We start from the raw sequence: 57,671 nt of genomic DNA, 5'->3' as shown, positions 1-57,671 counted from the left end.
GATGCGGAAAGTATTTATTCCCGACCAAGGATGCCTGTTCGTTTCATCGGACTACTCACAGATCGAACTGCGTATCATGGCTCACCTGAGCGGCGACAAGAACATGACCGAAGCGTTCAGTAAAGGGCAGGATATCCATGCCGCCACCGCTGCCAAGATCTATAAGATTCCCCTGGAAGAGGTCACCGGGGATATGCGGCGTAAGGCAAAGACAGCCAACTTCGGGATTATCTACGGCATCACACCCTTCGGCCTGTCGGAACGGCTTGCCATCTCCCGTACCGAAGCCAAAGAATTGATCGATGGATATTTTGAGACTTTCCCTCAGGTGAAACAATATATGGATGAAAGCATTTCCCAGGCGCGTGAGAAAGGCTTTGTGGAGACGCTTCTGGGACGTAAGCGGTATCTTGCCGATATCAACTCGCGCAACGCCGTGGTACGTGGCTATGCTGAACGGAATGCCATCAACGCCCCCATCCAGGGGAGCGCGGCAGATATCATCAAAATGGCCATGATCCGCATCTTCACCCGGCTACAAAAGGAGAAGCTCCAATCCAAAATGATCCTCCAGGTACATGACGAATTGAATTTCAATGTATTGCCGGAAGAATTGGAAAAAGTAAAAGCAATTGTGAAGGAAGAGATGGAAAATGCCTGTCAATTGTCGATCCCGCTGAAGACCGACATAGGGGTGGGGGAAAACTGGCTGGCAGCGCACTAATCAATGAGACAATATATCAATTTGCTAATGTGCTAATTAACTAAAATGCAAATGAAACGCGCTACGGGTTACTCACCTTTCACTCTCTATTCATTGGCTTATTGGCATATTGACTCATTAGTAAAATTAGTTGTATGTTGGACGGATTAGCGGAATTCGGTTTCTGGGGACTACTGCTGGCTTCTTTCTTGGCAGCCACTATCTTGCCATTAAGTTCGGAAGTGGTTTTCGCCGCGTTGATTGCCGCGGGATATGACATAGGGAGTTGTATCGTCTATGCTACCATAGGAAATTCCCTAGGGGGTGCAACCTGCTATTATTTGGGACGACTGGGCAAGACTGAATGGTTGGAAAAATGGTTTCACATAAAACCCGAGAAGGTCGACCGTATGACTCTCCGGCTGCGAAGAAAAGGGGCGGTCATGGGGTTTTTCGGCTTTCTCCCGGCCATAGGCGATTTGATGCTGGTCGCACTGGGGTTCATGCGGGCAAACATGCCGGTGGTAATGGCCTCGATGACTACCGGGAAATTTTTGCGCTACCTGTTAATCGGATTTGGAACCGATAAATTGTTGGAAATATTTTAAAGTTCTCTGTCGGCAATAAACAAAAACATATTGGCAATCAAATTGTCGACAAACAATTTGCCGATATTTCGGACTTTTTTTAAGAGGAACTTTACAATGAATTCATCCAATAAAAATATTCCCTCATACGCAATGCCATATTTGTTTTTATCGACAAGCGCCCAATGCGGGAAATTTGTTAAAAAGTTAAATCTTAACATTTTTCACGCAACATTTTTTCCGATATACCGTCATACATTCAGTGAACACCTTCATCTGGCAGCAATGAAAAAGATGGTTTTTTTTACTTGTTTAACTCTTTTATTCGTCTCCTGCAATAAAGAGTTGAAATTAAATGACCCCGATCCACATTTATTTGTAAAACAAATTAAGCAAGGAACGTACCGGTTGCATAAAAAAGGCGAAAACGGGGACAATCTTTGGTTGGAGATGCCCGTGTTCTCGCCGGTTGATATCCCGGTTTTACTGGAACTGGCTTCGGACACGACCCATATCCGGGATTATCCGTTGAACCCGATATCTTCCCGCCGGCCCTTTCCCGAAGGACGGGGATATTTTATTTTGGGCGAGTGTCTTTTATGGACAGTCGAAGGAATCCGCAACGGGGCAAGATATGGCTCCTTAGACCCGTTTCTTGTAAGATCCGAAACAGATACCGACGGCAACTACATGGCGTTGACTACCAAAGAGATTCTTGCCGTAAGGGAATTGTATATCGAATGGTGGAAAAACCACAAGAACGGCAATTGGAAAGGGGTCAATCCTCTCGAAGACAGCGGATATATATGGTTTTAAAGGAGGCGATTTTTTAATTTTCCGCATCCGTTCCTTATCTCAATCGTGCGGCAACCGTTGCGCAATACCCTTATTTTGAGAATCCTGGGGGTTGTGAGCGAGAAACGCTTGTAATCGGTATCAGAAAAAGTAAACTTAACTGTGCCCCGTTTGAGGAAAGATTCTCGACTTGTAATCGGAAAAAGTAAAACCAGATCTGTTTTTGTTGAAACCTTTGCAGGTGTGAATGTTTTTTTCTATTTTCGTGAAAGAATGCAATGACGCCGTCCGATTTTTTAAAGATCATCTAAATGTCCACCATATTATTTCATGAGATTGTTTTTGGGCCCATCCACAGCAGGAGGCTGGGGTTATCGCTTGGAATAAACCTGCTGCCGTATGACGGTAAACTCTGTTCATTCGACTGCATCTACTGCGAATGCGGATTCAATAAAGACTTCCGAACAAAGACCCAATTGCCCGACCGGGAAAATGTATGGGCGGCGCTGGAGGATAAACTGTTGTCACTCCGCCAGGAAGGAATCACACCCGATGTGATCACTTTTGCCGGTAACGGGGAGCCGACGATGCACCCGCAGTTTGAAGGCATTATCGACGATACTATCGGGCTGCGGGATCGTTATTTTCCGGCCGCCAAAATAAGCGTGCTCACCAACGGCATGCACCTCCACAAACCCGAGGTATTCGAGGCGCTCCAAAAGACAGAGAACCCCATAGTGAAACTCGACTCGGCATTCGATGAGACCGTACGCCTGATCGACCGCCCCAACGCTCCCGGTTATTCAGTAGCCAAACAGGTAGCACGCTATCACCGCTTTCAGGGTAATTTCATCTTGCAGACCATGTTCGTGAGAGGCCGGTTTGAAGGACAGGAAGTCGACAACACCACCGAAAAGGAGATTTCAGCCTGGTTAGAGCTGGTCAGGACGCTTAACCCCCGCGAGGTGATGATCTATACCATTGACCGGGAAACGCCCGCCAAAGAGCTTGAAAAGGTGCCTGTCGACGATTTGCGGAAAATAGCGGCCAGAGTGGAGGAGTTAGGGATACAAACCAATGTGGCAGGATAATAATGCCGCGTTTCATTTTAAACCGCCATGGCCGGCTTTTATTGCATCACTCAACTTTCGCAAGGGGCATGATCGCGACTAAAGCGGAGACCTATAGTTGCACGCATTTCAAACTTACACGCGAAACTCGCATTGCATTGGAAAATGTCGTTCCAAGGATGCCCGACCCACCCTAAAGAAGAGATCCCCGATTGTATGGATCACTGTATGATGCGGTTGTATCCCTTTTAAACAAAGCATCGTGTATAACTGTTCTTTATATGTCCACTCATAATTAAATATTTAAAGGAAATGAAGACAGTATATATCGGAACGTATCCGCCCCGCAGGTGCGGGATCGGAACCTTTACCCACAACCTGCGGCAGGCTATGTCCGGCAAAAAAGAGCTCAAAAAGGGCAACAACGAGAGTTTTGTTGTCGCGATGAACGATTTTGGTCAGGAATACGAATATCCGGAAGAAGTCAAGTTTACCATCCGCCAGGAATATCAACACGATTATCTGGCAGCGGCGGAATATATCAACCTCAGCGGAGCCGACTGTTGCATCTTGGAACATGAATTCGGAATTTTCGGCGGCCGCAACGGTGTATATATCCTCTCGCTCCTTCATCGCCTTAAAATGCCTCTGGTGGTGACCTTCCATACCGTGTTAAAAACTCCTTCCTATGACCAGAAAGAGATACTGCAACGGATTTGCCGGACGGCTCACCGCGTGGTGGTCATGAGCCGGCAGGCCGTGGATTTCCTCCAAACTATCTATGATGTGCCGAAAGAGAAGATAGCCTATATCGAGCACGGCGTACCCGACTTCAAATTTTCGCGGCAGGAAGCCAAGAAAGAGTTCAAACTCGAAAAGAACCAAGTACTCCTGACCTTCGGGTTTGTCAGTCGCAACAAAGGCATCGAGACGGTGATAAAGGCTTTGCCTGAAGTCGTTAAAAAACATCCCGAAGTATTGTATATCGTGCTGGGCAAGACGCACCCCCATGTGCTCCGTTACATGGGTGAGGAATACCGCAATTACCTTATCCAGCTTGTGGACGAATTGCACCTGGAAAATAATGTGGTGTTTATCGACAAATTTGTCGACGAACGGGAATTGTTCAAATATCTCTATGCGGCCGACATTTACATCACCCCTTATCTCAACGAAGCGCAGATTACCAGCGGTACCCTCTCCTATGCCGTAGGCGTAGGGTGCCCTGTGGTTTCCACTCCCTATTGGCATGCGGTGGAATTACTGGCTGACAACAAGGGGGTACTCTTCGATTTCAGTAACCACGGGCAGTTGGCCGATATCCTGGTCGATTTGCTGGGCCATCCCCAAAAGCGGCTCCGCCTGAGCAGGAACGCTTATGAATACGGCCATCAGATCAGTTGGCCCAAAATCGGCAACAAATATAACAGCCTGGTCAAAAAAGTAACGGCCGAGCAGGTGAAAATCCCCAAAAAAGACTCTATCCCCTTCGACATAAAAATACTGCCTCCCTTTTCATTGGCGCATATAAAACGTCTTACCGACGACACGGGGATCATACAGCACACCAAATTCAGTATTCCCAACTTGAAGGAGGGCTATTGTCTTGACGATAACGCCCGGGCGCTCATCATGGCCCTGATGGCTTATAAGGAAACCAAAAACCGCGAAGCGCTGGAACTATGCCCGGTTTATCTGAGCTATATCCATTATATGCAAAACGATGACGGCACATTTCGGAATTTCTTGAAGTTCGACCGCGGCTTTCTTGATGAAAGAGGCTCTGAAGACGCCTTCGGGCGTGCTATATGGGCTATAGGATACATGATGGACAATGCCCCGGACGACTCTTACTATCAAATCGGAAAATTCATGCTCGACAAGGCCCTTCCGGTATTCGACACGCTTCGTTCGGTACGCAGCATCGCCAATGTCATCATCGGTGTTTCTTACTATTTAAGAAAAAATATGGGAGATGATGTCATGATCGAACGATTGCGCAAGCTCACCGCTTTTTTGGCGGAGGAATACCGGCAAAATACCCGCGACGGCTGGAAGTGGTATGAAACATTGTTCGCCTACGACAACGGCATGCTCCCCCTCGCCATGCTGCACGCTGCGGATATCCTTAAGGATGAAGAAGTCCGGAGAATTGCCTTCGAGTCGATGCAATTCCTCTCAGATATTACCTTCAAGGAGGGGTATTTGTCGATTATCGGAAACGAAAAATGGTACCGCCGGGAGGGTACCCGCTCTGATTTTGCCCAACAGCCTGTGGACGCCATGTGCATGGTGTTAATGTTTCATCAAGCATACAAAATGACCGACAACAGCGACTATCTGAAAAAGCTGTTTGCTTCCTTCCGGTGGTTTCTGGGTGAAAACGATCTCCGTCTCAGCCTCTATAATTATGAGACCCAGGGTTGCTTCGATGGCCTGGAACGAGATGGTATAAGCCGCAATCAGGGGGCTGAGAGTACGCTCGCCTACCTGATTGCTTACCTGGTCGTGCTGGAGGCACACGAAGAATATTACAGAAAAGATTAGCGCCGGGATCTATGAAAATCGCAATTTTATCACCCATCGCATGGCGGACGCCGCCTCGGAAATATGGCCCGTGGGAACAGGTAGCGTCGAACGTGGCCGAAGGGTTGGTACAGGCCGGCATGGATGTTACCCTTTTCGCCACGGGTGATTCGGTGACAAAGGGCACGCTCGCGTCTGTCTGCGGCACAGGTTATGCCGAAGACCCCTCGCTCGACGCCAAAGTGTGGGAATGCCTGCATATCAGTCACCTGATGGAACAAGCACACCGGTTCGACATCATACATAACCATTTCGACTTCCTGCCCCTCACCTATTCAGGGTTGATACGTACCCCCATGGTTACCACCATCCACGGGTTTTCCTCACCTGCCATCCTGCCGGTGTACAAGAAATATAACAACAGCAACTACTACGTATCCATCAGCAATGCCGACCGCAGTCCCGAACTGCACTATACGGCCACGGTATACAACGGCATACACACCGGGGATTTCCCATTCAACGCCTCTCCGGACGACTATCTGCTGTTTTTCGGCAGGATCCACCCCGATAAAGGCACACGCGAAGCCATCCGGATCGCCCGGCAGGTAAAACGGCGACTCATCATTTCCGGATTAATACAGGACGAAGCCTATTTTGACGAACATGTACGCCCTTTCGTTGACGGCGAGCGCGTGATTTATACGGGCAATTCCGGACCCCGAGAGCGTGAACGGTTGCTCGGCCATGCCTATGCCCTGTTGCATCCCATCTCTTTCGACGAGCCCTTCGGATTGAGCGTTGCTGAAGCCATGATGTGCGGGACACCGGTCATAGCCTTCAATCGAGGCTCCATGCCCGAGCTGATCCAGGACGGAAAAACAGGCTTCCTCACCGCCGGGGTCGACGAGTCGGCAGAAGCCGTAAAGCATGTCTCTGCCATTGACCGGCGCTATTGCCGGCTCTGGGCCGAAAACCGTTTCAGCGATAAAGAAATGGTGAGGAACTATATCGATACATATGAAAAGGTATTACAATCACACAGCCCAGCCGGAATATCCGGCTGGTAAAAAAGGTATAAGGTTATGCAAGAAATTGTGAAAAGGAAAAAAGCGAGGATAGAAAGGGATCCTTCCCGGGTGATCACCCGACCTTATATTCCGGGAGATCTTTCCAGGGTGAACAACCTGCTTTCCAAGGTATTGGGCCTCTCCGACACTACTGCTAAAAAGATATTGCTGCAAATCCGCCACGATTTCTCCGACCGGCACCGGAATCTGGAGGAGTTATTATTGATAAATTTTGAAAAGGTTGCCGAATACATTCCCCCTACGGCCCACATCTCACGGGTCAAGAAAATGCTTATAGGCTCTTATTTTACCAAGGAATACTCCATCGAGTCGGCCGCCCTTTTCAATCCTTCCATCGTCCTCCATCCCGATCAAAGCAATGTCCCCGAGGGCGGCGCCCGGTTTGCCATGAGCCTGCGCGCGACAGGCGAAGGACATATCTCATCGATCGTGTTCCGGAGCGGAATCATCTATAACGATTTTTCGCTTATGTTCGACAGCGTGTCGGAATTCGTGGAAACGCCAGCCATGCTTCACGATCCCTTTTACGATAACCATCTTTTCTGCCTGACCCTTCAGGAGATGGGGGCCTGGAACGACACTTCCCAACGTATCCTGGGCCGGTTGCAACCCTTTTTCACTTACCAGGATCTCAAATTCAGTATCCATGAGGTATATCAGGAAGATCCTGACAAAAGCGACGATAACGCCATCAATGCCATCAACTGGCTGGCCAATTCCAATTACAAGATAAAGTTCAACGATAAGACCCAACTCTCGGAACGGGTGATCTATCCGGTCTCCGAGAATGAAAGCAAAGGTATCGAGGATGCCCGTTTCGTCCAGTTTACAAAGGACAACGGCAAAACGGTCTATTATGCCACTTACACTGCCTATAACGGCCAACACATCCTGCCGCAACTGATCGAAACAAAAGATTTCATGACTTTCAACATATCCACCCTGAACGGGAATGCCATACAAAACAAAGGCCTGGCATTGTTTCCCCGCAAGATAAACGGTTTGTACGCCATGCTGTCGCGACAGGACGGCGAGAACAACCATATCATGTTCTCCGACAACCTGCACTTCTGGCATACTTCGCAGATTATCCAGGCACCGCTCTATCCCTGGGAATTCATACAAATCGGGAACTGCGGGTCCCCGATCGAACTGAAAGAAGGCTGGCTGGTGCTGACCCATGGCGTGGGTCCCATGCGGCAATATTGTATCAGCGCCGTCCTGCTCGACCTCAACGATCCTACAAAGATCGTCGCGCGACTGCGGGAACCCTTACTGTCGCCCAATGAGGAAGAACGGATTGGATATGTGCCGAATGTGCTTTACACATGCGGGGCAATGCTCTTCAACGACCACCTGATCATCCCTTACGCCATGTCGGATATCACCACCCGGGTCGCCACGGTAGAATTAAAAAGCCTCCTCAAGATGATGAAATCCGCCGGTTAGCCCACGCCTCCTGTCGGCCAAAGAGGATCATAAAAAGAGTTACTGATACAGCGTGAGCCGGGGTATTAATCTAGGATTAACAGTTCATCGGTCATATCGACAGTCTTCGGCTTGAGCACGCTCAATTGCAGGATGACGGCCAGGGCCACCGCTGCGATCATCACAACAAAAACCATATTCATGTGGCCGGCATCCAGCGCTTTGCCCAATTCGTTGGTGATTACCGCACCCGCCGATATGCCCGCCAGATTCATGAACCCGTAACCGGTAGCCCGGTAGCGCGACGGCACAAACTGGCATAGGATCGGCATATTATTCACATCGAATATCCCGAAACCCAATCCGAACAAAAGTGCTCCGGTAACGATCATGAATAATCCGCCCCCGTAACCGATCAACACCAACGCGGGAATGGTCAGTCCCAATCCGATCACACCGGTATAGATCCTCCCTTTGAGTCGCTTCGCCACCCAACGGTCGGATACATAACCGCCGACCAACACGCCGATCAATGATGACATCGCCAACGTCATGGTCGATAACGGCCCCGCCTGTTCCATAACCATGTTCAGCGATTCCGAAAACAGGGTCGGCAGCCAGTTTTTAGTCGCCCATCCCGGTAAACTCGGCGCGGAAAAGTAAAACAGGATCACCCAGAAGGCAATATTCGAGAAAAGCATGGTCAACCCTTTCCCCATCGCACTTAACTCCCGCCTGAGGGATCTTTTCCGGCTCGTGTCGATCACATAGGTCTTCTTTTCACGGAGAAAGGCAATCAATATCAAACTATATACCATTCCGATAAGGCCAAAAGTATGAAAAGTAAATTGCCAGGAGGTCCCCGCAGCCAGCGTCGCACCAAAGCCGCCGAAAGCCTGTCCCAGGTAAATCCCGGAAGTATGGAATCCAATGGCTAAGGAGCGGGTTTTCCCTTGGTGATAATCCGCGATCAGCGACAGGGCGGCGGGTACATAAAAGGCCTCGCTCACACCCATGGCAGCCCTTAGGATAAATAACTGATCGATATTCCGGGCATACCCCATGGCAAGCGTTACTCCTGACCAGACAAACAGGCTGACCACAATCAGCCATTTGCGGTTCAGCCGGTCGGCGATGATACCCGACAACGGGCTCATAAAGGCGTATATCCAGAGAAATACCGCCATGAGTCGTCCGAAGTTGGTGGCCGTAACCAGCTCTGCAATATCTACCTCCATGAAAGGCTTCATGGTGGCGAGCATCTGCCGGTCGAGATAGTTCAACAGCGCGACAAACCAGAGCATACCCGCCACTAACCAGGGGTAGGATTTTTTTGACGTCAAATTTGACATGGGGTTCTTCATACGATGAACTTATCTTTTTCGTTACACGGAATCCACATTGAATCATCTCTTGGTGCGGGAACTTTTCCCCTGCCCCTTTCAATTTAGAACTTCAACCGCACATATTTGATCTTTTCGCGGTTGTAGGTATAGGTCACATGGACATTTCCTTTCTTATCCCGGATAATAGCGGGGTAACTGAATTCACCGGAGGGCTGGTCTTCCAGATCGATCAGTTTTTCCCATGTCCTGCCGTCATACGAGCCGGCTATCGCCAGTTTATTCCTCCCTGAGGTAATCGGATTATAAATAATCAACTGCAAGCCGTTAGGCAAGGTTACGGCATCCGTGCCGGAGTTGTTATTGGGCAGTCGTGTAGGCGCCAGGGACGACCAGGTTTTGCCGTTATCATACGACCAGGACTCCACCACAGTTTCGTTTTTCGAACGGCAGAGGATCTGCAGGGCTCCATCCTTATGAAACAATACCGAAGGCTGGATAGCGTCAAAACCGTTGTTGTCGATCTCTATTTTTTCCCAGTCCGTCAGATCCTGGTTCGACATCTCCATATAGACATTCCATTTTCCTGGAATTTCTATGCTGGTAGGGTAGAGTATTTTGCCTCCGGGGATGATCACCGGTTTGTTTTTGATCGGCCCGAGGCATCCGCGCGGAATAGTCTCCATGGCAGACCAGGTCTTGCCCTCGTCCGATGATATCTTATATTCCCCCCACCAGGTACTGGGGCTCGGCCCCACTTTGTAATAAAGGATCAGATCTCCGTTCTCTCGTTTGAACAAGACCGGATTCCAACAGGGGAACCGCTGCGATTCATCCTGTACGCCATCGGCTACCATCACGGGGAGACTCCACTGGCCGTTTTTGAACCTGGAGGTGTAAATACTCACGTCAGGATGCCTTTCGTAAGTCCCTCCGAACCATGCCGCCAGTAAGCCATCATCGGTCTCCACAATGGTCGAGGCATGTGCCGATGGCACCAAAGCCGGTGCCGGGATTATTTCCGAATGAAGAATCACGGGTTGGATGGCGCGTAATCTTTCCCTTTCCGTTCGCGCGGAAAAGGATTCATTTGCGGGTAACCGGCCTGCTGATAGTAACAGCAGGCATAACAGTACTGTAATTTTTCTATTCACCATGCGACAATTTTATTTGTTTACAACCATAATGGGCGCCCAGATACCCTATTCCGGGATGAAAAGGGCTTATTTTTCCGTTCCAAAACCATATAAATTCAGCATTTTGGTGAAAATATCGGTATTCTGGTATATACCGGCAAATGCAACGGCACCCGCGCCATAAGCAAAAACGGGAACCATCACGGCGGTATGCCCCGTTAAGGCATAGGTCGCTTCCACCTCTCCGGTTGACAGGTCACCGCCGGTAAGCGCCATACCCCCCGTCTCATGGTCTGCCGTGATAATAACCAGCGTGTGCGGGTCCTGGTCCGCGTAATCGAAAGCCACTTTAATCGCCCGGTCAAAGTCCAGCATTTCATTCACGGTGGCGTCTTTTTCATTCGCGTGGCAAGCCCAGTCTATTTGAGAACCTTCCACCATCAGGAAGAATCCTTTTTCATTGTTTTTCAGCAGATTGATCGCTGCTTGCACGCTTTCGGGAAGAAATTCCCCCCTTTCAGGATAGGGAGCCGGATGTTCGTCCGCCACGAGTCCCGCCAGTTTGCCCGTGGTGACTTTCTTCACGTCATCCATATTGAGCGCAACCCGAAAACCTTTCGTTTCCAGTTTATCCAACAGGTTTTCATTATCAGAACGGGCATCAAAGTATCTTTTTCCGCCTCCGATAAAAACCGTGATGTCGGAGTTTACAAAATCCGCTGCAATTTCTTCTTCCATTTTACGGCTGGGCTGGTGTGCCACGAATGATGCCGGCGTAGCATGAGTGACGGCACAGCTTGCCACCACACCGGTTGACAGACCGTGTGCCGCGGCATATTCAAGGATCGATTGAACCGGTTTCCCATCCACATCCACGCCAATGGCGCCATTCTTGGTTTTGGTTCCGCACGCGATGGCAGTTCCTCCCGCGCCGGAGTCTGTTATATAATTATTGGCAGAGTAAGTTTTGGAAAATCCCACGAACTGACACTGTTCCAGATGGAGCGATCCCTTATTTGCGGTTAGTCCCGCATATACCTGGCTAACGCCCATTCCATCTCCGATCATCACGATCACGTTCTTCACCCGCGGAGGGGTATCCTGTCCGGTTTTATGGCCGGCAGATGAGCACTGAACAAAAAATACCGATAAAACGATAAGAAGCGATAAATGAATTCTTTTCATAATTTAATATATTTCGTGAGAATAATTTCCGATGAGTTTTACACATTGATTTTTTTATCAAAGAATCTACTATTTTTTATATTCATCTGATTGACAAAGAGCGAAACTGCTCCCGCATGGAAGACAACGCCGGTTGTATTTCCTTATCCAGATCTTTCCATCTGCATTCAATAGAAACGCAACCCTTATACCCTATTTGTTTCAATGCCTTGAAATAGGGCCTGAAATCATCACCCTTGGTGCCGGGAGAGGTACGCTCCTCTTTTTCGGCAATATGGCAATGCCGGATATACTTACCATATTTCACTATCTCCGATGCGGGTTCCTCTTCCCGCATCATGTGGTATATATCACAGAGTAACTGCAGATTAGGATGATCGACTGCTTCCACGATCCGGGCGCCTTCCTCCAGGGAATTGATCAGGTTGGTTTCCGACCTGTTCAGGGGTTCGATAACCACCGTCACTTTGTACTTCTGAGCCAACGGAGCGATCTGTTTACAGAAAGAAATGAATTGTTCCGTAGCTTCTTCCTTACTGAAATTTTCCGGCACATTACGGGCTTTTCCGCTTCCGAAAACGATGTAAGGAATATTTACCATTCCCGCCCTACGCAAGGCAGAATCGGCCCAGACCACCGCTTGATCATGTCTGGCTTCATGACCGGTCAGCGGCAAACTGCCGGGAATAAAACTGGTACAGGAAATAATTCTGGCCTCTAATTTCCTTATTTCATCCAGATGTTCCTGAAAATCAGCATCACTCTTGTCAGGCATCAGGTATGACACGTTCGACTCGACATACGTATACCCTGTCGCTTTGAGCAACGGATAATTGGACACGCTTGTACACACAGCAAATTCCGGCTCATAAAGGCCGGAAAAAGATGTCATTCCAAACACAAGGCATGCCAACATTATAGTGTAATAAAAAGATTTCATATGATTATCTTATTTCTTTATTTCGGTATATGGAACCTTTGATGTGCAAAATATTCACTAAAGTTAGATATTTGAGTCGCCTTCGCTCCTCGATTTTCAATTCCTCGCTATGGCATAGTCCAAACAAGTTTGTCCTTTGCTCATTTAGCTTAACGGAAATATTCATTCCCTTCGGGTATGTAATGATTATTGTAAACAGGTCGGTTTCATATGACTAAAAATATTTAGAAACTGTTTTGAATTTTACGAGTAATTATTTTACGCTTATTTTTCCGCTCTTTCATATTGTTTTTTGCCCTTTTTCGCGCCTTTGAACTTTCATTTCTTTCAAGTGGCCCGCCACATTTCAATCAATGAAAATCCAAATCCATCAAAAAATGGCTAAAAAACAATGGATGAAAAAATTCAAAACAGCTTCTTATTTTCAATGGTGTGATATGGATTCTTCACTCTTCATTCTTCACTCTTCATTCTTCATTTTTCATTTTTAATTCTATTTTAGTACTTAAATACTTTTCCTCCCGCCATAATCTGCTGTGTTTCGGGATCGTACACCGCGCGCATACCTGTCCGGTAGGCGGCGTTTGCCATGGCGCAGGCAATCGTATGGCTATGCCCTGCTTCCACCGGGCAGTTGGTGGCCACATTCTTCGCCCTGACGCACTCCATCCAGTTGCGCATATGGGCGGATGTGAGGGGATCGGCTCCCGTATTGGCTTCTGCTTCCACGGTAACTTTCGGCAGAGTGAGCTTATCGAGCCGGTTGGCCTTTAATCCCATCGCAGATGCCTCTCGCTCACCCAATCCACCCTCGGGAGTAATTTCGTTGGTATCCAGGTTCAACATCCCGCCGTTCGAATAGTAAAGTTCTTTTGTGCCGCCGGCAGAATTACTGAAACGGGACGAATAGACTACCTGAAAACCTTTGCTCTCATCATCCAACGGCCCGTAATCGAATACCGAGGTGAGCGTATCGGCGTTGGTACGACCGTCTTTCCACTGGTAAATCCCTCCGTTGGACACCACACTGCGCGGATAGGGGAAGCCTGTGAACCAGTGTACGGTGTCGATCTGGTGACACATCCATTGTCCCGGTATGCCTGACGAATAGGGCCAGAACAGGCGGTATTCAAGGTATTTGCGGGGGTCCCACGCCACTTTGGGACGGTTCATCAGATAGCGGTTCCAGTCCACGTCGCCCTCCCTGATGGAAGCACATAACGCCGGCCTGCGCCAACGGCCCGGTTGGTTCACGTTCCAGCACATCTCGGCAATCACGATATCGCCGAAATTCCCGGAACGGATATAATCATGGGCGGCATGGTAATTCGCCCCACTGCGGCGTTGTGATCCTATCTGCACCACTATACCGCTTTCCTTACAGGCTTTTAATGCGGCATTGGCATCATCCATGGTTTCCGCAAACGGTTTTTCGCAATAGGCATCCTTACCCGCCTTTGCCGCTTCCACCAGATGCAACGCGTGCTGGAAATCTGCGGTACTGATAATGACCGCATCAATGTCGTTGCGGTCATACAACTCATCGTTATTGCGGCACAGGGCCACATTCCACCCGGTTTTTTCCTTGATATAGGCTCTTCCCTCCTCACGACGGCGGTTCCAGATATCCGACAGCGCCACCAGTTCGAAATTCAACTCCCTGGCATGGCTCATAAAGGCGGGTAAAAGCGAACTCCTGAACCTGTCGGAAAAACCGACAATTCCCACACGGATCTTATCATTCGCACCGGGGATATGGGCATAACTCCCGGCGCTCAGATCAAAACCCTTACTACTAACAGCCATGGCAGCTACGCCGGCCGATACTTTCTTAATAAACTCCCTTCTATTTTCCATGACAAATATGAAAATTATGTTGTTAAACAATTATAGTTCATGCACTCATGGGCCACAATTTATTCAATTTATTTTTATAAGCCAGATATCACAAATCTTGGAATATTGACGCCAGTTCAGGTGAGACTCTTCCGGTTCATCGAATGAAACCTCCAGCTTACCGTCCTGAAAGAATCTTCTATCTATGGGGAACTCTTTGAATTCCTCCAGCTCCCTATTGTAGAGGGTAGGGGATATGCGCTCTCCATCCACCCTGAGCAACGCATCGCCGTATCCGGCGGTACGGATCAGGTAACGCGCTTTGGGATCAAGATCCTCGTACAGGAGTTTCGGGAAGTTCTGGAATAACTGGGTAGACAGCCTCTTACGACTCATTCCGCCGTCCCACCAGGCCACATCGGTAGCGTCATAGACCGTTGTCTTTACCCGCGGACTCCGGCTGATATCCGATATGTTATCGTAATAACTCCCCTTTCCGGGATTTTCCCATCGGGCGATCACCTCTAAAGCGGCCAGCTTTTCGGCTTCGGTTTCCATTTGTCCGATCTTTTCAAACCGGTCGGACAACCACCAGCGGTTGTTCAGCGGATAGTCCGCGAAATCGAGCACACAGCCTCGTTCAGCGCCGCTGGCCTGATATTTTTCCACGCTTGTCTGCAAACCTACCGATTTATACAACGCGTCGCAATAATCATCGATCTTCTTTCTCAACGAAGGGGCAATATTTACCCGGTCGGCCTCGTTCACTTTCTCCAAAGCCTGTTTCATCGCCCCGGCAGCACCCATTTCGGAGGCCTTCCCGAGCCATTTAGCGGCTTCGCGCTCCAACCTTTGTTCGAATAACTTCCGCCTCTTGGTATAAGTGTCATAATACGCGCGGAGCAACAGCATCTGCCATCGCCAGTCGCTTTGTAGGCGGGGATAGTCCTCTTCAAGCTGCCGCCAGCGCAGGAAAGTCATCTCTATCCCCCCGTTTGCCTCTATGGGTCCGTCCCAGTTGCGTTCCAATGCCAGTATGGCGTCGGTTACCCGATCATCGGGTTTGGCGCCAAAGAAGAACCGTACATATTGCTCCGTGATACCGGCGGCATCTTCCTCCATACTCCATCCTTTGCGGCTCCAGACGAACTTGTTCAGATCGTCATGCGCTCCGTCGGAGTAGGTGAGGAAACCATCGGTGAAAGGGGCATACCGGTCGTGTAACTCCGCGTAATAGAATGGTTGCGGGTTGACCGGCTCGCGGCCCAACGTAAGGGCGAACGCCTGATCCCAGCGGAGGGTGGGATAGAGGCATCGGACAGTATGGGTAATATCGGGGTAATGGCGGTGCATATACTTCCCGGGTAACCGGTAGCGCGTGTCAGACAGGGAAGGGCTACCCGGGCCGCTTACCACTCCCCGCAACCAATCCGGATTTTCTGTCTCCAGGTAATGGTAAAAATAATCGATCTGCTCATCGCTGAAACCCTGCAATGAAACCCAAACTCCTGCACGGGGATGGTACTTTTCCAGCTCGGCGGCAATCGCTTTCAGGAAAGGCATCACATGCCGCGGATGATTATCCCCGGGATCACCGCCCGGCACAAAGACATGGCTCAGATGCGGACATTGCCTGTAGTAATCGCTGTGCTTCTTCACTTCGGCCCTGAACAGGTTTTCATCCGACAGATCCACGTTGGCCGGTGTCCATACCCAATAATCAATGCCATAATTCCCGCATACGGTGCTTATATGCCGGTTCATCTCTTCCTTGGAGAGTTTCATGTGGGGACTAGGCGTATTGTCAAAAGGAATCGTCTCTATACAGTTTGTCCCGAAAATCGCCAACTCCCGGATATATTGCTCATACTGCTCCTTTGTCCATGCATCGTAGGAATTGGCGGTATTGCGATAACCCAACTGATGTCCTCGGATGGGATAATCGGGTGCGCTTTGTACGGCGTTTGAAGAGTCGAACAGGATCTGCTTGTCGGCAAGCAAAGATGTGCGCAGCAGGTGTCCCGCGGCAAACAAAACCCCGCGCTCATCGGCTCCGACAAGCCAGATCACCGGCCGGGGGGCGTCCTCTTGCACCACCACGCTGAATGATTCGGCTTGCAGGGGGAGTTTTGTCTTTTCAGGAAGCGTGTCAGGAAGCGCCTTGCCGTTCAATATCCCATCCGAAGAGAGTGCCAAAGCGATGACCGGCGAACCGCCCCAGGCGTCGGTAACACCTAAATGAATGCCCGTACGCCTGTGGATCTCTTCCTGCAAGAGCTGAATGATGGTCTCCTTCACGGGAGATTTGATGGAAGGCGACACAAGCAACCTGCTGCCGGAAAGATCGATCTCACCGGCAAAAAGGGTGGAGGAAATGCACAATAAAACAAGGCAGATTTTCAACGCCGCATTCCCTTTATTCATGATTTCAAGTCTGTACATGGCGACCAGTCTGTTATTTTTTTATCCGTTCCACATTTATTCCCTGTATGATTACCGAAGGTTCGGATGGCGCGTCAGCCAGGCTACAGCGAGCCGTAATCGTTCTGGTGTCATCATTCACCAAAGATACATAATTATCGCTCCAATATACCGGAAGTACGGGATTTTCCGTTTGATTGTCCACTAATAGTAACTCTATGCCGAATGCGATATTTTTACTCGTATTGTCCAGATTCACCTCCACCACCCATTCGTCGTCCTCTTTGTACACTTTCTTTGTGACACTCACCTGAGGCTGAGGCAGGTCATTCAATTCGTGGAAATCGGCATATCGCTTCTGAGGAGTATAGAACCAATAGTATTGATCCCAATCCATCTGATCTTCCTGACCCGACAACCAATAAAAATTGTCGGCAACCCGCTTGTGCTGACTGTCATGCAAGGTCAAATTCAGGAAATAGGTCCCTTTTTTATCGGGCAGCTCCGGCAACTCCGTAAAAACAACGGATCTATTCTCTTTAACAGATAACTTTTTCCCCTGTTCGAATATTATTCGGGACTGACTGTCGTACAATGTTGCCCTGACCGTATGTTCGGTAATATCACCCAATATATCGTTGGAAACATATATTTTCCTGTCATGGTAGTTGTAAATGATATTGATGGGTTGACAGGCTTTCTTTGTGCCGAAATAGGCACCGGTAGGCATTAAATACCAATCGTAAAGTTGCCAGTAAAATTCGGGCCAGGCTGAATTCAACTGCCATTGCACCACTCCGGTTGCTTGCGGACGGTTTACGACGAATGCCTCGAACATCGGCCGGATGGCTTCATAATTCGCCCATTGCGCCTTCATGGCCAGTTCTTCCAGATTCTCGGGTGTGCCGTATCTTTTGTTTAACGCATTCAGGTAGACTTTCACACTGTTGAAGTCCTTCCGTCCCGAGTGATAATCCCACATCTGGTTCAATGGCGGCCAAAGATATTCTTCGGGGATCATTTTCCTGATACTGCTTATCGGGGGTATTTGCGGTCCGGGGCCTGTTTCGGTATTGAACCCGAAAGCGCCCCCCAGTTTTTTATCTTCGAACCAATAGACGGGAGGGACGTATTCATAAGGGCCGTTCATCTTCATCCCCGTTACTCCGGAGAGGTCGCTGGTAAAATCACCGGCAGAGACCAGTAACGAACGGCTTTTGTCATACCTCCGCATTGTCTCGAGGTATTTCTTTTCCAATGAGGGTTTAGGCATGGCATCGCTGCCCACCGCCCAGACAAAAATAGAGGGGTGGTTACGCAGCCACAACAGCTGGTCCCTGAACATGTCGGACAACAATTGTGCTTCTTCAGGAGTGATTTTCACGCCATATTTGTCGACCCCCTCATTGATGGGGATATTCTCATCCTCTTCCGGAACCTCCATCTCCAGGCCGAGGTAATCGGGCCATTCCCATTGACAGCTCCATCCGACCATCAGCAGGATACCGTTTTCGTCGCAGAGGTCATATATCTCCCGGCTCGTCCCCCAGAAGCCTTCAAACCGGAGAGAATTAAGGTTCATCTCCTTTACGTAGCGTATCTGCGCCCTGTTACTGCGGGTGTTATCGCGAAGAAAGAGGTCGTCAACCCAACCGGCGCTCTTGATCAGCACTTCCCTTCCGTTTACTGTATATCCCCGTACGTTTTGTTTATTGAGATAGGTAGCTATGGTGCGTATACCGAAGCGGACCGTCGCCGTGTCGCAGAGCGTGCTCCCCTCTTTCAGCGACAGATGCATGGTGTACATCTCCGGATTTCCCAGTCCATTTGGCCACCAGAGACGGGGATTCTTTATGGTCAACTCTTTGAATTTCTCAGGGTCAAGTTCGGCCAGAAAGGTCTTACCCGGCTCCACGGTAAATGTCTGACTGACCACACTGTTTTCTATCCTGGCTTCCAGGGTCATTTTTTTTGGTTCGGAATGATGATTGGTCAGTTCTGCCGAAATGGACAGGGTGGCTTCATCCAATGTTTGGGTGTTGAGATGGGTTGTCACAAAAGGGCGGTCGATGGAAGCCTTTCCACTCCGCTTGATCCTTACCGGCCGGTACACACCCATGTTATGGTCGGGTGGGACAGGCGCCCAGTCGACGAACCCCATATAGAAATCACCCGGCTGCGGAGGCAATATCTCGATAGCCAGATTATTTCCCGATTCCAAAGCGATAGAGGTGATATCGCAGGCGAACTGCCGGAAGGCTCCGAAAGCAGTGTCTGCCGAAAGGATCAGGTGGCCGTTGAGCCATACATTGGCGCTGTAATTGATGCCGTCCAGCAGCAACTTCGTCTGTTCTTTCTCCGGATCGAACCCTGCCAGGTCGAAAGAGGTCCGGTACCACCACGGTTTTTTGAACTGCTCAACCGGTATCTCTTCCAGATTCATGCCGAAAAAGGGTTCTTCGTATACGCCTGCGTTGCATAATGCCCCCAACACCGTGGCGGGTAAAGATGTTTGTAGCCAGTTATCTGTCAGCGGAGAGACAGATAATGCCGCTCCATCCTGATCCAATCCCTCAGCGGAATGGATATACCAGTTATCTGTCAGGATGAGTTCTTCAATCGTGCTTTTCTGCCTGCAGGAACACAAAAATAAAACGCATGCTAATGGTATGATAATATAACTGATTTTCATATGACTATATCTCTTTCTATTTATTCATTTGGCATAGTTGTATCACTGCTAAATGTAGCGCATCTCTTTTATGTTTGATTATTTATTTCTTGAGTGAAAACTGATCTATGATCGTACCGTCAAATCGTTTGGATATAAAATCGAGGGTATTGTTATCGATACGGATAACCTGGAACAATCCTCCCTTATTGGCATACACTTCATTATACTTTTCGGATGGCGGTTCAGGTTTGCGAGGCTCAACCACTACCGAAGAGAGATAGATCGTTCCATTTTTTGCATCGGTTACTACCTCCCCATTATTAATCGGATAGGAGCGGAAATATTGATGTGCATGTCCGGACAGCACCAGATCGACATGATATTGGTCGAACAGTGAACACCATGATCTGCGTATTTCCAGGTAGGAGTTATCCTCCACATAAGGTGGAAAGTGGGTGACAACTATTTTCCATTTCTCTTTGGTCTGTCTGAGTTCTTCTTCCAGCCAGCAGGCAATCTTTTCAATATCGCCCGTGGCATCAATCATAAAAAAACGTGCATCCCCGTAAGAGAAGGCATAATTACGCTCCGGGGACAAACAGCATGCATTGTCCTTAGGCAACATAAACAGTTGTGTATAGAGCGTAGGCGGCAGGCCATCCTGGCTGTCGTGGTTGCCCAGAGTGGGAACAAAAGAGAATCGGGGAAAAACATCCCTTCCGGAATGTAGGTATTTATCCCATAGGTCCCTGAACAGCCCGGTATTTACATGGTCTCCCGAATGTACCAGGAATGCGGCATCCGGCACTTCTTTCACTGCCTGTTTCAACACCGTTTCCACGATATCGTCGTTATGGGTATCACCCAGATGGATAAAGCTGAATGACGATTTTTCCCCGGGTGCTGTACGGAATGTATAAACCGGACTCTCTTTCCCGCTATCTGAATTATATATCTGATAACTATATTCATTATCAGGCTGTAAACCTGTAATATTTACTTCCCAATGTTTTACAACGGGGTTGTTGTGGATATACTTATCGCTAAGCAGTTGTTGTGAAGCCGGTGCCTCCGAGAATTCCTGCTTATCACTCTCTTTACTCCTATAACGAATCGTCATTTTATCGACCGAAGTATCGGTTCTCCACTGGATCGCCTGTGTAGTAGCCGGGTCATCACACCAGGTCAGTACAATCTGGTCCGCTTCAGGTGATGCTGGATAGGTTGTCTCCCGGAAAGAATTCAATATGGCGGCTTCACGTGCACGTCCCCGTATAGTGGTAAAGAGAATATGCCCTTCAAGCTCTTCGGGTAGTTGTTCGATCACCAATTCATCCCAGTCGTTATAGGTATAAGCTCCTTTTTCCATCGGGGTCACTTTCCATCTGGCGGGGGAATGATGTAAAATTTTTGGCATCTGATTTCCGGCAACGGGACCGATCGTCACAAAATAGACCACCCGGTGCAGGTCAAATCCGTTGATACCGAGGTTAATCTCTCCGGCAGGAAACTCCTTTTGCCATACTTCATAGTCGTAATTTTCGTTGGATACCGACATATCGGTCTTGTGGAATCCCTTTTCCTCCAGCCAGAAAGGAAAGATTTCCTGCCCTTTATGACGCATTACCGACACCAGGGCAGGATTATCAACTGTAAAACGCCAATGACCATTGGCGAAGATCTCTTTTTCCTCTTCAGTGATCATTCCCAATAGTTGCTGATGGTTCAACCCATTCAATTTCCCTGCCGGAATTTCAGAAATAATCCGTTCCAACAGTGCATCCCTCGTCTGTTCGATCACAGAAGGGAGTGGGGCATTGTTGTCCATATCGTTCCACGGTTCCATATACTCAGGCGTGATCGTAACCGCGGCAAAGCCGGCGCGCATGACTCCCGGTTCCTTACTTTCGATTTTCAGGTCGATACTATATCCCGGATGACGGTCGCGCATATTGGTGTAACTGTAAATACAGGCCAGGAGAAGCAACACCAGCAACGAGATCCCTATGATTTTTATTTTTTTCATTTTTTTCTTTGCAATTCAAACAAGGGATGGTAACTGATAACCATGATACCCTCCTCTTCAATCAATTGCCTGAACCGGTCACTGGTAAAAAATTCCAATTCCTTTATGCGTTTGGGAGCAGAACCGGTGATCGCCCGTATTTCGTCCCCCTCTGTGGCCGCATGAATATAAATTTCCGTCACTCCGGGCTGTATATTTTTAATATACCCAGTCCAGAACTCCTCCAGATTTTCTGTTTTGTAGTCTTGCAACTCCTCGTGAATGAAGTAATCGGGATGAATAATTCCTTTCTCCTTACAGATATCCCTGAAAGAAGGGGCTCCCATATTGTCCAGTGTGGATTGCGACGGCATACGCGCCGGCAGGTTAAACTCTTCTGCCAATTGCAGGTAGACATACATATAGTCCGGTGAGTACTGATAGGTTCCCATATGGGAGTCGATATGGGTGACCCGTACCCCTGCATCCAACGCCTTACGGATCTGCGCCCTGCCTTCAATCAAGGCTTCTTCGGTATTGGAGGCATTGTACACCTCCCTCACACCTTTCCACATATAGCCCTGCCCGTCGTATAACCCCGGGACTTCATCGCGCGGCGCCACGGTTCCCCATCGGTAGTTCTTCCATTCCGAGGTCAATGTGAGGTGCACGCCAAATCCTTTATCCGGATTTTCTTTCGCATACTTTACGATCTCATTCGACCAGGAACAGGGCATCATGATGGTAGCCGAGCTGATAAACCCGTTCTCCATCCCTTCAATCGTAGCGGTATTGGCAGCATGGCACATACCGGCATCGTCATTGTTGATAATTAGCAGTTTATCCGTTTTTTTATATCCCAAGCGTTCCGCCAGCGTTTGGGCGGGCAGGCTTGCTATAAAAAACAATAAACCCAGTATCAGAATTCCTCTCATCACTTTTGATCTATTTATTAATTAAAAATCAGCCATTACTCTACAAATACTTTTTTGTTGTCCGAGACAAAGGTCCGTGTACTGACCGTGTATTCGTCGCCATGAGGATCTTTATAGACCAGGTCCACATAAAAGGCCTGGAATCCTTTTTTCGGATATTGAATCCTGAGGTCGACAGCCGACCTGTTCTTGGCATTCAGCTGTATGTCGCTTTTGGTCCAGGTCGCTTTACGGAAATCCCTGCTGTCCGAGACCGATTTCCATAGGGTAGCCCCTACCAAGTTATCGGGAGAGGCTTTCACCTTCAGGTCAATATTTTTACCTTTCCCCGTCAGGTTCCACTCACAGGCAGGATAATCCGTCTTGTCCAGCATATGGGCGAAGAACGAACCGAGCGCTGCAAAAGCCTGCCTCTTATCTCCCAAACCGTGGCCTGCGTTGGGAACGTAATGCAACAGGTTATGCCCGGGAATATCGTTGATATAATGTTTAATGGCGTCCACAACCCAATAAGGGTCATTTGTTCCCATAAAAATCATTTTGGGCATTGTCAGTTTTTCGCGGTAGGAATAAGGGTCTATCATCTGTACCACAGCGTTTCCAAATTCACTGTGGATTGCCTGCGGGATCTCCAGTTTGACATAATCATTGATCTCTTCACTATATTCACCGTATACCTGTTTCTGATAATCCAGGCTGGCCGGCATGTTCAGCATTTCAATCACCATGGGAGCGATGGCTTCCACACGTGGATCCTGAAGCGCCCCGGTAAGCCAGGTTGTCCATCCCCGCTTCGATGCCCCTGAAACCAGGAAACGGTTTACCTGCCGGTCCAATTGCCGCGCGGCAAATTCCTGCACCGCATCCATGGCCTTGTACGCCGTTTTGGTCATAGGAAAAAGCAATGGCCAGGAGTAATCTTTGTCTTTCCTGAACTCATTGAGCGTATGGGAGATCAACGCATCTTCTTTCAAGCCGCCATAAAGGGGTTGATTGGGCACCTGTTTCAATATACATACAAGGGCATTATTCCGGTTGGCCAGGGCCGAGAGGAACATGAACAAGGCATTATCCTCCTTCGAAAATTTGGGAATGCCGTCATTTACCGACCCTCCGTCAATAAACAGGAGTGCTCCGTCCTGTTTTACAGATTGCGGGACAAAGACAATGAGTTCATGCTTCCATAGCATCCCATGCCATTTCTGAGAGATGAACAGCAAGGAATAGACCTCCGTGTCATCGATTGGGTATCTGTTGCGCACTTCCCATCCCCAGGTAGGATCATCGTTGTGGACATAGGCATCCAGTGCCGTTTCAGGCGTAATCGCTTGTTGGCCAAATCCAACAATAACGCAAAAATAGACAGTTAAAATAAACAGTAATCTCTTCATACGTTCAATTTTATTTTTTAGTTTTATAATGAATTACACACCATCACGTCATCGAATCACATCAAGGTAACGCGCCATCCAATAAGGCAACAGAAACTCATCGCCGGTAAGCTGCTGATGCGTGCCCCTTCCTCCGTCAATAATAAATTCGTTATTATTATGCCTATTCAGCGGCCGTTCCCTTTTAGGGATAAGTTGGGTAGTTGTCTGCTCCCTGAAGTTGGTGCTGGCATCTTTCGGCAGAAATTCCAGGTCTTTCCGGTGTGAGTTTTTCACCACATAACGGCGACGGTCTTTGGGAAACCCTTGCAGATACCAGAGGGTGGATTCCAGATCGATATCACCCGATGTTCCATAGGCCAGCAGGTTCCAGAGTGCATTGCGTTCCGGTTTCTCAATCTCCCAATGATCGCGTATCATTTTCGCATATTCCCGCTTTAAGGTATCGTCAAACGCATAATGGTATAACACCCAATAGGTAAGGAATGCCATCTCATCATCAGAATGGTTCCAGTCCTCTCCCATGGTGATTCCCTGGTGCTGGAATCCCGGGGTAAAACGGATATTGCCCATCGGTATTTTCATATTATCCAGATATCCATGCTCTTCCATCATACGAAACGCCTCACTCTTATAGATCTCTTTTCCTGTGAGTTTATAGGCCAATTGCAACCCGGTGATGGTCAATGTGCTGTTCAACCTGCGGTCGAACTGGGTGGTGGCAAAAGAGTTCACATACTCGGGATTCCATCTGCCCCAGAGTGTGGGTTTACCATCATGATCGATAAAATAATAATCGTTGGCGATGATATGGGTCATGATAGCATCGAAATAGTCCGCCACCCGTTTTTTCTCTTCCGGCGTCTGCGCGACAAACTGGTCTATCACGGAGGTGACGAACAGATAACCCACAAACTCATCGGTGCTGGTGGTTCCCTTCCACCACCAGTTCTTGTCGGGGGCGGGCCTCCAGGGGATGGTGTCTCCGGCGATATAACCTGTCCGCTCGAATGTCCTTGCCGAAAATCCCTCTATGGGATGGATAGTCAGTAATCTTTCAAAAGCCTCGAATGATTCCCATACATACTCTTTGGCTTTCTCCTCTTTGGTGACGGCATAACGGAATGCCTGACTTCCCAGATAGAATGAGGTCCATAAACCGTCATTGTCATCATCGTCGAGGCGCAGGGTGGCAGGATCATCCGGGTCGACCAACCGCGAAGCGGATGAGAAACCATAACGGAGATGATACTTGCGCAGGTTGTCCTGCAGAAACGCTGCTTTTTCAGCCAGTGTTTCCTGTTCAAACTGCACCTTGTTCAAACCGGACGGGGTTAAAAAGTAAAGGTTTCCGTCGCTGTCCGCGGCCATATCTATGATCTTGTCCTGATCGAGCCAACGTTTGGAGGCGTAATAGTCGAACCCCCCGGGTTGTTTGACAAAAGCGCCCTGATCGGTTGCAAACCAATAGTTTCCATCCACGGCCAACATCACGTTAATAAGGGGTACGGGAAGCTTATTGTTATGAGATTCAACGATTTTTCCGCTCCGGTCAATCACGTAATAGCCATCCGTGGTACCCACGGCTATCTTATCCCCATTGAATGCCATTGCTGTCAGGTTTTTACCGGAATGGATCTTCACCCATTTGTCACGGTCAAGCCAATAGATGCCTGTGGCAGACAGATACCAGAATCGGTCGTCCGACACATACACCCTGACCAGCCCATCAGGAGGAAGACCCAACTCCCTGACCTTGGTGTTTCGGTTATATACCACACCCGCCCGCTCCCCTATCAACAAGACGTCATCCTTGCTGTTTACGGCCATGTGACTGTATTTGTTTTCAGGCAGCAGGCCGCATATTGCACCGGCATGTTTATTGGTAAGGAAACGGTCGGGATACAGATAATAGAGATAACCAGTCCCTTCCTGGACACAAATATCGACAGGACATTTATCTGCCAGGGAGGCGTACCGGAGATCCTTGGAAATGATTTCCCCCGGAAAATCACGGAAGAGGCCGGCATCAGTCAATATGAAAATACTGTTATCCCCATCTGCCACAACTTTCTTGAAGCGGACATCTTTCCATTTCGGAGATAATGCATACTTCACCGATACCGGGACGGCATAAGGCTCGTCCTTTACCGGCAGGTCAACTTTTCCCGCAAAAGCAGGCTTTGCCAACAAGAGGCACAGAAAAACACCTATATGGCTGAATTTCATATAATTAAAAATTAAAAGTGAAGAATGAAAAATTAAAAGTGAAAAGTGAAGAGTGAAGAGTGAGGGATTGGGAACGAAAAGTTTTCAATTCCCAAATCCCACATCTCGATTGAAAATCGACATATTCAAATTCCACATCCTAAGTCTCACATCTTACATCTAAAATCATAAATCCCACATCTTAAATCCAAAGTCTTGGTTCTTGACTCTTGGTTCCATTTCATCACCACGGTTTATCTGTCCCCTGAAGGAGCCACATCTTCGACCAGGCACTGTTTTTGGTTTGGTCGGTACCCTGATACGGCGTGGCTTCCAACTTTGCGATAGCCGCTTCAGCATTGGCCCTGTTCTTTTCAATCTCATCGGTGGTATGGTAATACCAACGGACAGGCAACACGGGACGCGCAGCCGCCGGCCCTGTTTTCAACGCCGGCAAGCCGGTTCTCCTCCAGTCGAACCAAGCTTCATGTGCAGTTGTCCAATGGGCAATCCACTTTTGTTCAATAATACTTTCCAATCCATCATAAGGAGCGTTTTCAATATAAGTGCCCCACTCCTTTTCCACTCCCCATGCTTTAAATGACTCCCTCACTCCGTCGGCATAATAATCGGCCGGATTACCGGCGATCCATCCCCTGAACGCGGCTTCGGCGAGTATCAGGTTGACCTCCGCGGCAGAGATCAACCTCATCAGCACAAGAGGATCGGAAGTCTTCTTATACCTGCCGTTTAAATGGGAGGCATGCGGATTTACTGTTCCCTGGGCGGCATTGGCATTGTTCATATTGAAAATCTGCACCAACGGATGGGAGATGGTCACTCCGACAAACTCCGAATCAAAATCCACCTTCATGCCATTGGCTTCAAAAGCGGTCACCTTGTCCTGCGAAACCTCTCTTTCACCCTTGTCATTGATCCGGTCAATCTCTGTTCCCGAAACCAGAATCAACGGGATTTGAATCTTATCAGCCCATATTCCCAAACGGGGATCATCCTGTTTCCTCATTACGTCCACCAATGTTTTTCCCATTTTTACTCTCATGTAAGCCCCGTCCGGTTTTAGGTCATACACGGTGTTCAATGGGTTGGAAGTATCTAACGAGGTGCCGGGAAAACTGATGTTGGCATCGTCGTCGGCCGACCTTATCAGGGGGTGTTTGACAGGATCACCTGCAATTTTCTTGATTCCCTCTTCCGCAAACGCCGGCTCTTTGGCTTGTAGCCTCATATAGTAACGCAATGCCAGGGAATTGGCGAATTTTCGCCATTTGGAGACATCGCCCCGGTATATCACATCCTGTTTGGGCACAATGTTTCGATACTTGCCCGCGCTTTCCGACAAGAGCGTATTGGCCGTGTCCAAGTCGGCGAGGATACCGTGATAAATTTCCCGTTGCGGATCGAAGGCCGGCATAAAGTGGTTTGATCCCTGTTCCGCCTTAAGCGCTTCTTTATAAGGAGCGTCGCCCCATATATCGGTGATCAGGCCGAAGACATAAGCCCGCATGATCCGGGCCACCCCCTCGTGGAATTTGTAATCTTGTTTGACCGCTTTTTTGAAATACTCGTCGTTATTCATCAAAATGGTGTAATACCCGTTCCAGCTATGTGAAAGGGTGTTCCAATCGTAATTATTATAACCGCGGAACCAGCCGGTTTGCTGGGTATGTTGCATAATTCCGGAGAAGGTGCCAAAACCAATATCATAAACGGTCTGCCCCAAATTCGTCTGAATCGTGGGCAACAAGTAGTTTAGATCCGCGATTGCCGGATCCACGCCGTTCGGATTGATATTCAGCTCATCCAGGTCCTTGCACGAAACCACCAATCCGAGTACAAGCGTTAAAAATATGGTAAAACTGTTTTTTAACTTGTGCATGACATTATCTCGATTAAAAAGTAAAACTTAATTTAAACCCGACCGGAACCACCCAGGGCTCGGCGTTAAAACGTTCGACGCCTTGCTTAAAACCTCCGCCACTGTCTGATTGGTAGGCCCTTTCGGGGTCTATTCCCATTCCGGCGTTTTTGGTCCAAAGCATGATGTTCCTGCTATATACGGAGATGTTGAGGTCTCTCATCCTCAATTTCCGGGCCGCCTTATCGGGAACGCTGTAGTTCAACGCGATCTCCCTCAACTTCACATAGTCCGCGTCAAAAATATTGACCTCGCCGATATCCCACGGATAACTCATCACATAGGGCCTGAATTCAGTACCCTCATTTCCCAGGTTCTCCCTGATAAGGATAAAATTGCCATTATCGTCATAGCGGCCGTATACGCCTGGGGCAAAAGTGCCGTCGTATGCTCCGACACCTGTGAAGAACGTGTTGTAAAACCCGCCGAAATCGGGAGTGGGCCCCCCCACAGGCCGTGGATTATTGGTATAAATCAACCTGTCGGCATTGGCCACCACCCAATCACGAAGCGCCTGACTGGGGCTACCTCCCAATCCGTCGGGTGGCGTGACCAACTGGTTAAGCCATGTGTTTGAAACAACCCCCTCGGTGAGGTAACGCCAGGTTTGTGACACATACTGGCCTCCCGATCGCCAGTCGAACGTCATGCTCAAAGTAAAATTCTTGTATGTGACGGAGGTCTGGAGTCCCATGATAAAATCGGGGTTATAGTTACCTGCCTTGGAGTAATCGTCCTCCGACTGCCATTCGGCATCTTCGTCGTTCTCCGGCAACAGCGGATAACCGTAATATTTGGAGTTTTTGTCGGTCACCCGCAGTATCTTCCGGGTATAAAGGTTGCCGATCAACCCGTCCCTGCCCAAGGATTCATCTTTCGCATAAGCAATATTTCTCACCCGGGCTTCATTCCAGAACTGCACAAAATCGGTCCCTTCCGACAATTGCAGCAACCAAGTTTTATTCTTTGTGAAATTTACGTTCAGGTCCCATCTCCAGTCTTTGGTCTCAATTGGCGTAAAGCCAAGCATCAATTCCATGCCTTTGCTTTGCAACAAGCCGGAATTGACTTTTATACTTCCGAACCCGGTCGACCCGGCCAACGGCACGCTAAGGATCTGGTTGCGGTTATCCGCCCGGTACCAGGTTCCCTCGAATCGCAACCTGTTATTGAACATTTTCAGGTCCATCCCCACCTCATAGGATTTCAATTCTTCGGGGAGCAAGGTGGGATTCAAGAGGTCGCCGGGCTTGCCGAGGCGTATCGCGTCACCCCATTGTCCCGCATCATGGTAGGTGGCATAGAGGCTGTAGGGGGAGGTGTCATTTCCTACTTGGGCGATACCTCCCCTTATTTTGAGTAGATTTACATCCCTTCCCATGTCAAACATGTTATTCAGCAAAAGACTCAAAGAGGCGGAGGGATAGAAATAGGATCTGTTTTGCGCAGGGAGTGTGCTGGCCCAGTCGTTTCTGGCTGTCAGGTCGAGATAGGCCATGTCTCTCCATCCCAGATTGGCCATGGCGTAAAGGCTGTTGATTGCCCTCTCGTAACGGGCATTGAAATAGCTCAAAGAGGTGTTTTCAATATTCTGGATCGTATACAGATAGGGAATAATCAATCCCGATCCCGGTTTCGAGGAATTGCTCACACTCGCCCAGGTGGAATAGAGGAGGTTGCCTCCGGCAGAGGCGGTAAGGGAGAAGTCATTCCAACGGTTTTTGTAAGTGGCCAGCATATCGGCATTGGTTTCCGTGCTTTCGCTGGTAACAATACCGTAGGCCCCGTTATTGGGTTCCTTGGAGTATCCCGGATCCATTTTTGTCTCCTTAACGTCGTCCGATCTATTCAACGCGTATCTTCCCATCACGCTCAATTGGGGGATTATCTCCCATGTGAGGGAGACATTCCCGATAAGCCTGTTCCTTTTGAAACTGTTATTGACGCCATAGGCGAGAAAGTATGGATTTTCCCAGCCTTTGCCTATGTTGAGCACTTCTCCCCCGCCAAGCGCATAATCTTTCAATTTGCGGATATCCACATTGGGGGGTGTCCAGGCAGCCCATTGGAGAGGGTTGGCACCCCGTTCTTGCGTGGCCGGCCTGTTGTCGGCCCAATTCTGCGTGTAGTTGATATCTGTAGTGACCGTAAGCCCTTTCATCACTTCCGACACGGCGGCGAGTGTGAGGTTGTTCCGGTTCAGGTCCGAATTGGGCACCAACCCCTTGTTGGTCATATTGGAGACACCGAGCCGGTAGTTCAACTTGTCGTTGCTGCTTGAAATCGCCACGCTGTTGGTAGTGGTGATGGCGCTACTATTAATAAAATGCTTGTAATTGTCGGGATAGGAGACCAATTCCGTGGGTATGGGAACTCCATTGGCATCGAGTGGCGCAAAGGGCTGTACCTGCCAATAACCTTTGTTCAGTTCCGGACCTGCTCCTGCCTGTTCCGACGGGTTGAAAGCCGGAATGATCCCGTCGGGAAAGGTTGAGCCCGTATAGCTTCTGGAGCCGAATCCAAAACGGTTCTGCACGTCTAAGTATCTTGACGGGATGTCGAAAACGGTATTCGATACCACTTCCACTTTCATTCCGCCTCTCCGGTCCGACTTTTTTGTAGTGATAAGCACAACCCCGTTACCGGCACGGGTACCGTACAGCGCCGCGGCGCTGGGTCCTTTCAGGATGGAAACGCTTTCAATACTTTCCGGATCGATGTCTGAAATCGCATTCCCGTAGTCGACCAGGTTACCGTTTCCAAAACCGCCCACATTATTCACGGAACTGCCCATCGGCACCCCATCGATCACGAACAAAGGCTGGTTATCGGTACTCATGGAGGTGGCTCCCCGGATGATCATGCTGACTGTGGATCCCGCGCCGCCGGTCGAATTGATAGTCACCCCCGTTACTTTTCCCGCCATGGAAGTAAGCACATTCTCATGCACCACCTTGGCTATTTCTTCGGAGCCCAGTTTTCCCACGGAATAACCGAGTGATTTCTCTTCACGGCTGATCCCGAGGGCGGTAACGACTACTTCTCTCAGCGTTTCAGCACTCTCTTCCATGACGATGTTGATATTGGCGCGGCCGGCGACCGCTATTTCCCGCGTCACATATCCTATATAGGAAAAAACAAGCGTTGCGTTGGAGGGCACGTTTATTTTATAGTCTCCTTCCACATCGGAGACAGTGCCCACCGCGGTTCCTTTCACGACGATGCTGACTCCGATAAGCGGCATGCTGTCGGAGCCCGACGTTATTTTGCCGGTAACGGTGATGGGGCCTTGCCCCGTATCGGTTGTCCCCGCAAAGCCGTTTTCCACTGAAAAAAACAGGAGGATGACAAGGGAGAGGATCACATGCCGGTTCAGAAATGTATGGATTGGCCATTTATTTGTTTCCATAGATCACATGGGTTTAAATAGGGTTATTTAACTGCTTCGAATGTCAGAATTGCGGCAGAAGTGCTTAAGGCAATCAAGGGTTTTTGACTGAATATGGCCTTGGGGTCCAAAGTCATAAACATGACCAACCGCATGGAGTTGTCCGTGATCTCCTGCACAATCACTTTCCGGTGGAAGTCCCTTATTCCGATGAACGCATCCGAGTTGGGAAAATCCAAGGTCATCACACCCGGATAGGTTACCACAGGAATACCGGAAGGTTGCGTACCGGTCGCGAATTTAGGAACAGTGGGTATGGTGAAGTCTTCGTTCCCATTGAACACAAATGTCGCATTTTCGCCGGGTGTACAGGTTGTCAAGGCAAAAAGATCCTGACCCAACGCCGCTTTTCCCCCTGTCTTGGTAATTTGGGCCAACCCCGCCTGCTTCAATACCGTGGCATAGACAATGCCACCGAAAGAGGTGCCGTCTGAAGTGTTCTGCCTGTACCTGCCGTCATGATAAAAAGTAAACTCGTCGTTATAGGCTTCTTTGATTCCCACATACACATCGAAGGCTCCCTTGGGAAGCGACGTGATTTTTGGGGAAAGCAACGAAAAGTTCGGGTCCGAGTTCACCAACTTGTCCTTGGAAGTATGCGACTGGGTCAGTCTCCATGTTTTTCCGTCGTACCCTTCGGCTGTATGGTCTCCTGTCAACAGGGCATAAGGAGTGAGCGCGACGGCCAAACTCACTTGCGCGGTTACCGAATTGCCGGCATGGTCTTTAGCCGTTAATGTAGCCTTATAATAGCCGCCCTCCCCGTACAGATGAACGGGATCTTTCTCGTTGCTGGTGTTCCCGTCTCCAAAATCCCACTGCCAGCTTACCGCACCGTGGGTAAGCGCCGTAAATGCCGCCTGCTTTCCGGCTATACTGTGGAAAATCCGGGCGGAAAGCGGAAATTCCGTTTGTGATCCGTCATCTGAGCATGCCGGAAAAATGAGAACCAGCAGGTACAAAAAAACGGATGAAAGGTAATAGACAACTCTTCTCATACAATTGTTGCGTTTTTGGATTAATAACTTGGATAATATTCACTATGGTTTTATTAAATGAATGAATTGAATGAGGGCATAAAATATATTAGGGTTACGAGATAATTAAATTCAGGAAGCACTATGTAGAGTAAAAGTTACTTGCGCCACGGTCTGCCCCCCTTATCGGAAATGAAGACCGGTCATCGCGGCCATTTCGTTCTCTATTTCTTTTCGATACTCCTCATTGAAATGAGAAAAGGGCATAGCCGGGAAATCACCGCAAATACCTGCCACGGACAAGGCACATTTGAGGCCTTTGAGATAGCTGGAGGCATGCTTGCTTCTACTGTAAATACCGGTGGATATCCGCATCACTTTTTGCTGCAAACTCCTCACTTTTTCCATATCATGAGATTTGGCGGCATTATACAATTCGACATACAATTCAGGGAATAAGTTGGCTCCTCCGTTGACTCCTCCGTGAGCACCCATCAACACCATTTCAGCAGTCATTTCTTCCGGACCGACAAAAATCATGAATTCAGGTCTTTCTCTCATGATGTACATCACAGTCTGTAGATAAGTACCGTTGGCGGAACTGTCTTTAAAACCAATCACCTTTTCATTTTGCGCAATATGCTTAATCGTTTTAGGATCAAATGCCACTTTTGTATGCACAGGCATATTATACAAAAACAAAGGGAGGGGTAACAGAGAAATCAGATTCTCGAAATAGCCGATCAACTCCGATTGGGCGGCAGCAAAATAATAAGGAGGCGTCGCAACAACAGCATATGCGCCGGCTTCATACGCCTTTTGAGCCAAAGCAGCGCTGTCGCTGAGGGAGGTGTCGGAAATACCCACCAAAAGAGGTAATCGATTTCGCAGTATCCGGCTTGTTTCCTTTATCATCTCTTCACGCTGGTTCATACTTAAACTTTGCGCCTCACCGGTGGTACCCAGAATGAAAATACCATGTACCCCACCTCTTATCACGTGTTCAACCAGATTATTCAATCCTTCGATGTCGATCCGGCTATTTCCGGACAATGGTGTCACAAGAGGGACAATGATCCCTTCAAGTGATTTTATTTGCCTGTATTGCATATGATTAAAACTATTTTATTTTTAATTTATTCTTTTTTATCTACCCTGTCCAAGAGACCCTCTTCTTTGTTTTCTCTTTTTCACTCCATCAGCTAAAACGATTTAGCTTGGAGGTCTACAAAAATTCCCCATCATCATAATTCCAGTCTGTTTTTCTACGGGTGCCTTTGGGATGACTGCTGTATCACCAGTTCCGGCTCTAAAAATAGTTTTGATTTATAATTACTTTTCTTGATGCTTTTAATCAATATATCGATTGATCCCTTTGCAATTTGCTCGATCGGTTGCCTGATATAGGTGATGGGTGAATAAAAGAGATGAAACGCGTCATTTCCATTAAAACCCACTACTGCCACATCGTCCGGTATTTTCACATTCATTTCATTCAAGCAGTACAATCCATTGGTGGCGAGCATATTGGTCAAAAACATAATGGCATCCACATGCTCGCTATGGATCAATTCTTCCAACGCTTCTCTGATATCCGGTTTCGGATTCAGAATATTTACCTTCCTGACATGCACATAAGCACTTAGTCCCGCATTTTTCATCGTGTCCTCATAACCGGAAATACGATCTAAAATATGATGCATTTCGGTATTATAAGCGATCAACGCGATGTTTTTATATCCTTGACCGAGCAGATGCTCCGTGGCCAGTTCGGTGGCCTTGTAATTATCCAAACAGGATGAGCTCAAATCTATATCCGGGAAATATCTGTCCAGCAACACTGTAGGGAAATGGCTGTCATACAGTCTTTGAATGAGCTTCATCGAACCATCGCATGGCACCAGTATCAATCCTTCTACCCCTTTGTTGAGCAGCACATCCACCAATCTTTCCGTATTTTTCAGATTTTCATCCGTACTACTTATCAACACAGTGTAATTCAATTCGCTGGCCCTATCCTCTACAATTCGCGCGATGGCCGAATAAAAGGGATTGGAAATATCGGTAACGATCAAACCTACCAACTGAGTTTTTCCAGACCGTAAATTTTTTGCGACAAGATTCGGCGCATAATGCATCTCATTCGCAGTCTTCACAACCCGCCTGGCAACTTCCTCCCCGATCCTGTATTGCGCAGCCTTCCCATTCAATACCATTGAAACAAGGGCGGGCGAGACACCTACCATTTTCGCAATATCTTTTATCGATACCTTTTTTTCCATTTGCAGGTGAGAGAATAAGAATGAATTACAAAAATAGTTTTATTAAATCGTTTTAGCAAAATTAATCCATATGTTATACAACATCTTTTCAGTTCTGGCACAAAGTATGTCACTTCAATACCCTGGAATGGCTGGCTTTGTTACCAGATATTCCGATTTTATCTTAGATTTTGATGCGTAATTTATTCATTTTTGGGATGTGTTTATTACAAAAAAACCAGGACCACCTGCTCAAACTGGACAGGCAATCCCGGTTTCATATTTGAATGGTGAGAAATTAATAATTATTTGTTTCGCTTGTTTCCAAAAACCGGCTCAGTTGCCGGTATTTTTCATACAACACATCATACGTCTCCCGGTTTTCCACGCGGGGGAGGTATACGGTTTTATAACCCTGCCCCAGGGATTGGAGGGCACTTTCCATGCTATTGAAAGCACCTGCCGCGACAGCAGCACACATAGCGGCTCCCAAGGCCCCTGCCTGTTGTGTAGCCGCCACTTTAATAGGTACGCCCATGATATCGGAGAGTGTCTGCATCACATAGGATGATTTCAATGAAATACCTCCCACTCCAATCACCTCATTGACCTGCACACCCTCTTTCTCAAGATGCTCCATAATAGCACGGGAGCCGAAAGCTGTGGCTTCCACCAGGCTTTTGAAGATCTGCGCAGGGGTAGTAGCCAAAGTGATACCGGCAATGCCTCCCTTCAAGGTGAGGTCGGCAAAGGGGGTACGCCGTCCGTTCAACCAGTCGGTGGCCACCGGATCCGACTCAGTTAGCGGCAGTTTTTCCGCCTCTTCGGTGAGCTTCGACAATATCTGGGTTGTTATTTCCCTCTTTTGCCCTTCGGGGAGCAGGTTCAACGACCAGGAAAGTATCTCCTTCCACCAGGCATACACATCGCCAAAAGCAGATTGTCCTGCCTCGAGACCTATCAGGCCGGGAATAACCGACCCGTCTACCTGACCGCTGATACCGGGGATCAGCTTCCCGGCTATATCCTTTTTTGGGGTAACCACAATATCGCAGGTAGAGGTGCCCACAATTTTCACCATCGTGTGCGCGGTGATTCCCGCACCAATAGCTCCGGCATGCGCATCGATAATGCCGACGGCCACATCGACGTTTTGAGGCAGACCGAGCCGCCCCGCCCATTCGTCGGTCAGTTTGCCGGCAGAGACATCGCTTGTGTAAGTTTTGTTTTCCAGAAGGGCGGCAAATCCACTGAACAAGGGGTCGAGAGCGGAAAGGAACTCCTGCGAGGGATAACCGCCCCATGCTGACGCCCACATACCTTTGTGTCCCGCGGCACAACGGCTACGCTTCACCTGTTCAGGCCGCAGATTTCCCGTCAATAATGCCGGCATCCAGTCGCAATGCTCAATAATGGAACAGGCTTTCTCCCTTATTTTCTTATTTGCGCGAAGTACGTGCAGCGCTTTAGCCCAGAACCACTCTGAAGAGTAGATCCCCCCGGAGCGGGACGTAAAATCGGTCTCCCACTTACGGGCCAGGGCATTGATTTCATCTGCCTCCCGGATAGAAGTATGATCTTTCCAGAGAATAAACATGGCATCGGGGTCGTCGGCATATTCGGGCAGCAACGCCAACGGTGTGCCGTCGCGGTCCGTCAGGCAGGGTGTGCTCCCCGTGGTGTCAATTCCAAGAGCAACCACATTTTTCACCTCATCAGGTGATAATTGTGCCAATACATGGTGAATCACCTCCACAAGCGAATCAATATAATCCTGCGGATGCTGCCGGTAGCGGTTGGCAGAGGGATCACAATATAATCCTTTTTCCCAGCGGGCATAACCCGAGATCGCAGTCGCCAACTCTTTCCCGGATAGGGTGTCCAACGCTACGGCGCGACATGAGTCGGTACCATAATCAATACCTATGACTAACTTTTCCATATCCATCTATTCTATTTTCCGTTACCCAACTTCTTGCTGCGCGCGATCGTAAAACTGTAATAAGTAATGATAATGAATGCGACGGCGGGTACCCAGTAAGCGAACTTAATGCTTCCCGCCTGATCGGAGAGAATACCCTGCACTTGCGTCAGCAATGCTGCACCGGCAATCGCCATTACCATACCCGAACCGGCAATCTTGGTATCATCTCCCAGCCCTCTCATGCCAAGACCATAAATAGTGGGAAACATGGCGGACATACAACCCGAGATACCCATCAAGGCATATACCCCCACAAATCCTTCTCCGTAGATCGCCAAAAGTGAAAAGATTACCGCCAGAATTCCCAATCCCGACAATATATTCACCGGGCGGATATATTTCATCAGCCAGGTACTGATAAAGCGTCCGAGAACAAAGAAAATAAGCGACATGATATAGTAAGTGGCGCCCGCCTGCTCGGCTGTACGAGGCAAGAGCGCATCCAGTCCGATCGCATCACAAAGTGCGTAGAAACCGCCTGCCACCGGTTCTAAACTGCGTAATGCGCCAATAATTGCTTCCTGCGAAGGATCTGTACCCAGGCCGGCGATCACCGCGTCTAAATCGAGTTGCTGCATGACATAACGAATGATGAACGACCAGACTGCGATCTGCGCACCCACATAGAAAAACTGTGCCAATACTCCCCAGATGTAATTCTTATTCCTTTTCAACCGACCCCATGTCGCTTTCAGGTCTAAACTCTTATCATCGTCCTGTGCTTTCGGCATTCTGGTGAATATGATCAGCAGTAACAATACCAGCATCACCGCCCCCAGGATCAGGTAGGCCATGGTGACGGCATTCAGTTCACCCCTTTGGATGTAGGCCAGTTCCGATGAGCTCAGCACAGCCCTTTCGCCGGCCGTCATGGTATTCAACTGAGACAAGACAAATATCTGGCTGGCCAGCACACCGGTCAACGCGCCAAATGGATTGAACGATTGGGAGAAATTCAATCTGCGGGTGGCGGTTATCGGATCACCAAGTGCATAGACATAGGCATTGGCAGAAGTTTCAAGTACTGATAATCCTGCAAACAATATGAAAATACCGAAAAGATAGGTGGCGAAACTCAATGGCGAACTGAAATCATTTACCAGCATAGCCGGATAAAAGAGCATCGACCCCGTTATACAAAGCGAGAGTCCTAACAATACTCCTGATTTGAAGGTGCGTCTCTTGATAAAAATTGCTCCGGGAAGGGCGAAACAACCGTACCCGAGAAGATAGCAAACTACCTGGATCCATGCTGTTTGCGTATCGGTCAGGCTCATGATGCGCTTGAACGCCGCCAGCATGGTGTCGGTCATATTGTTGGGCACCGCCCAGATAAAGAAGAGCGAAGTAAGAAGGATAAAAGGGAACAGTATCCCGGGAGGGATCAATCGGGGCTTTTCTACATTCTTTGTGTTCATAATTTTGTTTAGAATAAAGAGTCAAGAACAAAGAGCAAGGATATTTGAAATCAACTTTCAAACAGTCGATATTTGCTCTCATTTCCAGTCCCTTATTGTTTTAAATAATTATTTAAGAAGTCTGATGTTAAGAAATTAAGAAGCTGTTTTGAATTTTTTCATCCATTGTTTTTTAGCCATTTTTTGATGGATTGGGATTTTCATTGATTGAAATGTGGCGGGCCACTTAAAAGAAATGAAAGTTCAAAGGCGCGAAAAAGGGCAAAAAACCAAGATGAAAGAGTGGAAAAATAAGCGTGAAATAATTACTCGTAAAATTCAAAACAGTTTCTAAGAGACCAATCTGATTTAAAATATTGTCCTGACCTTTTCAAGGTTTACCCCCAATAATTTCTCAGCAATAGGAGAGAGACTTGTCTGATCGCCTGTGAAATGGAATACGTTGTGTCTGTGGGAGAGCGACTCTCCCGGTTTCAGGAACGCAGCGGGCGAACAACTTTCCAGTTCGAGGAAGGGGCCCATAATGCTTCCGTCTTCCAACGGACCGTCGTTATAAGCATTCAACGCATCTCCTGTAAGCGGATCCCTGTCAGGATTCCATTCCTGATTCAAATAGGTCGCCTCCGGGTCAGCATCAAATGTCACGATGGTCAATCGCTTTGCAATCGGATCATAATTTCCCGCGATCGACCTGGTGCGTTTGGCATTCATTCCCAGTTTGCCTCTTGATTTTCCATCGGTTTTGAAATAGAGGATACCGTTATCGTCAACCAGGCGGTCGGCAGGAATGTCACCGAAATAATCGGATGTCACCACTTTACCCAGTATTTCCCCGTCACCGGTATTATAAGGGATCACAGTGACGGCAGATTCGGAAGGATTGAACATGTCGAGCATCCATATACAGACCGTACCGGTCTTCGGCGTCCATTCGAAATCATTGCCATTGACAATTTTGTTGGTTGTTTCATAGGCCACGCCATTCACTCCTTGAGGTATTTCAACCTGTAATTTATCCGTTATTTCACTGGGGGAAAGCAATGCAACTTTCCGCTCTATCGCGATATGCAGGAGACTTCCCAAGTAGTTCTTCTGTTCCATTTCCTTGACAAAAACAGCCTCTTTTGGAGTCACACGCTTCACCTCCCACTCTTCGATATCGACGGCTTTGGGAGTATGCCAGTTATCATATACCTGTTCTTTCCCCGGCTCAAAGAAGATGGAATACTTCCCGCCTTCCGGGCCAAGCCAGAAACGATCTTCTCCGCCGAAACCGTTCATGTGTTCATCTTCCATACCCGCATCGAAGAAGTTGTAATTTACGAATCCGTGACTATTTCCTTCCGGGCCATTGGCCGTGGAAGTAAATACTTTTCCCTGATACTTCGCCGAGAGGATTATTTGTGCCTTTCCATCTTCCGACTTCAGCACGATCAATCCCTCATCTTTTTCGGACAGATAGTCAAGATCATATCCGAAAGTTCCCTTTTCATATTCCTTTTCCATATTTTCTGATGTTTTCACGTTGCCTGTACAGGAGAGTAAAATTGCACCTCCGATGATGGCAGGCATTACACTGCGATAAGTTTTTTTTCGTTGCATAAGAATAAAAATTAGACACAAGAGCCAAGAATCAGTAACCAAACACTTTATCGACAATATCGGTTACTTCGTAATTGGCCGCGTCGATTATTTAATAATTTCACTTGATTTTTCCGAATTTATCGAGAATACGGTTATAGGCTTCCGCCGCTGCACCGTTCCCCCAATCGTATATCGTGAATTCTCCCATTCCTTCACCTTCGGGGCTGGTACGCCCTCCATGGCCGTAATTTTCCATCATAAAACCATAATCTTCCTCTCCGAAGAAGGGATAGACTTTCTCCCATTGTGCTTTAGTGACAGGATTAAGGGGACTATACATCATTACAAACGATGCTTTCAGCGCAGCCCACCCTCTCTCATTGTACTCATCACTACCCAAAAGTTTCCCGTATTGCAGGATCAACTCGGAGAAGAGACTCTGGCGGGAGTCGTTCCATTCGGCATCGGCATTCAATACCCCGAAACCGCCAAGCACATTCACATACATATAGGGCGGCTGCCACGAAGCCTGTGTCATCAGTAATTCATCGAGGGTACGCTGTCCCTGATCCAGATATCGCCGCTCGCCGGTCAGCCGGTAACATTCGAACAGTGCTTCAGCCGTCCAGAACATGGAAAAATTATTCTGTTTGTACATATTATTCCTGACGACCTTTTTCCCGACCAGGTGGTCTGCTCCATACCGCGAGCAGGACCAGTAGGTCTCGAAATCCTCCCATCTTCCCGAGGGAATGATGTCACGGATCACCGCATCGATGGCTTTGAGACCTGCCTCCTTGTATTTCTGTTTTCCGGTCAGCTCAAAGAGTTTCAAAAGAAAGGTCGCCGACATAGAGGTCTCTGGCGACTCGTTCAGGTGAGCCATCGGTTGCAGCGTGCGCAGGTCGAGCCATCCCGGGAAAAAACCGTTTTTCGACTGGACACCGAGCAATGATCCGGCGTATTGCTCCGCGTAATGGAGCAATCGTTCATCCTTTTCCAGTTCATCATACCAACGAAGCATGAGCAACGCGGTCCAGCTCATATCGAGGATATGAAAGGGTGATTCGGCAGCATTCCAGCTATAAGGATTGCGGTTTGAATTTCCCCAGTAGTAGGCGTCCCATCCCTTACTACGGTTATATTTTTTCCCCTCGATTTCCACTTGATGCATCTCTGTGCCGATCAAGCCGTAAAAGAAACCTTCAACCTGCGGAAAAGAGAGAGCCAGCTCTTTGGTAAGCAGCGCCTTTTCCATCAAGGCTGTGTTGCCCGTCCTTCTGGCGTACCGGTACAACCCCCCGGCAGAACGCAGGGAACTGAACCATGCCTGGTTCCATACCGAACGGAACTCCCTCTCATTGACTTCTCCCTGATAATTAGGGCTTTGCGTGACATTCACGATAAAAACCGGTGAACCGACTTTCTTACCGTCCAGATCGAATTCCTGCCATAGGTTATCCGCCCAACTGTTGAAAGCCCAGTTATAGGTATGCTCCACATATCGTTCCAAATCGGCATCTACCGGATTCCCGGCCCTATAAAGATCATGCCCCCAACGATTCCAGAGGAAATCGAGTGGCCTCCTGAAAGGGTTTTTAAGTGACGCTTCGTCACTATGCGCCATCAGGAAAAATCCGATCTCCACTTCCCCCGGCGGATACTCGGCACCCGGCTCACGGACAAACAGGACATGATCGTCGACCCTGCTGTCACTCATCCCCAATACCAGGCGATTATTCTCGGCATCGAGATCGAGATACCACCTTACCGGAGTTCCCTTTTTCATGATATCAAGATCGGGGATCAGGGTAATCACCTGCCGGTCATCGGCCACGACCAGTGCCGGAGAACGGAATACATGCTGGTCGATAATATGACTGCCGGTAGGTGTAAGGTGGGGCGCCCAATAAAAAGACGGGGTAAACCCCGGAGTGACAATCACCTGCCAGTCATCCTGGCGGACGGTTTTACCGGGAGAAAAACTGAATTGTATATGCAGACAATTTTCGTCCACCACCTCGATCCGGCTGGATCCCTTTTCACACCCCAAAAGGTCATATTGGATTTTCCGAACAGTCTTCTCCAATGAACGGGGCAGTTTCAGCTCCATCGGCAAAGATTGACTCCCTACCTTGGCATCCTGTGCAGGCAGCACGGAAGAGAAAATCCCAACCATACCCAACACTATATAAATAAGCCTCTTTATCATATCTTTCAAATCATCAAAATCGCCACATCATCAAATCAGTAAATCAATTTATTCTTTCGAGTATGATCTGATTCAGTTCGAACTGGTCGGCTTTATCATTGTTCCTGACATGGAAGGTGACAGAGTTAGTCTGGGAAGTGAGTTGTATATCCCCAACATGGACATTCTCCCTGAAGGTTTCTTTGTCTGCTTTTGAGGAAATCCACTCCGAGAGTTGATTCTGCCGTTGCCATACCTGGAAATCGGCCCCATTGGGCTTTTCGTGATAGTTGACCAACACCCTGTATTTCCCTTCGGGCACATCCCTAAGCATCACCCTGACCATACCCTGTCCAAAGGAGGTAAGCATCAAGCCCCTGTCTAAAATAGCCTGTATTCCCCTGTCGAGGGTAATCTCCATCAGCTGCGGGAAATAGATATGTTTTTCAGGAAAGTAGACCTCCCTTAAATCCGCGGTCGGTTCCATCCGTTCTTTCAACGGTTGTGCCGCGTAAAAGAATGCGACAGACGTATAATCTACGGGAAAATCATTGCCTACCTCTCCATGTTCCATACCGTGATAGATTTCTTTCCCGAAAGACATCTTATCCGAAAGGAAAAAACGGTAGCCTCCGGTACGTCCCATGGGCAGGGAATAATCAAGCGAACCGTGTACCGGCATGCTGATTCCCCTGTCCCACCGGTCGAGCAGCGCATACCACCCTCCGTTATAATAATCTTCCGAACCGGTACCATGCAGACGCATTTTTCCATCCACATGTGTGGTATCATCTCCCTCGAAGAAAAGAGTCATACCCGGTCGCAAACCCTGTGCCTGATGGATGGTCCCCACATAATGACCTTTTCCTTGGGTTTTCATAAAAGTATAGAACTGACCCGATTCAGGTTTTTCTCTTCTCCAAACGGTATAGAGTTTCCCTTCCTCATTGATATTTCGTCGGTTGTCGTTATAATATACTTTCACATTCACCGCTACAGCGTTTTGCTGTACTCCTTCCCTTTTCTCATAGATGAGTTTCATGGAAGCCGATCTATCGAAAGGCATGGGCAGGTAACAGTAATTGGAAGTTTGCTGCCGTCCCATCACGATACTTCGCATAGCCGGTTTTCCGTAGGCATAACCGAAAAAATCAGCCAGGGGCGCATGGATGGCTTCTACCTGTTCATCATCCCATTTGGCGGAAAGGATGATATCTTTATAAGTCCCTTCAAATGCAGTTCCACCGTCAATCTCAAAACCGACAATACGGCCGGAGGTTGTTTTCTCAAAGAAAGCCGCCTCTTCTCCCGGTTCAATAGTAAATGATTTTTCTTCGGTACGGACATTGGACGATAAACCGGTTGCATAGCGGTTTACTGCAGGAGATATATCCCCCCATGCGTCAGTCACCTCTGCCAACAATTCTTTGTCGGAAGCGGAGAAATTCCCGGTCCAGCTTTCCACATTCATTCCGGGTAGCATCCGGTATTGAATTTGATGGAACATGATCCGTTCTCCCTGGAACACGATCTTTAATGATCTTGCGAATGGAATAGGGATATAGCTGTAATACCCTCCTATTTCATTACCACAAACCGGTTTTACGAAAGGATAGACCATTCCGGAAAAAAGATCGATAAAACGAATCTTCAGGCGTGGAACCCTTTCCCCATCGAAGTAAAACAACAGTGTGTCTTCTGTAGGGGTAGGAGTCCATATACGGTTTACTACACCGGGCCCTTGGAATTCGGCCAGCACCAATCCCTCCTTCTCCTTACGGATGTAAGAATGGTTACCACTAAATCCGTCGTCGTTTCCGCCCGTCCGGTCGTAACTCGACTCCTGTTCGATAAACTGATCATGTCGGTATGCGGGCAAGCGGTCTACTTTTTTCAACAGTTCCACCTCATCGCTCCACCGGTAGGTTTGAGTTTGGCCGTTCATCAGAAAGAGAGATAATAAAAACGGTAAAATGAGTGATAATGTCTTCAATCCTATTCCCTTCATCATTCTTTCATTATATTTTAATTATTCCTGTATCGGTTTTATCATTCGGACCATAGGGTCAATTCACTTCCAATTCCTGCCAGGAAGGAAACTTGGGAAACGGGGCATGAGGCTCTTTCTGATACCAGAAAGTAGTGGACGAGATATCCGATTTCTGTGGCAGATAACGGTGTCCCTGCCGCCAGCCCAGATCCTGGATAGTGATTCTCAGGTCTTTCTTAAACCGTATAGGATCCATCACATGCCAGCGATACATTCCGAATCGTTGTCCGGATTTGTAGGTAATATCGGGAGGCAATACCTGTACCAATCCGGCATAAGGTGTTGTGAAAGTAACATATTTCCCATGCCGGTCGAAATTATACGATCCGCAGAAATAATCCTCAGTTCCGGTTCCTATGATGGTAGGGAATTGCTTGTCCCCATCCATGAAGAATTTGATTTCTCCTTCGCCCCACCAGCCATTGTTATTCACCTGCCAGGCCATATAGACACCTACATAGTGCCCTTCTCCCTTTATTCCGTCGACAATGGTATAATCGGAGGTTTCATTCACTTTTGTGCGGCGGAATTGCGCATGGAAATAGGCAGCATCGTCAGGCACATCGGTCAGCGTATAATCGACCTGATAATAGAGGTTCATCGGCTGTTCATCATTGATATTGGTCATGGTGATCCTGCATTTTTTACGGAACGGCATCACCCAATAACAATTGAACGCACTACCCGGATTGACGGTTACAGGCAGGGAATTCAAATGGGCATATTCATTCCATCCCATGCCGAAGAAATCACCCACAGGTGCCTCTACTGACGGTTCCGTTTCATCATCCCAGTAGATACGTATAATGGAAAAACGCCAGTTGCCTGTCGGCGTCATCCAGATATGCTGAATAGCGCCCGGCCCTTCAATTTGGGCCATGGTGAACGTTTCACCCGGATTGATCGTCACAAACGGATTCACTTTCCAGCCCTGTCCCAGATCTCGTGCAGGATTTGTAGCATTCGCCGTATTGCGGGGCGCGTTGGGATCCGGGATAGCCATTCCCCCTTTCCCTTTCTCGCCGGTGAAATTTTCCGGACTGATAGAGCGTGTCTCCGCTTTTGAAAGACGATAGAGGTTTCCCATATTCATATCCAGACCATTGAAATCACGATTTTGGGAAAAAACGGTTGCCGTGAATGCAATACAAAAAAGAAAAATGAAAGTTGGTTTCAAACGCATAGTGCATATTATTTAAGTTAAAAAAAGAAGTTACTTGCCGGGCAATGGATATCCTTCAGGAGCAACCATCATCGCATTGATGTAATAAAATTTGTCTGTATTATTATTGTTTGGACCGGGAGATAAGGATATCACCGCAGATCCGTCGAAATTGGGTGATATGCCGGAAACGATAGAAACATTCGAACTGTTATTGGAAGTATTATGAGAGTCCGATTTTTCATTTGTTCCCGTTACCACATACTTCGTTTCCCGGTTATCGGTTGCTCCTCCTCGGGCTCCATAGAGAACAAACGTATATTTAACGTCCGGGTTTAAATTATATATCGTAAAACTACTCTTGGGTCTTTCTTTTCCGTTGCTCCAAAAAGCATCGATGCTCGCACTCGAAGGATAACCCAGTGCATTATTGTTCATTCCGGATTGATTCTCCCCGTTAAACATGTCTGTTACGTTGATCGCAAATCCCGTACCGGTTCCTTTTTGGTCGGCCAAATTGATCAGCCTGTCTCCCGGCTTGGCCAGGTTATTGAATGGAGCGGGGGAGGGCTGTACGCCAAAATCAATGTATATCGGATGCTGCAACACGAAATCGTTGGACGGCAATGAATATCCTTCAGGTAATATCATCATGGCATTTAATCCGAAGAATTTTGCCCATTGCTTATTATTGGGTCCCGGTTTGAGATCAATGGTAATTGTAGCATCTTCGTTAGGCACAATATCCTTGATCATTACAAGTTTTCCCAAGTTGTTATCATTATCGAGATAACCGACACCCTTGTTTTTACCTGTGACCCGATATTCCGTCTCCGTATTGTTATCGTTTATATGGCCATAGAACACAAAAGTGTATTTCAAATCCCGGTTGAGATTGGATAGGGTAAGGCTACTTTGAAGAATATCTTTTCCGTCACTGAAAAACATATCTTCGGAAACCTGCGTAGGAAATCCTAACACATTAGGGAGACCTCTTGATAAGGTACCTGTGAATGGTTGCGTAACTTCAATGGCGAATTGTGTATTGTTTCCCTTATCATCTGCCAAATTGCTTAATTTAACATCCGCCGGTTTCTCAAAATTATTGAAAGGAGCTTCGGAAGGTACCGTACCAAAATCGATATATACGGGGTGTTCCAATACGAAATCATTGGGTGCGGGATATTTGAATGCTTCCAAGACTGTCACTTCCTTTGGATTTTCGATCGCTTTTTTTGCCGCTGCCTTAGCGAGATCGGCATCGTATTTGCTCAATGTTGCAGGAATAAAACTATTATCGGCGATTCCTCCAAAGAGTGCCTCGAACCAGGCAGATGCGGCAGTAAAACGACCGATGTTCAGATTCAAATGATATCCGTCGCGAGTAAATTTATCGCCTATATAACTTGTCCGGCCGTTTTGAATAGCTGTCCCGGAAGGGACGACCATATCCATTTTCGCTAAATCCTTGGCTTTCCAAACCGCATCGACAATCGCATTGAACATGGTCATCTGATCCCTGTTATAATTCCAGAATCCGTCGTGGTTCGAATCGTGCGCATACGCCCATGTCTGGTGCAAGATGCATTTGATTTCCGGATTGGAGGTCAATGCCTTTACATAACTGGACAGTTTCGGCAGGAATTCCTGATATCCTTCAATCTTTCCGGACAGTTGGCTCACCTCCTGAAAACTGATATAATCCCAGTTTTCCCTTTCGACAGCCTGACGTATGGAGATATCATTGAACGAGTTTCGGGAACCATCGGAAGCGACAACCCTCAACTGATAGTCGTTTCGATCGTTGTCGGCTCTATCCCAGTGTGTTTCGAGAGACCTTCCCCCAAAGTAAAGGTTGGCGATCATCACTTTGTGGCCGGCTGCTTTTGCCAAATCGTACAAATAATTTTCGATCGCGTCTTCCGAAAAACTATTTCCTATAGCGAGAATTTTGAACACTCTTTCTTTTGACACCGACAGGTCGGAAAAATATCTAATCTTTCCGTCGGTCGATTCAATTTTGATGACCGTGTTTCCCTCCCTCAGTCCGGTAATAACAGCTGTTCTATCGTCTGATGCTTCGATGGAAGCAACACCTGCATCGGCAACAGACCAATTGAAGATCCTGTTGGCTCCATACAGCGTATCGACGATCGCCTTGATCATATATTTTTCTCCAGGTGTGATCGAAACCGACGTTTTGTTTAGTCGGACAAAAGCCCTGTCGGATAGATCCACCGAAAAATCATCTTTACAAGACATACAGCACGCCAAAACGAGCAGTATGGTTAGAAATGTTTTTATCTGTTTCATAATTTCTATCTTATTAAGCGTATAGAATGAATTATTAATAGCCGGGAGCCTGCCTTAAATTGGGGTTGATATCCATTTGACTCTGGGGAACAGGCCACAAATACATCTTCTTGTTAAAATAACGGTTTTTGTAAAAGGTACGTTTATAAAAGGCTGCCTGATCACTTGAGTCGTCACTTTTTTTCGTACCGTTTTTATTCATTCCGTAAAGACTTACATTGAGGTATTTCTCCCCCTGTTTCCAACGGCGTACGTCGTTGAAGCGAATCCCTTCACAATTGAATTCCACTCTTCGTTCGTGTTGAATGGCATTTCTCATCTCCTCTTTGCTTAAACCCGCTTTCAAGTTAGGGATTCCGGCACGTTCTCTCACCATATTTACATACTTATAGACCTCTTCATTGGGCCCTTGCGACTCGTTCACTGCTTCGGCGTATCCAAGGTAGGCCTCGGCGAGGCGGTACAAAATTCCCGGCTGATTGGCGGTATATTTGTTATTTAACGGATCGACGTCCAAACTAATTCTTTTCCTGATGTTATATCCGTTTTGCGGACTATCGAAAGTGGGACCCGTGTCTGCGCCTCCTTTCAGAAAATCGACCCTTCGGTTAGCCACTCCCAGCCATTCTTCGTTAAAAATGACCGAAACATAAAAACGGGGTTCGCGATTGCAGTACATGTTATAAGTACCGTCTAACGTCACCGGACTCATCCCGGTATTTCTGTCAGCCATACTTCTCGGCCCCCCGCCGGGCCATTGCGTATGTCTCATTTCCGCTTGAGAAGAAAAACCCTTTTCCACGTACCCGGATTGAGGGTCGATAATAGGCGAACCGTCGGGATTGTATCCCAGTACAGGAACGATACCGTTTTTCATGTGGAAAGCATCCACGAGCTCTTGTGTCACACCCATTGCCGCATTTCCCCTGATTCCTTTGGGTAGATGGTGTGCCTGCCACCAATTCATATCCCCGCCATCGACAGGCCTGACGAAAATAATTTCCTTATTCCCGCTATTGATGGTTTTCAATGACATATTGTAATATGACATAAAAGGATCTATGGAACCGTCGGAATTGTACTCCTTATATAATTCATAACCAGCCTTATGGGCGGCATCGATCAATTCCTTATGTGCTGTTGCGGCACGCATCCACTTTTGCGCATCATATTCGGGTTTAAAAAGGTTTACACCATCCGCATTTTTCCAATCGGCCAAATCGGGATTACCATTAAAAAGCGGGCTTGCGGCAAACAAAAGCATGCGTGCGCGGACGGCAAGAGCCATAATGCTTGTGACACGACCCCAATCGTTACTATTGGAATATATCGCGGGGAGTTTTTCTGAGATACCTTTCAATTCCTGATCAATCCAATCGACAATTTCGTCATAAGGAGTTTGACCGATCATCAGTTCTTCGGTAGAAGCATTTACATCATATATGACTCCGGGAGCAAAAGGAATGGGTCCATACAATTCGATCATCAGCGAATAATAATAAGCAATAAGAAACCGCACCTCATTTTTCATCTGATCCACGTATTCCTGCGTAAGTCCGGCCTCCGGAATGATCCTCACATTTTGCAAAAAAACGAGCCCGGTACGGATACGTTTTGGCAACTCAACCCAATAGTAGGGATTCCATCCGGAATTGGGATTCCAGTTAGCAGTGGTGTAATCATACACATTTTTCCACCCGAAATCTCTCCATTCGTGTGGGATAGTAATATCATCTCCCATAATATTGAACCCCTGATCTTTATAATATCCCCACATAGGGCTAGGAACAGATGAATAGACACTTGCCAGCCAGTCTTCCGTACGAATTTTATCGGAAAAGACTTTATCCATGGTAAGGAAATCGTCCGGCTGATAATCCAAATAGTCTGAACAACTTATTCCATTCATAATTAATGAAATAAATAATACTATATATATTTTCTTCATATTACTAAAATATTTATTTTCAAAAGTATAAGTATGAAAAATCGATTTTAAAATATTCTTGCTTATGAATAATTTATATGCTTGTTTCATTCCTATTACTTTTAATTATTGAAATTGATACTTAGACCTAAAGATACTGATTTCATTTGAGGATACTTTAAGCCGTCCGTTGTTTCCAATTCCGGGTCCCACAACTTGAATTTGGAAAAAGTCAACAGGTTGGAACCTCTTACAAAGAAGCGACAGTCACGTACGCCTATTTTATTTGTCCATCCACGTGGAAAATTATATCCCATTTCAATATTTTTCAAGCGTAAAAAACTCATGTCGCGTAACCACCACGTAGAAGCGCGTTCATTATTTGCGACGGCTTTGTTTCCCAAGCGAGGCCAAAATACGTCTTGACTGGGATTTTCCGGAGTCCACCGGTCATCGATATTGGAAAAGATATTGCCCGCACCGGAAACCGAGCCCGGAAGCCAACTTTCCCCTCTCAGAATTTGGTAGGTCTTACCGGCTCCCTGAAAGAAAAAACCAAAATCGAATGCCCTGTATTTCACGTTGGCCCCGAATCCATAGATAATTTCAGGGATACGGGTACCTCCTATGGCTGTCTCATCCAACGAAGTAATCTCACCATCGCCGTTCATGTCTTTATATTTGATATCGCCGGGGCGTAAATTCCTGATATCGCTGAAATTTTGCAGAGGAATCCCTTCTTTCAAGTATCCGTTTTCATCAAAATCATCCTCCGTGAACAATCCTTCCGCAATCAATCCGTATAATTGTCCGACAGGTTTTCCGGTTACCGAGCGGTACGTACCTTTTTTTGATATGGGTTCGTCGATCTCGATCACCTTATTGTGAGCGTATGTATAATTGGCAATGGCGGACACAAACCAATCCTGGTTAATTTGTTTATTGATAGTAAGGGACATGTCAGTGCCCTGATTGTCCACCTTACCAAAGTTAGCCCATACAGTCCGGTTAAATCCAGCGGATCCGGACACATTACGCCGCTCCATAAATATATCCCTTCGGCTTTCTTTAAACACGTCGACCGTATAGTTGACCGTATTATTCCATAATCCCACTTCAAGGCCTATGTTCCTCTTCGTTACGGTTTCCCAAGTAAGATCCGCCACTCCTACATCACCTTCGGCACGTCCGAGGCGGTATGTGTTGCCTTCCGGCCCCCACCAATATTTCCCTGTATCCACAATGGTAGAAATATAGGCAAACCGATGATCCCATATCTCACGGCCGAGGATACTGTTCCCCGCCTGCCCTATGGAGCCTCTGATTTTGAGGTTGGAAATCACGTCTTGAAGGGGCTCCATGAATTTTTCCTGCGAAATGATCCAGCCGACTGCCATTGCCGGGAAAAATCCGAAGCGTTTACCCTTGGCAAAGTTTTCCGATCCGTTGTAACCGAAATTGAATTCTCCCACATAACGACGGTCGTAGGTATAGGAAAATCTCCCGGCAAGCCCCTGGTTCCGGTAGGGAAGCTTATCTCCCCTGTCGTAATCCTTTTGGTTATACAACAGCATGGAATTAATGTCATGAAGACCGTCGAATGTGCGGTTGTAAGAAAGCATCGCTTCCAAATAAATACTCTGGTCACCCCAATCGGCACCTTTACTGTGCCCCAAGTATTGCTCTCCGTGATGCGCAATGGTAGTAATAAGATTTCCGTTTACATCACGTCCTATTGCGGGATTATAGTAATCAGGGGTTTTAGCACGGGTGACCGAGTTCCCTGAATATTTATCAAAAGAAAAAGTTAATTTTGCTTTTAATCCTGACGTGATAAATTTCAGGTCTTGTTCAACCGAAGTCAATGCTTCAATTTTACTGTGATTCATCTTCTCAAATCCGCGTTGGGTTGACCAGGCCCACGGGTTTTCTTTAGCAAAAATCCGTGGGATTCTTCCATCGGAATAAACCGGGGGATGCATATATGGCGGAATCCGCATTGCCTGAAAAAAAATGCCGAAGTTACTCTCTTCATTTCCCGGAGGCGCATTTTTTGTTTGCAGGAATCCGCCTAAATTTACCCGCAAAAGAGTGGAAGGAGTGACATTCACATCCACATTCGAGCGAGCGGTATACCGGTTTACTTTCAGGGAGGAGTCCCACTCTTGGTTGGTATCCCGGCGTAAAATACCATCCTCGGTATAATATCCCATCACTAAGGAGTAGCGAAGTATATCTGTTCCTCCGTTTACACTGAGATTTGCCTTGGTTTGTTGTGCATTATCTTTCGCGATCACCTTCCACCAATTGACATCGGGATAGAGCTCTGGGTCGGTTTGATATTTGTAATTCAACAGTTCAGCCTCGGTTTTAAAGGGAGCTTCCCCGTTTTCGGCGTTCATTTCATTCATCAGCTCAATGTACTTTACACTTCCGATGTAATCGAGCAGTCGGATGGGAGAGGTATATGACTGCTCGAAACGAACATCCACTTGTGGCTTACCTATCTTCCCCCGTTTGGTATTGATCATAATTACCCCATTTGCACCGCGCACACCGTAAACGGCACTGGCTGCCGCATCTTTCAGTACCGAAAACGACTCGATCTCTTCAGGATCAATATCATGAATTGACCTTTCAATTCCATCCACCAGCACCATAGGGTTGGCGTTTCCGGTAAACGTGCTGATCCCCCGGATCCAGAAATCGGAATTATTGAACCAGGGGTTACCGCTGCGTTGGACTGCGATTACCCCGGACACCATACCGGCCAGGTTGTTACTCAACGAACGGCTCGGTGTCAGTTGCAGTTTTCCCGGTTCCACGTTGGTAATCGAGCCTACAACAGAAGCTTTCTTCTGTGAACCGAAACCCACAACCACGACCTCGTCCAATGCTTCCACATCTTCTTCCATCGACACGTCCACAATACCCTTATTTCCCACCTCTATCATTTTCTCTTTGAATCCGATATAGGTAAGCTTCAACACCGGGTTTTTCGATGTCACCTGAATGGTATACGTCCCGTTGAGGTCGGTAACCGTCCCGTTAGTGGTACCCGACTCCATCACATTCACCCCGATAAGGAGTTCACCGTTCGGATCCATCACACGACCTGTTACCTGCCGTTGAGACTGTGCATTCATTAAAAGGATATTTCCTATACTACATAACAGTAAAGTAAACAGGAAACATTTCATTTTTATTTTCATAAGCATGGATTAAATAAATAAATGTATTAATGTTAAAAAATAAATTCTTTTGCCATCATTTTTTTAATTCTATGGATCAATACATCCTATCGGATCCCAGACTAACGCTGCATACAATGGATCGTAAAAGATTTCCCGTCAGCAATCTTTTCCACTATCCCTCTTGCGGGGTATTGCTCATTTAAGGGTAAAACAGCCGCAGCATCGTCAGAGCTCCAAAAACGTTTTCCCCATTCATCCTTATCCAGACTACTCTTTTCAAGTTCCGAATACCCCCGTTCTTCTGCCCCTCTCGGAATCGGCTCAAAAGCAATGAAATTCATCACCTCAGGAAATCCATAATTCAGATACGGAGTGTAAATCCGGATCAATCCTCGGGGGCCTGGTAACGGAGCCAATCCCACAATTATACCATTGGCATGGCCCCATACCGGCATAGCCGGTTTTCCCTGTACCGGTTGTATCCATGTACCAACCGTATCGGGTGGTGTCAATCGCTTCCAATTCGAAAGACTCTGCTGAGCATCCGAAAAGGTGATTATCAGTAAAAATAAAGAAAGTAGTAACTGTCGCATATCTCTGTTTTCTAAATAATCGTTTGTACTATTCTTCAATCCTGAAAGCTACCCATATCTGCTATTTCGGCTTTCATCAAAAAAACATTGTACGGCATCCACATCGACATCAGGAAATAGAGGTTGTCGCCGTTTACAGACAGGGGATGAAAATAAGATCCGTATAATTGCGCATAATCCTTTCCCGCGGCCAGCTCATACGGTTCACTCCAGGGGCCGGTAATCTGCTCCGCTGTACGCATGGTGATATTATACCTGTCGCCATTGAAATAAGCAATGAACCACTTGTTAAATGTCTCGCTATAAATGAACGACAACTCACCCACCTTATCATCTATAATGACGGTTGCCAAGTTTTCATCTCCTTTGATCCATTGCCCGGAAGAGCCGTTCCAATATTCATATTGATCCCGGTTCTCAATATCAGTTTCACGAAACCGGGCAAGAGCCGCTTTGCTGTCCCGCCCGGTTTGGGTGCCGACCATATATACATATCCCTCTTTCTTAAAATATCCACCTTGTCCAAAGGGACTATTGGAGGAGAAGGTAACTCCTTCACACTTCTCCCATGTCAGTCCGTCATCGGTCGACTTGTACATTCCCGAAAAATTAGTGATCCAGCCGGTCCAGTTCCTCATATTGAAGTAATGGACATAATCAGCCCCATTGGCGCGAATGGCTGCTGTGGGAATAGAGGTCCAGTCGCCATTACCCGAAGCGTCCTTCCCGCCATATATAATTTCACGGGCATCTCCCCTGGCATCGGTCGCCATGCTGCTGAAGGTCAACCCGTCATCCAGGTTTTTATCTTCTGAAAAAGCCAGCACGTTACTTCTCCAACTACCTCCATTGGGTCCGGGATTGGTGGGGTTCGGTTTAAAATCCCGACCGAAAGTATCCCCAAAGAATATCCCATATTTACCCGGTTCCATTTCCCAGACAATGCCCAGGTCGGTCCCACCCACATTCCAGTTTAATGTATTATTGGGACTGGGGAATGTCTCTCCGGATACCCGGGCACCGGTGACCCGTGCTATCCGGCTCACATCACGGATAAAAAAGCCCCACCGGTTATCTACATTCAGTGAAATTTCTTTTGAGATATTTCCATCCAGATAAACAGCTTTCAGTATCAACCTGAAAAAATCAGGATCGGAAGCTCTCACCTTGTATGTGAAAAGATAAGAGGAAGAGAGGTCTCCGCGGCTGATCTTCTCCGAATAACTTTCTCCCCCACTCTTATTCATGATCAGATAATCAATATTGTCAAGCTTTTTAAACTGGAGAAAAGTGGAAACAGTTTTTGTCTCCTTGTCGGGTATGAGATCGGTTTCGGCTGACGAGATCTCATCAAGCGGAATATAAGGCTGATCAGTGCCTTCTTTTTTGCTACAGGACGATATAATTATCGTAATGACAGCAAAGGCTATAAGTAAACAATAATTTCTATTTTTTTCCGGGCTCATACATTTTTTCGGCTAAATGCTATTTATTCAATTCTCCGTAAACAAAGAGAAAAGGGTGTACCGCTAAGCGGTGTGACTAAAGACATGCACCTCGCTTTCGGTACACCCCCACTACTTATGGTATCATAGTTGTCATTCAATTTTAATTATTACACCTTCAGAAAAGACCCTGTCGGTAAACCCTTCTTCTTTTGCTTCGGGAGTCAGAAAACCCAGCAATTTGACAATAAACCGGTACTCTTTATTCGGATCTATTGTAATCTGTGCAGAGTTGACCTCATCGAATACGGAGATTCTCTGTCTGTAAATATCATCCTCCACCACCTGAATACTTGCTTCCAGCGGTCGATTGAAGTCCTGAGGGATATTGCCGGGTATCTGCCATGACAGTCTAACCACATTTCCTTCCAGCGTATAAGACAGATTCTCTACTTTAGGTAAGGAATGATTAAAATCTTTCCTGTCAATAATATCTCTGTCGTAGCACCCTGTAAACAGTACTAAGATCAGTGCTACAATAATCAGTTTTCCTATTTTTCTCATAACCATAGATTTTATTTCCGGCATCAATATCCGGGGTTTTGTGTATAGTTACCTTTGGCCCATTTCATCTGATTTTGCGGAATCGGGAAAAACTCGTCCCGTCCGGAAGTGAAGCGGGCATTTGCCATCCATGAGAATCGTGTCTTTTCCACGGTAAAATAGTTATTCATGACCTCTTCCAGGACACCCCAACGTTGCAGATCGAAGAAACGGCGTCCTTCTCCGGCCATTTCCAGGCGGTTTTCCCATTGCATTGCTTTCCAGGCAAAATCCTTATCCCATACACAGTTCTCACCTGGTTTATAGACCTCCACATGATAGTTCATTACCGGTGTACCATCGGCCTTGATCAACCAACCAGTGCTGTTAGCAGCCCGTTCACGCACTTTATTGACAGGAATTAATGCCTCATTCCATCTGTCCAGTTGAATCAATACTTCTGCTTTCCAGAGCAGGACTTCATCGTAACGGATCATCCGCTTGTTCATCGAATTGAATTGCCATCCGTCATACAAGAGACAATCACAACCGGGATGGGGTAATTCTTTCACTGATTTCAACCAACCATATTCAGCTCCGTTCCTTATTCCCCTGCTTTCAAAAATCAGATCAGGATCGTATTTCCACGGATGTCCGGGCACACCGGCCGTATGGCTGAAACGGGGATCCCAATTGTACTTATTAAAATAGTCCGGATTTCCCGCTTCAACAAGTGCTATATTATCACTTCCATCCGTATTCTTGATATAATTTCCGTAACTGTCATTATTGTAGTCATCAAACAGCGGCAATCCGTCAGGACCTGTCTTAAAGGCATTCCCCATATTATAACTGATATGATGGAATCCGCAACATTGGAATCCTGCCCAGTTCCAGGGGTGATTCAATCCTTCCCCACGATTGATTTTTCCTCCGGTAGAGCTGCCATCATCAATAGAATATTGAATTTCCCAGATCGACTCTTTGGTATTATTATCGGAAGTATGAATAAAGTTTTCCCCGAAATCCTGACAAAGGTCTACTTTACCGCCTTCCTGATCGGTCAGCTTGTTCAGGTAAACCAACGCCTCCGAGAGCCGGTCTTTATTGATATTAACCACCTGATGCCTGTCGTTCTGCTCATATGCCATGAACATCAGGGTTCTGGCCACCATTGCTGTGGCTGCATTTTTATCTACCCTTCCTTTCTCCGGTTGCACATCGGGCAACGCCTCTTCGGCATCTTTAAAATCACTCAATATCCGTTCCCAGAGATACTGGTCGTTCGGAAAACTGGAATCTCTGTTGGGAATCGCTTCAAACTCAGCCGAACTACCCACTACATTTTCATCGATATAAGGTATATATTTGAAAAACTGTTTCAACCTGAAATGAACAAAAGCCCTGATAAATTTCATCTCCCCTATTCTCACACTCTTTAAAGGATAATCCTCCTCGGAGATGTTATTCAGTTTCTGTATTGCGGTGTTGCTACGCTGGATAATCTGATAGGAAACATACCACGGATAATCAATCGGCCAACCATTGGCAGTCAGATTCACAAAGGTTTCCATAAAACCCCATCCGTCACCGCCGTCCCAGACGCCACCACCACCCTTATATGAGTCGTCAGACCGCATAGAGCCGGACCACCAGGGAGAAAAAGGAGAATCCCAGGATGGTATATCGGTAATCCTTGCATAAGCTGCTGTCACAAAACCTTCCATATCTTCCGGAGAATTCAGTAATCCCTCATCCAGTACCTGTTTAGGATTCACTTCCAAAAGATCGGAGCAGTTATTTGCCGTAACAAGGAAGGTGACGAGCAAAAAGATATATTTTAATCGTTTCATAATCTATAAATTTAGAATGTTACATTAACTCCAAAAGCCATGGTGAATGGTGTCAGATAACCGTACCCCGGCATTTCAGGATCAAAACTGGTATATCTGTCTTTTCCCCATCCTTTTTTCAGCGTAAGTACATTACGTGCAGAAGCATAAATCCGAAGGTGTTGCATCATCATCGCATTCGTAAGCTGTTTCGGGAAGGTGTAACCCAGTTCTATATTTCTCAACTTCAGATAGGAGCCGTCTTCAACAAAATAGGAGGAAAACCGCTGCTCGCTATTTGGATTTGAATTGGACATAGCCGGAATATCGGAATCGGGATTATCGAAATACCATGCATCCAGTATTCTTTTTTCATGATTCTTTCCAGCGGGAACGGAGATATTCCAAAGATCACTTTCCTGTTTCCAGATATTATTTACCTTATTACCGTATACACCCTGGAAAAAGATATTCATATCAAAATTCTTATAACCGAGGTCAAAGGTGATTCCCCCGAAAAAGTCAGGATCGGTAAT

Annotated in this window: 37 protein-coding genes (2 of these 37 running past the window's edge); 7 read left to right on the top strand and 30 right to left on the bottom strand. The window is 47.4% G+C overall.

All coding sequences use genetic code 11. From position 1 onward, the window contains the following. The 7 genes from polA to D7D25_RS03480 all read left to right on the top strand — a co-directional run. Window positions 1-724, top strand: the 3' end of a protein-coding gene (polA, locus tag D7D25_RS03510; RefSeq protein WP_122967569.1) for a DNA polymerase I. The gene continues 2,075 nt to the left of window position 1, outside the view; 724 of the gene's 2,799 nt are visible here — the last part of the coding sequence; the start codon falls outside the window, past its left edge; it ends in the stop codon at window positions 722-724. A gap of 134 nt (window positions 725-858) precedes the next feature. After that, window positions 859-1,311, top strand: a complete 453-nt coding sequence (locus D7D25_RS03505; protein WP_122967568.1) for a YqaA family protein — start codon at window positions 859-861, stop codon at window positions 1,309-1,311. A gap of 324 nt (window positions 1,312-1,635) precedes the next feature. Continuing rightward, window positions 1,636-2,106: a DUF4943 family protein gene (locus tag D7D25_RS03500; RefSeq protein WP_158602526.1), complete on the top strand. Its 471-nt coding sequence runs from the start codon at window positions 1,636-1,638 to the stop codon at window positions 2,104-2,106. A gap of 290 nt (window positions 2,107-2,396) precedes the next feature. Then, window positions 2,397-3,176 carry a radical SAM protein gene (locus D7D25_RS03495; protein ID WP_122967566.1) on the top strand — a complete coding sequence of 260 codons (780 nt, stop codon included), beginning with the start codon at window positions 2,397-2,399 and terminating at the stop codon, window positions 3,174-3,176. Window positions 3,177-3,467: 291 nt separating this feature from the next. Beyond that, window positions 3,468-5,702 (top strand): glycosyltransferase family 4 protein, encoded by a 2,235-nt coding sequence (locus tag D7D25_RS03490; protein ID WP_122967565.1) that lies wholly within the window; start codon window positions 3,468-3,470, stop codon window positions 5,700-5,702. Window positions 5,703-5,713: 11 nt separating this feature from the next. Beyond that, complete coding sequence (locus D7D25_RS03485; protein WP_122967564.1) at window positions 5,714-6,751, top strand: glycosyltransferase family 4 protein; 1,038 nt, start codon at window positions 5,714-5,716, stop codon at window positions 6,749-6,751. Window positions 6,752-6,766: 15 nt separating this feature from the next. Further along, window positions 6,767-8,221, top strand: coding sequence for a glycoside hydrolase family 130 protein (locus D7D25_RS03480; protein WP_122967563.1), 1,455 nt, complete (start codon window positions 6,767-6,769; stop codon window positions 8,219-8,221). A 65-nt stretch (window positions 8,222-8,286) separates the two neighbouring features. On the opposite strand, the gene D7D25_RS03475 is transcribed toward D7D25_RS03480, so the two are convergent. The 30 genes from D7D25_RS03475 to D7D25_RS03330 all read right to left on the bottom strand — a co-directional run. Beyond that, window positions 8,287-9,543 (bottom strand): MFS transporter, encoded by a 1,257-nt coding sequence (locus tag D7D25_RS03475; RefSeq protein WP_185140207.1) that lies wholly within the window; start codon window positions 9,541-9,543, stop codon window positions 8,287-8,289. 104 nt (window positions 9,544-9,647) lie between these two features. Next, window positions 9,648-10,700 (bottom strand): exo-alpha-sialidase, encoded by a 1,053-nt coding sequence (locus tag D7D25_RS03470; protein WP_122967562.1) that lies wholly within the window; start codon window positions 10,698-10,700, stop codon window positions 9,648-9,650. Between the two features lie 66 nt (window positions 10,701-10,766). Beyond that, window positions 10,767-11,864 carry an alkaline phosphatase gene (locus D7D25_RS03465; protein WP_122967561.1) on the bottom strand — a complete coding sequence of 366 codons (1,098 nt, stop codon included), beginning with the start codon at window positions 11,862-11,864 and terminating at the stop codon, window positions 10,767-10,769. Window positions 11,865-11,946: 82 nt separating this feature from the next. After that, window positions 11,947-12,804 carry a sugar phosphate isomerase/epimerase gene (locus tag D7D25_RS03460; protein ID WP_122967560.1) on the bottom strand — a complete coding sequence of 286 codons (858 nt, stop codon included), beginning with the start codon at window positions 12,802-12,804 and terminating at the stop codon, window positions 11,947-11,949. Window positions 12,805-13,302: 498 nt separating this feature from the next. After that, window positions 13,303-14,661 carry a Gfo/Idh/MocA family protein gene (locus tag D7D25_RS03455; RefSeq protein WP_122967609.1) on the bottom strand — a complete coding sequence of 453 codons (1,359 nt, stop codon included), beginning with the start codon at window positions 14,659-14,661 and terminating at the stop codon, window positions 13,303-13,305. Window positions 14,662-14,724: 63 nt separating this feature from the next. Continuing rightward, window positions 14,725-17,082 (bottom strand): hypothetical protein, encoded by a 2,358-nt coding sequence (locus D7D25_RS03450; RefSeq protein WP_122967559.1) that lies wholly within the window; start codon window positions 17,080-17,082, stop codon window positions 14,725-14,727. A 13-nt stretch (window positions 17,083-17,095) separates the two neighbouring features. Beyond that, entirely contained in the window at window positions 17,096-19,753 is a 2,658-nt protein-coding gene (locus tag D7D25_RS03445) for a glycoside hydrolase family 2 TIM barrel-domain containing protein (RefSeq protein WP_122967558.1), read from the bottom strand. Between the two features lie 82 nt (window positions 19,754-19,835). Further along, entirely contained in the window at window positions 19,836-21,761 is a 1,926-nt protein-coding gene (locus D7D25_RS03440; RefSeq protein ID WP_122967557.1) for a metallophosphoesterase family protein, read from the bottom strand. Continuing rightward, window positions 21,758-22,675 carry a polysaccharide deacetylase family protein gene (locus tag D7D25_RS03435; protein WP_122967556.1) on the bottom strand — a complete coding sequence of 306 codons (918 nt, stop codon included), beginning with the start codon at window positions 22,673-22,675 and terminating at the stop codon, window positions 21,758-21,760. Before D7D25_RS03435 ends, D7D25_RS03440 begins: the two co-directional genes overlap by 4 nt. A gap of 35 nt (window positions 22,676-22,710) precedes the next feature. Beyond that, window positions 22,711-24,066 carry a PhoPQ-activated pathogenicity-related family protein gene (locus D7D25_RS03430; RefSeq protein ID WP_122967555.1) on the bottom strand — a complete coding sequence of 452 codons (1,356 nt, stop codon included), beginning with the start codon at window positions 24,064-24,066 and terminating at the stop codon, window positions 22,711-22,713. Window positions 24,067-24,114: 48 nt separating this feature from the next. Next, the gene (locus D7D25_RS03425; protein ID WP_122967554.1) at window positions 24,115-26,295 is read right to left on the bottom strand and encodes a hypothetical protein; all 2,181 of its coding nucleotides are present in this window, start codon (window positions 26,293-26,295) and stop codon (window positions 24,115-24,117) included. A gap of 223 nt (window positions 26,296-26,518) precedes the next feature. Then, window positions 26,519-28,174, bottom strand: a complete 1,656-nt coding sequence (locus D7D25_RS03420; RefSeq protein ID WP_122967553.1) for a SusD/RagB family nutrient-binding outer membrane lipoprotein — start codon at window positions 28,172-28,174, stop codon at window positions 26,519-26,521. A 13-nt stretch (window positions 28,175-28,187) separates the two neighbouring features. Beyond that, a complete protein-coding gene (locus tag D7D25_RS03415; RefSeq protein WP_122967552.1) occupies window positions 28,188-31,622 on the bottom strand; it encodes a SusC/RagA family TonB-linked outer membrane protein in 3,435 nt (1,144 codons plus the stop codon). A gap of 23 nt (window positions 31,623-31,645) precedes the next feature. Then, the gene (locus tag D7D25_RS03410; protein ID WP_122967551.1) at window positions 31,646-32,659 is read right to left on the bottom strand and encodes a PKD domain-containing protein; all 1,014 of its coding nucleotides are present in this window, start codon (window positions 32,657-32,659) and stop codon (window positions 31,646-31,648) included. A 162-nt stretch (window positions 32,660-32,821) separates the two neighbouring features. After that, complete coding sequence (locus tag D7D25_RS03405) at window positions 32,822-33,748, bottom strand: dihydrodipicolinate synthase family protein (RefSeq protein WP_122967550.1); 927 nt, start codon at window positions 33,746-33,748, stop codon at window positions 32,822-32,824. Window positions 33,749-33,903: 155 nt separating this feature from the next. Next, a complete protein-coding gene (locus tag D7D25_RS03400) occupies window positions 33,904-34,920 on the bottom strand; it encodes a LacI family DNA-binding transcriptional regulator (protein WP_122967549.1) in 1,017 nt (338 codons plus the stop codon). Window positions 34,921-35,197: 277 nt separating this feature from the next. Then, a complete protein-coding gene (locus tag D7D25_RS03395; RefSeq protein ID WP_122967548.1) occupies window positions 35,198-36,847 on the bottom strand; it encodes a ribulokinase in 1,650 nt (549 codons plus the stop codon). Between the two features lie 5 nt (window positions 36,848-36,852). After that, complete coding sequence (gene fucP, locus D7D25_RS03390; protein WP_122967547.1) at window positions 36,853-38,301, bottom strand: L-fucose:H+ symporter permease; 1,449 nt, start codon at window positions 38,299-38,301, stop codon at window positions 36,853-36,855. A 348-nt stretch (window positions 38,302-38,649) separates the two neighbouring features. Continuing rightward, complete coding sequence (locus tag D7D25_RS03385; protein WP_122967546.1) at window positions 38,650-39,903, bottom strand: DUF6786 family protein; 1,254 nt, start codon at window positions 39,901-39,903, stop codon at window positions 38,650-38,652. Between the two features lie 100 nt (window positions 39,904-40,003). Beyond that, window positions 40,004-42,097, bottom strand: a complete 2,094-nt coding sequence (locus tag D7D25_RS03380; protein WP_122967545.1) for a hypothetical protein — start codon at window positions 42,095-42,097, stop codon at window positions 40,004-40,006. A 43-nt stretch (window positions 42,098-42,140) separates the two neighbouring features. Next, window positions 42,141-44,087, bottom strand: a complete 1,947-nt coding sequence (locus D7D25_RS03375) for a glycoside hydrolase family 172 protein (RefSeq protein WP_370453821.1) — start codon at window positions 44,085-44,087, stop codon at window positions 42,141-42,143. 55 nt (window positions 44,088-44,142) lie between these two features. Next, on the bottom strand, window positions 44,143-45,309 hold the full coding sequence (locus D7D25_RS03370; protein ID WP_122967544.1) for a glycoside hydrolase family 172 protein: 1,167 nt from the start codon (window positions 45,307-45,309) through the stop codon (window positions 44,143-44,145). Between the two features lie 30 nt (window positions 45,310-45,339). Next, the gene (locus D7D25_RS03365; RefSeq protein WP_122967543.1) at window positions 45,340-47,601 is read right to left on the bottom strand and encodes a DUF4886 domain-containing protein; all 2,262 of its coding nucleotides are present in this window, start codon (window positions 47,599-47,601) and stop codon (window positions 45,340-45,342) included. Window positions 47,602-47,635: 34 nt separating this feature from the next. Continuing rightward, entirely contained in the window at window positions 47,636-49,549 is a 1,914-nt protein-coding gene (locus D7D25_RS03360; RefSeq protein WP_122967607.1) for a RagB/SusD family nutrient uptake outer membrane protein, read from the bottom strand. A gap of 101 nt (window positions 49,550-49,650) precedes the next feature. Then, window positions 49,651-52,728, bottom strand: coding sequence for a SusC/RagA family TonB-linked outer membrane protein (locus D7D25_RS03355; protein WP_370453820.1), 3,078 nt, complete (start codon window positions 52,726-52,728; stop codon window positions 49,651-49,653). 113 nt (window positions 52,729-52,841) lie between these two features. Next, window positions 52,842-53,315 carry a hypothetical protein gene (locus D7D25_RS03350; RefSeq protein ID WP_221407950.1) on the bottom strand — a complete coding sequence of 158 codons (474 nt, stop codon included), beginning with the start codon at window positions 53,313-53,315 and terminating at the stop codon, window positions 52,842-52,844. 35 nt (window positions 53,316-53,350) lie between these two features. Then, entirely contained in the window at window positions 53,351-54,781 is a 1,431-nt protein-coding gene (locus D7D25_RS03345; RefSeq protein ID WP_122967542.1) for a DUF4185 domain-containing protein, read from the bottom strand. 132 nt (window positions 54,782-54,913) lie between these two features. Beyond that, the gene (locus D7D25_RS03340; RefSeq protein ID WP_255417161.1) at window positions 54,914-55,324 is read right to left on the bottom strand and encodes a DUF4945 domain-containing protein; all 411 of its coding nucleotides are present in this window, start codon (window positions 55,322-55,324) and stop codon (window positions 54,914-54,916) included. Between the two features lie 23 nt (window positions 55,325-55,347). After that, window positions 55,348-57,156 carry a RagB/SusD family nutrient uptake outer membrane protein gene (locus D7D25_RS03335; protein ID WP_185140206.1) on the bottom strand — a complete coding sequence of 603 codons (1,809 nt, stop codon included), beginning with the start codon at window positions 57,154-57,156 and terminating at the stop codon, window positions 55,348-55,350. A gap of 11 nt (window positions 57,157-57,167) precedes the next feature. After that, a protein-coding gene (locus D7D25_RS03330; RefSeq protein WP_122967540.1) for a TonB-dependent receptor crosses the window boundary here: on the bottom strand, window positions 57,168-57,671 show its end. It continues 2,640 nt past the right edge of the window; 504 of the gene's 3,144 nt are visible here — the last part of the coding sequence; its start codon lies off the right edge, out of view; the stop codon is at window positions 57,168-57,170.

The organism is Proteiniphilum sp. X52, assembly GCF_003712195.1.
Classification (GTDB): domain Bacteria; phylum Bacteroidota; class Bacteroidia; order Bacteroidales; family Dysgonomonadaceae; genus Proteiniphilum.
This window is presented reverse-complemented; position numbering and strand designations above follow the sequence as displayed.

What these genes read in the sequence shown, in the direction of transcription:
- D7D25_RS03445 (WP_122967558.1), bottom strand. Translation starts at nt 19,753, where the DNA reads ATGAAAATCAGTTATATTATCATACCATTAGCATGCGTTTTATTTTTG.
- D7D25_RS03360 (WP_122967607.1), bottom strand. Translation starts at nt 49,549, where the DNA reads ATGAAGAAAATATATATAGTATTATTTATTTCATTAATTATGAATGGA.
- D7D25_RS03335 (WP_185140206.1), bottom strand. Translation starts at nt 57,156, where the DNA reads ATGAAACGATTAAAATATATCTTTTTGCTCGTCACCTTCCTTGTTACG.
- D7D25_RS03435 (WP_122967556.1), bottom strand. Translation starts at nt 22,675, where the DNA reads ATGAGAGGAATTCTGATACTGGGTTTATTGTTTTTTATAGCAAGCCTG.
- D7D25_RS03340 (WP_255417161.1), bottom strand. Translation starts at nt 55,324, where the DNA reads ATGAGAAAAATAGGAAAACTGATTATTGTAGCACTGATCTTAGTACTG.
- D7D25_RS03380 (WP_122967545.1), bottom strand. Translation starts at nt 42,097, where the DNA reads ATGATAAAGAGGCTTATTTATATAGTGTTGGGTATGGTTGGGATTTTC.
- D7D25_RS03355 (WP_370453820.1), bottom strand. Translation starts at nt 52,728, where the DNA reads ATGAAATGTTTCCTGTTTACTTTACTGTTATGTAGTATAGGAAATATC.
- D7D25_RS03495 (WP_122967566.1), top strand. Translation starts at nt 2,397, where the DNA reads ATGTCCACCATATTATTTCATGAGATTGTTTTTGGGCCCATCCACAGC.
- D7D25_RS03450 (WP_122967559.1), bottom strand. Translation starts at nt 17,082, where the DNA reads ATGTACAGACTTGAAATCATGAATAAAGGGAATGCGGCGTTGAAAATC.
- D7D25_RS03505 (WP_122967568.1), top strand. Translation starts at nt 859, where the DNA reads ATGTTGGACGGATTAGCGGAATTCGGTTTCTGGGGACTACTGCTGGCT.
- D7D25_RS03460 (WP_122967560.1), bottom strand. Translation starts at nt 12,804, where the DNA reads ATGAAATCTTTTTATTACACTATAATGTTGGCATGCCTTGTGTTTGGA.
- D7D25_RS03485 (WP_122967564.1), top strand. Translation starts at nt 5,714, where the DNA reads ATGAAAATCGCAATTTTATCACCCATCGCATGGCGGACGCCGCCTCGG.
- fucP (WP_122967547.1), bottom strand. Translation starts at nt 38,301, where the DNA reads ATGAACACAAAGAATGTAGAAAAGCCCCGATTGATCCCTCCCGGGATA.
- D7D25_RS03490 (WP_122967565.1), top strand. Translation starts at nt 3,468, where the DNA reads ATGAAGACAGTATATATCGGAACGTATCCGCCCCGCAGGTGCGGGATC.
- D7D25_RS03405 (WP_122967550.1), bottom strand. Translation starts at nt 33,748, where the DNA reads ATGCAATACAGGCAAATAAAATCACTTGAAGGGATCATTGTCCCTCTT.
- D7D25_RS03365 (WP_122967543.1), bottom strand. Translation starts at nt 47,601, where the DNA reads ATGAAACAGATAAAAACATTTCTAACCATACTGCTCGTTTTGGCGTGC.
- D7D25_RS03395 (WP_122967548.1), bottom strand. Translation starts at nt 36,847, where the DNA reads ATGGATATGGAAAAGTTAGTCATAGGTATTGATTATGGTACCGACTCA.
- D7D25_RS03440 (WP_122967557.1), bottom strand. Translation starts at nt 21,761, where the DNA reads ATGAAAAAAATAAAAATCATAGGGATCTCGTTGCTGGTGTTGCTTCTC.
- D7D25_RS03470 (WP_122967562.1), bottom strand. Translation starts at nt 10,700, where the DNA reads ATGGTGAATAGAAAAATTACAGTACTGTTATGCCTGCTGTTACTATCA.
- D7D25_RS03400 (WP_122967549.1), bottom strand. Translation starts at nt 34,920, where the DNA reads ATGGAAAAAAAGGTATCGATAAAAGATATTGCGAAAATGGTAGGTGTC.
- D7D25_RS03410 (WP_122967551.1), bottom strand. Translation starts at nt 32,659, where the DNA reads ATGAGAAGAGTTGTCTATTACCTTTCATCCGTTTTTTTGTACCTGCTG.
- D7D25_RS03455 (WP_122967609.1), bottom strand. Translation starts at nt 14,661, where the DNA reads ATGGAAAATAGAAGGGAGTTTATTAAGAAAGTATCGGCCGGCGTAGCT.
- D7D25_RS03480 (WP_122967563.1), top strand. Translation starts at nt 6,767, where the DNA reads ATGCAAGAAATTGTGAAAAGGAAAAAAGCGAGGATAGAAAGGGATCCT.
- D7D25_RS03465 (WP_122967561.1), bottom strand. Translation starts at nt 11,864, where the DNA reads ATGAAAAGAATTCATTTATCGCTTCTTATCGTTTTATCGGTATTTTTT.
- D7D25_RS03370 (WP_122967544.1), bottom strand. Translation starts at nt 45,309, where the DNA reads ATGCGTTTGAAACCAACTTTCATTTTTCTTTTTTGTATTGCATTCACG.
- D7D25_RS03350 (WP_221407950.1), bottom strand. Translation starts at nt 53,315, where the DNA reads ATGCGACAGTTACTACTTTCTTTATTTTTACTGATAATCACCTTTTCG.
- D7D25_RS03420 (WP_122967553.1), bottom strand. Translation starts at nt 28,174, where the DNA reads ATGCACAAGTTAAAAAACAGTTTTACCATATTTTTAACGCTTGTACTC.
- D7D25_RS03385 (WP_122967546.1), bottom strand. Translation starts at nt 39,903, where the DNA reads ATGCAACGAAAAAAAACTTATCGCAGTGTAATGCCTGCCATCATCGGA.
- D7D25_RS03415 (WP_122967552.1), bottom strand. Translation starts at nt 31,622, where the DNA reads ATGGAAACAAATAAATGGCCAATCCATACATTTCTGAACCGGCATGTG.
- D7D25_RS03425 (WP_122967554.1), bottom strand. Translation starts at nt 26,295, where the DNA reads ATGAAATTCAGCCATATAGGTGTTTTTCTGTGCCTCTTGTTGGCAAAG.
- D7D25_RS03345 (WP_122967542.1), bottom strand. Translation starts at nt 54,781, where the DNA reads ATGAGCCCGGAAAAAAATAGAAATTATTGTTTACTTATAGCCTTTGCT.
- D7D25_RS03375 (WP_370453821.1), bottom strand. Translation starts at nt 44,087, where the DNA reads ATGATGAAGGGAATAGGATTGAAGACATTATCACTCATTTTACCGTTT.
- D7D25_RS03430 (WP_122967555.1), bottom strand. Translation starts at nt 24,066, where the DNA reads ATGAAGAGATTACTGTTTATTTTAACTGTCTATTTTTGCGTTATTGTT.